Here is a 57,671-nt window from a genome sequence, read left to right as displayed (position 1 = left end):
GTCAATTTCACGTTGTGGCACCAGTAAAGCGACCGCACTCATCACCAGCGCCGCATAAAGCATCTGCCAGGATGTTAACGACAATAAATCCACGCGTGGATGGCGGGCGTATAGGCGTTTCGCGACAATCGCGCTCGCCCCCCAACTAACACCGGAGAGGATTGCCAGCAGGGCACTTTTCATCGAAGAGAAATCGAGTTGCCACGGCTGCAACACCAAAAATAAGCCGAAAGCGGCAATCAGTATCGCGAAATATTGCCCACGTCGCAGGCGTTCACCGAGAAACAACGCGGCGAAAATCACCACCCAGAACGGCATGGTATAGCTCAGGATCGCCACCTTCCCCGCTCCTCCGCTAACCAGCGCCCACTGCGCCAGGCCAACCATCCCACAGGTTTGTAACAGGGCAATGGCTAAGGTGTATTTAAACGGTGTCGGGCGCATTCCGCGACCACGTAATAAAAGGACAATGAATAAAACGAGAGCGCCGAAAATGCAGCGTAAGGCGGTGAAGTCGAAGGCACCGATGTAGCTGGTGACTTGCTTCATGAAAATCCAGCTATAACTCCAGATAAGTGTGAGCACAACCAGGCCACTGATTGCCAGTGGGTTGCTCTTTCCTGCGGCAGACATGAGAGATCCAGTGTGTAGTTTTCCTGTGGACACTATACGCCGGTAAAGAAACTTCAGCGACTGCCATCAGGCAGTCGCTGAAGAAGGTCAGATTACAGCAGGTCGAAACGGTCGAGGTTCATCACTTTCACCCATGCCGCCACGAAGTCTTTAACAAACTTCTCGTGGGCATCGCTGCTGGCGTAAACTTCCGCCACCGCACGCAGGACAGAGTTAGAACCAAAGACCAGATCCGCACGGCTGGCAGTGTATTTCACTTCGCCGGTTTCGCGGTCACGGCCTTCGAACAGCTCTTTCGATTCGTCGGTCGCTTTCCACTCGTAACGCATATCCAGCAAGTTCACGAAGAAGTCATTACTCAATACACCAACGCGGTCAGTGAAGACGCCGTTTTTGCTGCCATCGAAGTTGGCACCCAGTACACGCATCCCGCCCACCAGCGCGGTCATTTCCGGCGCGGTCAGCGTCAGTTGCTGTGCTTTATCAATCAGCAGTGACTCGGTGGTAGAAACATCCAGACGAGCGCGGTAGTTACGGAAACCGTCAGCAATTGGCTCCAGCAGTTCGAACATTTCAATGTCAGTCTGATCCTGACGCGCATCAACGCGACCCGGCGCAAACGGTACATGAATGCTCAAACCTGCGGCGCTTGCGGCTTTCTCAACGCCAACCACACCTGCCAGCACGATGATATCCGCCAGCGAAGCTTTGCCAGACTCTTTCTGAATTTTCTCCAGAACTGGCAGAGCACGAACGGCTGCGGCGTTCACATCCCAGTCGCGCTGCGGCATTAATGCCAGACGTGCACCATTGGCACCACCACGTTTGTCGCCACCACGGAAGGTAGAAGCAGACGCCCAGGCCACCGATACCAGTTCGCTGACAGACAGACCAGAATCCGCAATCGCGAATTTCAGATCGATAATGTCCTGCTCGGTCGGGTTGTAGATCGGCTGCGGCAGCGGATCTTGCCAGATCAGATCTTCTTTCGGTACTTCCGGTCCGATGTAGCGAGATTTCGGCCCCATATCCCTGTGCGTCAGTTTGAACCAGGCACGGGCAAAGGCTTCGTTGAACGCCTGCGGATCGTTGAGGAAACGACGAGAGATCTTCTCGAACTCAGGATCAAAACGCAGCGTCAGGTCGGTCACCAGCATTGTCGGTTTACGTTTCTTCGACGGATCGAACGGATCCGGGATAATTTCCGGTGCGTCTACCGCTTCGAACTGGATTGCGCCAGCCGGACTGCGGGTCTGTACCCACTCATACTTGAACAGGTTCTCGAAGAAATAGTTGCTCCACTGGGTCGGCGTCTGGGTCCAGACTACTTCCAGACCAGAGGTAATGGCATCTGCGCCAACGCCGCTGCCGTAAGTGCTCGCCCAGCCTAAACCTTGTTCTTCAATCGGTGCAGCTTCTGGATCAGGACCTACGTTTGATGTCGGACCGGCACCGTGGGTTTTACCCAGCGTATGACCACCCGCAATCAGCGCCACGGTTTCTTCGTCGTTCATGCCCATGTTGCCGAAGGTCGCGCGGATAGCTGCTGCCGCAGAAAGCGGTTCGCCGCTGTGATCCGGGCCTTCCGGGTTAACGTAAATCAGGCCCATCTCGGTTGCGCCCAGCGGTGCTTTCGCCAGTGCTTCCGGATGACGGTGGGTCAGCCAGGCTTTTTCATCACCCCAGTTAACATCCAGATCCGGTTCCCAGACGTCTTCACGACCGGCACCAAAACCGAAGGTACGGAAGCCGGAGTTTTCCAGCGCCACGTTACCCGCGAGGATAAACAGGTCGGCCCAGGAGATTTTCTGACCATATTTCTGTTTGATTGGCCACAACAGGCGACGCGCTTTATCGAGGCTTACGTTATCCGGCCAGGAGTTCAGCGGTGCAAAACGTTGCTGACCACGACCCGCGCCGCCGCGCCCGTCGATTGAACGGTAAGTACCCGCGCCGTGCCAGGCCATACGAATAAACAGACCGGCGTAGCTGCCCCAGTCGGCAGGCCACCACGGCTGAGATTCTGTCAGCAGGGCTTTCAGATCTTTTTTCAGACCGTAGTAATCTAATTTGCTGAATTCTTTGCGGTAGTCAAAGTCCTCACCCAGCGGGTTAGAACGATTAGAATGTTGGTTTAACAGGTCAACACGGAGTTGATTTGGCCACCAGTCGCGCGTGGTTGTGCCCCCACCTGCGCTCTGGTCGTGACCGCCCTGATGGAACGGGCATTTGCCAGTGGCTGTCGTGTTATGGATATCGTCTGACGTGCTCATCAATGTGCTCCCCTCTACAGTGTTACCGTTACGATACACAGCGTTAGAGAGAAGTTATAATTGAATTAATCCACGGATGCGATAGTTGAGATCTTACATATTGTTGGTTAAAGAGATGTAGATCAAATTGATCGTAATTAAGCTTTTTTGATTATGTCCGAATTCGGACAAATGCTTTATAAAAAAGGGTTTTAGCTTTATATCCTTCAAGTAATGAGGGAGAAAACAAGGCTGACACCCTTATTTTCCCGCCCTCATTTCGAGGCAGCATTTTGTGCTCTGTTTAAAATTTGTGATCACTGTGTGATTTTCACAAAAGCCACACTATTTATAAACCAGGTCGAACACCCAGCGTATGGCAAATCGCGTAACTCATTTCAGCACGGTTAAGCGTATAGAAGTGGAAATCTTTCACTCCTTCACGGCTTAAAATCTTCACCATATCCATGGCGATATTCGCGCCCACCAGCTTGCGGGTTTCGGCATCATCATCAAGCCCGTCGAACATTTGTGCCATCCACGCCGGAATACGCACATTGGTCATGTCGGCAAATTTCTTCGCCTGTTTAAAGTTAGATACCGGCAAAATTCCCGGAATGATTTCCACATCAATGCCCGCCGAGACACAGCGGTCACGAAAACGCAGGTAGCTTTCGACATCAAAGAAGAACTGAGTAATCGCGCGGTTGGCTCCGGCATCGACTTTGCGTTTCAGATTAAGCAAATCCGCCTGAGCGCTTTTTGCTTCCGGGTGAACTTCCGGATACGCCGCCACGGAGATATCGAAATCTGCCACTTCTTTTAACAGCGTCACCAGGTCAGAAGCATACATTTCTGGCTTACCACTTCCCGGCGGCAGGTCACCACGCAGCGCCACGATATGACGAATACCGTTATTCCAGTAGTCACGTGCAATGGTGCGCAGCTCGTCGGGCGTCGCATCAATGCAAGTAAGATGCGGTGCCGCTTCCAGACCAGTGCGATCTTTAATGCCTTTAATAATGCTGTGCGTACGGTCGCGCTCGCCGGAGTTCGCGCCATAGGTCACCGACACAAACTTCGGTTTCAGGTTGCTAAGGCGATCGATGGAGTTCCACAGGGTCTGCTCCATTTCACTGGTACGCGGCGGGAAAAACTCGAACGAAACGTTAATCTGCCCCTGGACTTCTGCCAGACTCTGATTCAGGGCATCCCGCTGGCTGGCGTGAAAAAAGCTCATACCTTACCTCATCAATCGCTTGTAGTTATATGTTGTGTTGTGAACATCTATCCATTTAGACGTCCAGATGTAAAGATGAAGGAAAAGCCGAGGGGCGTCAACCGAAAAATGACCAATGATGGTGAGGAAAAATCAGGGAAGTTGAAAAAAACTCATCTTAATTAGAGGCGATAAAAGATTTCTCTATAGCGCAATCCACCTCGCACGTTTTGACTGATATTCTGACAACACAGCGACACCTGGGCTTATTCGAAAAACAACGTCCTGCCACCGGATGGTGATGCTAAGGCATCTGATTCGGCCTGCGCCCTCGCGTAGGCCGAATACTGGATCTGCAAAATCAACTGGTAACAAACAGATGAATCAACTCAATACGTACTTTTACTTGATATCTTTCACGCGCATACCGTTGATCTGTTCATCCGTGATGGTGTTACCCGCTTTGAAGTAATCAACCACGGCGTGATAAACGTAATAACCGCCCGTTGTGTTACGCGCTTTCCCTTCGGTAAAGGCGGTAAAACCATCTCCACCATCAGCAAGGAAACTCTGAGTAGCAATGTGGTAAATCGTCGCATCTTCAATGGGTTTGCCATTCAGAGCCAGCGTGATTACCCGCTGACCAACCGGCTTACTGCTGTCGTACTTCATTTCCAGGCCTTTCGATACCTGTAAAACGCCATTACTTAAACTTGCGCCGTGTTCCATCAAACTGCGTAATTGTTTACCTGTGAGATCCATCGTCACCAGTTCATTGGGGAACGGGAAGGTACTGATGACGCCGCCCATCGTAATCGCCCCTGCGGGGATCTCATTGCGAATACCACCAGAGTTGGTTAACGCCAATTGGGTGTTTTTACCCGCCGCTACCAGTAAAGCGTCCGCCGCCAGGTTCCCGAGGGAAGCCGATTCACCATAGGCACGTTTTAATTCAACCGGCGATTGCGCGACCGTTTGTTGCACCACTTCATCAAGCTTTTTATTCCAGCCGTCGATCACCTGTTTCGTTTGCGGATCGGGCTTCCACTCGTCGGCGTAAATGGTTTTAAGCTCGAAGTTTTTCACCGTAAAATCATGCGGCTTCTCTTTGTAGTCGAGGACCAGTTTGCCCACATCAATCCCGCCGCTGTCAGTGGAGAGGATGAGCGTATTGCCGACTTTAATCGGTTTCGGCGTACCCACATGCGCATGTCCGGTGATCAAAATATCCAGCCCTTTCACCTGACTTGCCGTCTGAATATCTTTATCCAGCGCGCGACGCACATCTGTGCCTCCCATACTGGACTGGCGGGCCGGAACACCTTCATGGATCAGGGCGACGGTCAAATCAACCTTGCCTTTAAGTTCATCGATATAACGTTGTAGCCATTTAATTTCATCACGCGCCTCAATACCCACTCGCGTTGCCGCAGATACCGTGTCATTAAAGGCAAATACACCGTGCAAACCTATAACGCCTATTTTCACACCGTCTTTTTCGATGATGGTATAGGGCTTATCCCAGAATGATTTACTGCTGTTCTGATAAAAAACATTGCCCTGCACAATAGGGAATTTTGCCTGACTCAACTGTAATAATGTGTTGTCCCAGCCGTGGTCAAATTCATGGTTGCCTATCGTGACGGCATCAAACGGCATAGTATTCATAATATCGATAATAGCCTTACCTTTGGTCAGGCTGCTGATATATGGCCCGGTAAAATAATCACCCGCATCAAAAAACCATGTCGCTTTATTTTTTGCTTTTTCTTGCTTAACCAGCGTAGTGATATTTGCCCAGCCACCAATATCCCGTTTACCGTCAGCGATCCACGGCACTTTATAAGGCTCGACATGCGCATGGAGGTCGTTGGTATAAATGATGGTGACATCTTTGGCGCAAGCCCAGAACGGCAATGTTAATGCGATACCCGCAGCAAGTATTTTAATTTTCATAAATAGTCCCTTTCAGTGATTTAAAGGATTGCTACATTACGTTCTGAAAGAGTTATTTATGTGAGAGTAATCACATCCACAGGGGAGCGTTGCCGGACAAAATCAACGACCTTGTGAAATCGTTGGTGATATATGTCGACTCTGTTTACGATTAATGCCTGCAAGTCGTTTGGTTGCCGTAATTTAGGGCAGCCAACATCGACAGATTATAGCTGGCCCGACTATCGACTGGGTTATCCGGCATTGCACTGTCGGGCATGCGGAAGTTACCCGCCGTTGTTTGACGAGCAACAATTTCGTGACTGGTTGACAGTTCACTTATCTACTTTTGCAACAGAGAAAGGCCATTTTTGCCCGGTATGTTATGGTACAGATACGATTTGTTATGGTCACAATCCACAGGGTTCGCAACGCATTCAATGCCGTAACTGCAAAAAAGTATGGACACCCAAACAATATCAGAAAGAAATAACGCCTCCTGAAATAATCGAAACGGTTGCTTTTCTCGTGCCATTTCAGGGAGTCAGCAGCGGGCAGAAACTGTATGTTTTAATCAGTTTTGATGCTCTTCGCGGTAATATTCTTCATCTTTCTACTAATTACACGCAGCATCAGGCTGGAGAAAGTCTGCATTATCGATACAGAGGGAATGCAGAACCAGAGTTACACGAGAGTAATATTGTACAACGCGTTGATATGCGCGAAGCACAATTTCTACGCCGCAGTCAGTTTGATGAAATTCAGTATGGCAGCGCAGCGCTCAAACGCAATGCTAAAGGTGTTATTCTGCGTCCGGTTATCACAGCGCACGGGCATTTCAGAGTACTGAATATTCTCTTCCCTACAGTAAAAACACATGTAATTTCACACGAGTGTTTTTTAAGAGGTGCCATTATTACGGCATGGGCTGATCTGTTTCGCCAACAGCAAGGTGAGATTTGGTTTATTGAAGAGGAAATAGCTGACGATACCGATAATATGCCCTGGCGTTTTCAGGGAACAACTTATCACGGCTGGTGGAAAAATCAGTGGCAACTCTGGGTTCAGGGAAAAAATCGTAAAATGGTATGTGCATTAACGGGCGGAAAGAGTAGCAAAGCCCAAATGCTCTCTTTAGCAACCAGCAGACATTTTATCGACTGGCTACATAAACAGACAGAATTTACGCACAGCGCCCCGCTTTCCGCAGGGCGCGTTACGCAAATACTGCTTTCTCTGACTCAGGATTACAACAACTGCGCCAGCCGGTTAATATCCGACTGAATCGCCCCTGCGGTGACGTCGCGCCCCGCGCCAGGCCCACGGATCACCAGAGGGTTATCGCGATACCAGCGGCTTTCGATGGCAAAGACGTTATCGCACGGCAGCAGTGATGCCAGCGGATGGTCTTCACGCACCGCTTCCACGCCCACACGCGCTTTGCCATTGGCATCGAAACGCGCCACGTAGCGCAGCACCAGCCCCATTTCGCGGGCCGCTTCCAGCCGTTGCACCATCTGCTCGTTAAGTTCATCGCCGTTTTCAAAGAAATGGTCGATGCTACCGCCTTCGCAATGGGCAGGCACCAGCGATTCCACGCGCACCTGATCTGGTTCGATGTCGTAACCCGCTTCACGCGCCAGAATCACCAGCTTGCGCATCACGTCTTTGCCGGAAAGGTCATCACGCGGATCAGGCTCGGTTAAGCCCTGCTGCCACGCCTGATCCACCAGCTCGGTAAACGGCACGCTACCGTCGAATTGCAGGAACAGCCAGGAGAGCGTGCCAGAGAAGATCCCGCTGATCGACAAAATAGTATCGCCGCTGTCGATCAGATCGCGCACGGTGTGGTTGATCGGCAAGCCCGCACCGACAGTGGCATTGTACAGCCAGTGACGCCCGGTTTTTTCGAAGGCGTCGTGGATCTGGCGATATTTATTGCTGTCGCTGGCTCCTGCCAGTTTGTTGGCACTGATGACGTGGAAACCGTGGCTGGCAAAATCGAGATACTGATCAGCAAGCAGCTGGCTGGCGGTAACGTCCAACACCACTAAATCATCATACGGATGGGCGCGCATCCACAGGAACAGCGACTCTTCATCCTGCTCGACCGCTTCATCGTTGAAGAAGGCTAACGCGCGGCTGGCGTCCAGCCCGTCATAGCTCAACAGGCTGCGGCGGCTGTCCACCACGCCTGCCAGCACAAATTCAAAGCCGGTACGCGCCGAAAGCGTGCTCTGCTCACGGGCGAACAGTTCCAGCCAGCGGGAACCGATATTGCCCTTGCCGAACAATACCAGGCCGATGCGTTTTTCCGCGCGAAAGACGGACTGATGCAGACCCTGAATCAGGCTTTCGGTCGGCCCGGTGCGCAGTACTGCCACCAGGCTGATGCCGTCATCCGACTGCCAGGTAAATTCGACCGGCTGGCCTTTCAGTTGCTGCCAGAAGCGGTGGCAATGTAGCGGGTTACGGGTGACGCCTGCACCAACCATCGCCACCAGCGCCAGCCCCTGACGCAGACGCAGTTCGCCAGGTAATCCCGCTTCGTCGAGGATTTTCAGCGCACTGTCGGCCACTTCTGAGGTGTAGCAAAATTGCAGCAACTGGCGATCGTTATGCACGCCAACCGCCAGTGGGCGCACCTGAGCACGTTTCAGGATCTGGTCGATCTCTTTATGCGCCAGTTTGAAATCCTGGCTGGCGGGCACCTGAAACTCAATCAAGCAGACATCATCATGGCTGGTGACAATACGCGCACCAGTACCGGAGGCCAGCACGCGTTCAATGCGCGTGGAACCTTGATCCGGCGTGTAGCTACAGCGCAGTTGCAGGTCGATTTCGCTGCCAGAAACTGGCTGTAAAGTACGGGCGTGAAGAACGGGAGCCGCCAGACGCGCCAGTTCGCTGGCCTCATCCAGACGCAGCAATGGCAGCAGACAGGCATCTTTCACTTTACGCGGGTCGGCACTGTATACCCCGGCGACGTCGCTCCAGATGGTTACACGAGAAACACCCGCCAGCGCACCGATTTGTGTCGCGGAATAGTCGGAACCGTTACGCCCCAGCAGCACCGTTTCACCGGCGTTGTTACGGCTGATAAACCCGGTCACCACCAGACGTTTGCCTGGATGTTGTACCAGTAGCTGTTGCAGCAACGGGTAAGAAAGCCCTTCATCAACCTGCGGTTGCGCAGCGCGTTCAGCGCGTAAAAACTCGCGGGCATCAAGCCAGGCCGCTGACAGCCCTTGTTGATTAAGCACCGCAGACATCAGGCGCGCCGACCACACTTCGCCGTGGCCCACCACTTCCGCATACACCGCGTCGTTAATACCGCTGTCGAGCAGCGCCGCCAGGCGCTCAAGATCGCTGATAAAGGCACTAATGAGGCTATCGGCTTCTTCGGCGGGTAGCAGGCCGCTAATCAGATCGCACTGATAGCGACGCAGCGTTTGTTGAATCTGATGCGCAGAGAGACGATCGGTCTGGCTTAGTTTCAACCAGTTAATCAGCTGGTTAGTGGTGCTACCGGCGGCGGAAACCACCATCATATCGTCAGGCTGAGAGTACTCCGCCATAATGCCCGCGACACGCAAATAACACTTCACATCAGCCAGACTACTGCCACCAAATTTATGCAGTTGACGACCTTTCGCCCCTGCCTGCGCAATCACACTCATTTTTACCCCTTGTTTGCAGCCCGGAAGCCATTTTCCAGGTCGGCAATTAAATCTTCGCCATCTTCAATACCGGTGGAGATACGCAGCAGCGTCTCGGAGATCCCGGCGGCAGCACGCGCTTCTGGTGCCATGCCTGCATGTGTCATGGTTGCGGCGTGAGAGATTAAACTTTCCACTCCCCCTAATGATTCCGCCAGCGTAAACAACGACAGCCCGCCCAAGAAACGACGCAGCGTCTGCTCATCGCCATCCAGTTCAAAACTCAACATTGCGCCAAAGCCTTTTTGCTGGCGCGCGGCAATTTCATGCCCCTGATTTTCCGGCAGCGACGGGTGATACAGTTTTTTCACCAACGGCTGGGTTTGCAGATATTTCACAATCGCCTGCGCGTTGCGCTGGGCCAGCTCCATACGCGGCACCAGAGTTCGCAACCCGCGTAGCAGCAGATAGCTGTCAAACGCGCCGCCCGTCACGCCAATATTGTTTGCCCACCAGGCAAGTTCAGTGACAACGTCCGGATCTTTAGCAATCACCACGCCGGCCACCACGTCTGAGTGACCGTTCAGATATTTCGTGCATGAATGCAACACCAGATCGGCACCTAATGCCAGCGGATTTTGTAATGCCGGGCTTAAGAAGGTGTTATCCACCACGCTCACCGCCCCGACTTCCCTTGCCAGATGGCAGATTTTCGCAATATCCACGACGCGTAACAATGGATTACTTGGGCTTTCTACCAGTACCAGTTTGGGTTTTTCTGCCAGCGCTGCCCGTAATGCATGTTCATCGCCTTGATCAACAAACAACACGCGATAGCAACCACGTTTAGCCAGGCTGTCGAACAGGCGATAGCTGCCGCCATAGCAGTCGTGCGGCGCAACCAGCAGATCGCCCGGTTTCAAAAAGACGGTCGTTACCAGGTGAATCGCGGACATGCCGGTATTAGTAAGTACGGCACCGGCACCGCCTTCCAGTTCTGCCAGCGCACGCTGAACCACATCGCGCGTTGGGTTGCCACGACGCGAGTAATCATGCGCGCGCGGTTCATTAAATCCGGTAAAGTTATAGGTGCTGGAAAGATGGATCGGTGGGACAACGCAACCATACTGTTCGTCGTCATTTAACCCGCTACGCACTGCGATGGTGGCCTGTTTACGCGTCATGTGATGAAGTTCCCTGGGCTTGGTCGGTGAAATGTCAGGCACCAGAGTAAACATTGTGTTAATGGACGTCAATACATCTGGACATCTAAACTTCTTTGCGTATAGATTGAGCAAATCCCAAATAGCCGTTAAAATTATATGCATTATCACGCCGACAGGTGCATTACACGATGTCACGGTAACGCCTGTACGGTAAACTATGCGGGTTTACGGTCAGTACCCACACTAACTGTGTGGTCTGGTCTCAATTTATTGACGAAGAGGATTAAGTATCTCATGGCTGAATGGAGCGGCGAATATATCAGCCCATACGCTGAGCACGGCAAGAAGAGTGAACAAGTCAAAAAGATTACGGTTTCCATTCCTCTTAAGGTGTTAAAAATCCTCACCGATGAACGCACGCGTCGTCAGGTGAACAACCTGCGTCACGCTACCAACAGCGAGCTGCTGTGCGAAGCGTTTCTGCATGCCTTTACCGGGCAACCTTTGCCGGATGATGCCGATCTGCGTAAAGAGCGCAGCGACGAAATCCCGGAAGCGGCAAAAGAGATCATGCGTGAGATGGGGATTAACCCGGAGACGTGGGAATACTAAAGCGGAAAAGAGCGGCGCGGAGTTAACCTGCCGCTTTTTTTATACATGGACGTTTAACGATGAAAATCAGGCTACTGATCCCCGGTCTGCTGGTTTCTGTGCCTGCATTTGCCTGGCAACCACAAACCGGCGACATCATCTTTCAGATCTCTCGCTCATCGCAAAGTAAAGCGATCCAACTGGCGACCCATTCCGATTACAGCCACACCGGTATGCTGGTGATGCGTAACAAAAAGCCCTACGTTTTTGAAGCGGTCGGCCCGGTGAAATACACCCCGCTCAAGCAGTGGATTGCCCATGGTGAAAAGGGCAAATACGTTGTTCGCCGCGTTGAAGGCGGACTGAGTGTTAAACAACAGCAAAAACTGGCGCAAACGGCAAAACGTTATCTCGGCAAACCGTACGATTTCAGCTTCTCGTGGAGCGACGATCGCCAGTACTGTTCGGAAGTGGTGTGGAAGGTTTACCAGAATGCGCTGGGAATGCGTGTGGGCGAACAGCAGAAGCTGAAAGAGTTCGATCTTAGTAACCCGCTAGTTCAGGCAAAGCTCAAAGAACGCTACGGCAAAAATATTCCGCTTGAGGAAACGGTGGTCTCACCACAAGCTGTTTTCGATGCACCACAACTCACCACTGTCGCCAAAGAATGGCCGCTGTTTTCGTGGTAATACGACCAAAATTCAGGCACAAAAAAAGCGCCGTGCGGCGCTTTTTTCGGAAATCCGGTCTTATTTGCTGCCCGGGATGTTGAAACGCTTGTTGAAGCGGTCAACACGGCCACCGGTAGCAACATCACGCTGTTTGCCAGTGAAGAACGGGTGGCACTTGCTGCACACGTCGAGGTTCAGGTCATGACCAACGGTGGAGCGGATTTTCATTACGTTACCGCAAGAGCAGCTAGCAGTAATTTCTTCGTATTTCGGGTGAATATCTTTTTTCATGGGAAAACCTCGGTTTAAGGCCGCGTCGCTCTTCCAGCCCTAACGCCAGACACCACGCGATGTTAAAAGTATAGCTTCAATACGATCATTTCGTACGAAGGCGCGAAATCATACAGAAATTAACCAGCGTATGCAAACTGATCCGCACTCTTCTACGGCAATGTGTATACTAACCCACCGAATTTCAAGTCAGGATGATGCTATGCCCGTTGCCCACGTTGCCTTGCCCGTTCCGCTTCCCCGTACCTTTGACTATCTGCTGCCAGAAGGCATGACGGTCAAAGCCGGGTGTCGCGTGCGCGTGCCGTTTGGCAAACAGCAGGAGCGCATCGGGGTTGTGGTGTCAGTTAGCGATGTCAGCGAGCTGCCGCTCAACGAGCTGAAAGCGGTAGTTGAAGTGCTGGACGTTGAGCCGGTATTTACTCACTCCGTCTGGCGATTACTGCTCTGGGCGGCAGATTACTATCATCATCCGATTGGCGATGTGCTGTTTCATGCCTTGCCGATTTTACTACGCCAGGGGCGGCCTGCGGCGAACGCGCCGATGTGGTACTGGTTTGCCACTGAACAAGGTCAGGCGGTGGATCTGAACAGCCTGAAACGCTCACCCAAGCAACAACAGGCGCTGGCAGCGTTACGGCAAGGCAAAATCTGGCGCGACCAGGTTGCCACGCTCGAATTTAATGATGCCGCGTTGCAGGCGCTGCGCAAAAAAGGTCTGTGTGATTTAGCAAGTGAAACACCAGAGTTTAGTGACTGGCGAAAGAATTATGCCGTTTCTGGTGAGCGGTTGCGATTGAATACTGAACAGGCCACCGCCGTTGGCGCAATTCATAGTGCGGCGGATACCTTCTCTGCCTGGCTGCTGGCGGGCGTTACCGGTTCCGGTAAAACGGAGGTTTATCTCAGTGTACTGGAAAACGTGCTCGCTCAGGGCAAACAGGCGCTGGTGATGGTGCCGGAAATCGGCCTGACGCCGCAAACTATCGCCCGTTTTCGTGAACGTTTTAATGCCCCCGTAGAAGTTCTGCATTCCGGCCTGAACGACAGCGAGCGTCTTTCGGCGTGGTTGAAAGCGAAAAATGGTGAGGCGGCGATTGTGATCGGCACCCGCTCCGCGCTGTTTACGCCGTTTAAAAATCTCGGCGTGATTGTCATTGATGAAGAGCACGACAGTTCCTACAAGCAGCAGGAAGGCTGGCGCTATCATGCCCGCGACCTGGCGGTTTATCGTGCGCACAGTGAGCAAATCCCGATTATTCTTGGCTCCGCAACACCCGCACTGGAAACGTTATGCAACGTCCAGCAGAAAAAATACCGCCTGCTGCGCCTGACGCGTCGGGCGGGGAATGCGCGTCCGGCAATTCAACACGTGCTGGATTTAAAAGGTCAGAAGGTGCAGGCGGGGCTGGCTCCGGCGTTAATCACCCGTATGCGCCAGCATTTACAGGCCAACAATCAGGTTATCCTCTTTCTTAACCGCCGAGGGTTTGCGCCTGCGCTACTGTGCCACGACTGTGGCTGGATAGCCGAATGCCCACGTTGCGATCACTACTACACGCTGCATCAGGCGCAACAGCATTTGCGCTGCCACCATTGCGACAGTCAGCGTCCGGTGCCGCGCCAGTGCCCTTCCTGCGGTTCCACGCACCTGGTGCCGGTGGGGCTGGGCACCGAACAGCTTGAACAGACGCTTGCGCCGCTGTTCCCTGGTGTGCCCATTTCTCGTATCGACCGCGATACCACCAGCCGCAAAGGAGCGCTGGAACAACAACTGGCGGAAGTGCATCGCGGCGGCGCGAGGATCTTGATCGGCACGCAAATGCTGGCGAAAGGTCACCACTTTCCGGATGTGACGCTGGTGGCGTTACTGGATGTGGACGGTGCGCTGTTTTCTGCCGATTTTCGCTCGGCAGAGCGTTTTGCCCAGCTTTACACCCAGGTCGCCGGTCGTGCCGGGCGTGCGGGTAAACAGGGCGAAGTGGTGCTGCAAACGCATCATCCAGAACACCCGCTATTGCAAACGTTGCTCTATAAAGGCTACGACGCCTTTGCCGAACAGGCGCTGGCTGAGCGACGCATGATGCAGCTGCCGCCATGGACCAGCCATGTGATTGTGCGGGCGGAAGATCATAACAATCAGCACGCGCCGCTGTTCCTGCAACAACTGCGTAATCTCATCCTCGCCAGCCCGCTTGCAGACGACAAACTGTGGGTTCTCGGTCCCGTTCCGGCACTGGCACCTAAACGTGGCGGCCGCTGGCGCTGGCAAATTTTGTTGCAGCACCCTTCCCGCGTGCGATTACAGCACATCATCAATGGTACGCTGGCGCTTATTAATACAATACCGGATTCCCGTAAGGTGAAATGGGTGCTGGATGTCGATCCCATCGAGGGCTAATGCGCAAACGATGCGAGGCGGATCGAAAAATTCAATATTCATCACACTTTTCATGAAAATTCTGTAACCGTTTTCACGCGCTATCTGCTAAAAATGTTGCCGATGTGAAGTAAACATGGATGTAGTACGCCTGACGTGCCAGGCGAGGAGTGAGTGTGAAAGCGAAGAAGCAGGAAACTGCCGCGACCATGAAAGACGTTGCCCTCAAGGCAAAAGTCTCTACAGCGACTGTCTCCCGAGCATTAATGAATCCCGATAAAGTCTCCCAGGCCACCCGTAATCGGGTTGAAAAAGCGGCCCGGGAAGTGGGTTATTTACCGCAGCCTATGGGACGCAACGTCAAGCGTAATGAATCCCGCACCATTCTGGTGATTGTCCCGGATATCTGCGATCCCTTCTTTAGCGAAATTATTCGCGGTATCGAAGTTACGGCGGCAAATCACGGATATCTGGTGCTGATTGGCGACTGTGCGCATCAAAATCAGCAGGAAAAAACCTTTATCGATTTGATCATCACCAAGCAAATTGATGGCATGTTGCTGCTGGGTTCAAGGCTGCCGTTTGATGCCAGCATTGAGGAACAGCGTAATCTGCCGCCGATGGTGATGGCGAACGAATTTGCACCGGAACTGGAGCTGCCTACCGTTCATATCGACAATCTGACCGCCGCATTTGATGCAGTAAATTATTTATATGAGCAAGGGCATAAACGGATTGGCTGTATAGCCGGTCCCGAAGAGATGCCGCTGTGTCACTACCGCCTGCAAGGCTACGTTCAGGCGCTGCGTCGCTGCGGCATTATGGTTGATCCGCAATACATCGCCCGTGGCGACTTCACCTTCGAAGCCGGAAGCAAAGCAATGCAACAGCTGCTTGATCTTCCACAACCGCCTACTGCTGTCTTCTGCCATAGCGATGTGATGGCGCTCGGCGCACTTTCGCAGGCAAAACGCCAGGGGCTGAAAGTCCCGGAAGACCTTTCCATAATCGGTTTTGATAACATCGACCTGACGCAATTTTGTGATCCGCCGCTGACAACCATCGCGCAGCCGCGTTACGAAATCGGTCGGGAAGCTATGCTGTTATTGCTTGATCAAATGCAGGGGCAACACGTTGGCAGTGGCTCTCGTTTAATGGACTGCGAACTTATCATCCGGGGATCAACACGCGCGTTACCTTAAAGTAAACCTTTAAGACTGCCGTGACTGGTCAAAGGCCCGCCGCTTAAGTAACATGGCGGGCTGACGAACGAATAAATACAGCGAAACGATAGTGGCACAACGAGATTATGTACGCCGCAGCCAACCGGCACCTTCGCGGCGAAAAAAGAGCACCTCACGGAAAAAGCAACGAAATCTGCCTGCGGTTTCTCCCGCTATGGTCGCTATTGCTGCCGCCGTTCTTGTGACCTTTATCGGTGGTCTGTACTTCATTACGCATCACAAGAAAGAAGAGTCCGAGACGCTGCAAAGCCAGAAAGTGACCGGAAACGGACTACCACCAAAACCAGAAGAACGCTGGCGCTACATCAAAGAGCTGGAAAGTCGCCAGCCGGGTGTGCGTGCGCCTACAGAACCTTCTGCCGGTGGTGAAGTGAAAACGCCGGAGCAACTGACACCAGAACAACGCCAGCTTCTTGAGCAAATGCAGGCTGATATGCGCCAGCAGCCAACGCAGCTGGTTGAAGTTCCGTGGAATGAACAGACGCCGGAACAGCGTCAGCAAACGCTACAGCGCCAGCGTCAGGCGCAGCAATTAGCGGAGCAGCAACGCCTGGTTCAGCAGTCGCGTACGACTGAACAAAGCTGGCAGCAGCAGACGCGTGCGTCGCAAGCCGCGCCGGTACAGGCGCAACCGCGCCAGTCTAAACCGGCTTCTACTCAGCAGCCGTACCAGGATCTGCTGCAAACCCCTGCGCACACGACCGCGCAGTCGAAGCCGCAGCAAGCTGCGCCGGTTGCTCGTGCCGCTGACGCGCCAAAACCGACGGCGGAGAAAAAAGACGAACGCCGCTGGATGGTGCAGTGCGGTTCGTTCAGAGGCGCGGAACAGGCAGAGACGGTACGTGCTCAGCTGGCGTTCGAAGGCTTTGACTCAAAAATTACCACCAACAATGGCTGGAATCGTGTGGTCATTGGCCCGGTGAAAGGCAAAGAGAACGCAGACAGCACCCTCAATCGCTTGAAGATGGCGGGTCATACAAACTGCATTCGGCTCGCCGCCGGGGGTTGAAACCCTCAAAATCCCCCCCATCTATAATTGCATTATGCCCCGTACTTTTGTACGGGGTTTGTACTCTGTATTCGTAACCAAGGGGTCAGCTCGTGACAACTATAGTAAGCGTACGCCGTAACGGCCATGTGGTCATCGCTGGTGATGGTCAGGCCACGTTGGGCAATACCGTAATGAAAGGCAACGTGAAAAAGGTCCGCCGTCTGTACAACGACAAAGTCATCGCGGGCTTTGCGGGCGGTACTGCGGATGCTTTTACGCTGTTCGAACTGTTTGAACGTAAACTGGAAATGCATCAGGGCCATCTGGTCAAAGCCGCCGTTGAGCTGGCAAAAGACTGGCGTACCGATCGCATGCTGCGCAAACTTGAAGCACTGCTGGCAGTCGCGGATGAAACTGCATCGCTTATCATCACCGGTAACGGTGACGTGGTGCAGCCAGAAAACGATCTTATTGCTATCGGCTCCGGCGGCCCTTACGCCCAGGCTGCGGCGCGCGCGCTGTTAGAAAACACTGAACTTAGCGCCCGTGAAATTGCTGAAAAGGCGTTGGATATTGCAGGCGACATTTGCATCTATACCAACCATTTCCACACCATCGAAGAATTAAGCTACAAAGCGTAAGGATCTCCCATGTCTGAAATGACCCCACGCGAAATCGTCAGCGAACTGGATAAGCACATCATCGGCCAGGACAACGCCAAGCGTTCTGTGGCGATTGCTCTGCGTAACCGCTGGCGTCGCATGCAGCTCAACGAAGAGCTGCGCCATGAAGTGACCCCGAAAAATATCCTGATGATCGGCCCGACCGGTGTCGGTAAAACTGAAATCGCCCGTCGTCTGGCTAAGCTGGCGAATGCGCCGTTCATCAAAGTTGAAGCGACCAAATTCACCGAAGTGGGCTATGTCGGTAAGGAAGTGGATTCTATTATTCGCGATCTGACCGATGCCGCCGTGAAAATGGTACGCGTCCAGGCTATCGAGAAAAACCGTTATCGCGCTGAAGAACTGGCAGAAGAACGTATTCTCGACGTGCTGATCCCACCTGCTAAAAACAACTGGGGACAGACCGAACAGCAGCAGGAACCGTCCGCTGCTCGTCAGGCATTCCGCAAGAAACTGCGTGAAGGCCAGCTTGATGACAAAGAAATCGAGATCGATCTTGCCGCAGCACCGATGGGCGTTGAAATTATGGCTCCTCCGGGAATGGAAGAGATGACCAGCCAGCTGCAGTCCATGTTCCAGAACCTGGGCGGCCAGAAGCAAAAAGCACGTAAGCTGAAAATCAAAGACGCCATGAAGCTGCTGATTGAAGAAGAAGCGGCGAAACTGGTGAATCCGGAAGAGCTGAAACAAGACGCTATCGACGCTGTTGAGCAGCACGGGATCGTGTTTATCGACGAAATCGACAAAATCTGTAAGCGCGGCGAGTCTTCCGGTCCGGATGTTTCTCGTGAAGGTGTTCAGCGTGACCTGCTGCCGCTGGTAGAAGGTTGCACCGTTTCCACCAAACACGGGATGGTCAAAACTGACCACATTCTGTTTATCGCTTCTGGCGCGTTCCAGATTGCGAAACCGTCTGACCTGATCCCGGAACTGCAAGGTCGTCTGCCAATCCGCGTTGAGCTGCAGGCACTGACCACCAGCGACTTCGAGCGTATTCTGACCGAGCCGAATGCCTCTATTACCGTGCAGTACAAAGCACTGATGGCGACTGAAGGCGTAAATATCGAGTTTACCGACTCCGGTATTAAGCGCATCGCGGAAGCAGCATGGCAGGTGAACGAATCTACCGAAAACATCGGTGCTCGTCGTTTACATACCGTTCTGGAGCGTTTAATGGAAGAGATTTCCTACGACGCCAGCGATTTAAGCGGTCAAACCATCACTATTGACGCAGATTATGTGAGCAAACATCTGGATGCGTTGGTGGCAGATGAAGATCTGAGCCGTTTTATCCTATAATCGCGTTCAATCATTTTCATCATTGTTTGATGGGGCTGAAAGGCCCCATTTTTATTGGCGCGTATTATGACTGAACAACAAATTAGCCGAACTCAGGCGTGGCTGGAAAGTTTACGACCTAAAACCCTCCCCCTCGCCTTTGCTGCAATTATCGTCGGGACGGCGCTGGCATGGTGGCAAGGTCACTTCGATCCGCTGGTCGCCCTGCTGGCACTGATTACCGCCGGGCTATTACAGATCCTTTCTAACCTCGCCAATGATTACGGCGATGCGGTAAAAGGCAGCGATAAACCTGACCGTATCGGACCGCTACGCGGCATGCAAAAAGGGGTCATTACCCAGCAAGAGATGAAACGGGCGCTCATTATTACCGTCGTGCTCATCTGTCTCTCCGGGCTGGCACTGGTTGCAGTGGCGTGCCATACACTGGCCGATTTTGTCGGCTTCCTGATTCTTGGCGGGTTGTCGATCATTGCCGCTATCACCTACACCGTGGGCAATCGTCCTTATGGTTATATCGGTCTGGGTGATATTTCCGTACTGGTTTTCTTTGGCTGGTTGAGCGTCATGGGCAGCTGGTATTTACAGGCTCATACATTGATTCCGGCGCTGATCCTTCCGGCGACCGCATGCGGCCTGCTGGCAACGGCAGTACTGAACATTAATAACCTGCGTGATATCAATAGCGACCGCGAAAATGGCAAAAACACGCTGGTGGTGCGCTTAGGTGAAGTGAACGCGCGTCGTTATCATGCCTGCCTGCTGATGGGCTCTCTGGTGTGCCTGGCGCTGTTTAATCTCTTTTCGCTGCATAGCCTGTGGGGCTGGCTGTTCCTGCTGGCGGCACCATTACTGGTGAAGCAAGCCCGTTATGTGATGCGGGAAATGGACCCGGTGGCGATGCGACCGATGCTGGAACGCACTGTCAAGGGAGCGTTACTGACTAACCTGCTGTTTGTTTTAGGGATATTCCTAAGCCAGTGGGCAGCATAACTGACAAATATCAATTAACAATTGATGATTTTGCCAACAGCCTACATAGCGCGATATACTGAAAATTCTCGCAGCAACTGAATGTTAAGCCTATGAAATACGATACTTCCGAGCTTTGTGACATCTATCAAGAAGATGTTAACGTCGTGGAACCGCTGTTCTCCAACTTTGGCGGACGGGCGTCGTTTGGCGGACAAATAATCACGGTAAAATGTTTCGAGGACAACGGGTTGCTGTACGATCTGCTCGAACAGAATGGCCGTGGTCGTGTTCTTGTCGTCGATGGCGGTGGTTCTGTTCGTCGCGCACTGGTCGATGCTGAACTGGCGCGTCTGGCAGTACAAAATGAATGGGAAGGTCTGGTCATTTACGGCGCGGTGCGTCAGGTAGATGACCTGGAAGAGCTGGATATCGGCATCCAGGCGATGGCGGCAATTCCGGTTGGTGCTGCTGGCGAAGGCATTGGCGAAAGCGATGTCCGCGTCAATTTTGGCGGTGTCACCTTCTTCTCCGGCGACCATCTTTATGCCGACAATACCGGGATTATTCTTTCAGAAGATCCGCTGGATATTGAATAACTCTCTGCCATGCGTTAAAAGGGGAATTAAATTCCCCTTTTTTATACATGGACGTATTCATGCAAAATATTATTCTTTTAATTTTATATTTATTTCTTATAGCCGTTAACCATTTCCGCTACAAATTTCTTTTATCTGGCAACACCGGTGAAATGATTTTATATTTTGCTAACGTATTTTTTAACCCACTTGCCCTATCATTTATTATCGCCACAATCATCTGTATAACGATAAAAAAAAGAAGCAGCCGCAGCTTTATTCGCGGCACTTGTTGGTTAATGGGATTATTTCTAATCTATAGCAGCTATACGGTGTGGGAACGACACAGCACATGGGATTATTCTTTCCCGGGGCCAGGTATCACCGTCACGGTTCCGAGCAAACAGTGGGTTGCCAATATAGTAAAACAAGGACCAACCCTGGTGACTCGGGATGCCCATGCTATTTTAGCTATTGTTGCCTTCTCACAAAATGAAGTCGGTGTGCATTCAATCGAGGAACTTACCGCGACTCAAAACGGAACTGCAGAAATGCATGTTTGTGATGTTCAGGGATTTGCCTGCGCTTATCAGGAAGGAGTGCAAACAATGAGTGATGGCAAAGTAAGACATGCTATTTTCATGACTCTACTGGATAACACTAATTTGATACAACTGGTCGCAGCCATCGACCCAGATTATTTGGACGAATATCAAGAAGAAGTAATGAAAATGATGCTTTCTGCCCGTCAATGATCTGATGTGCATGTTAATAATAAGGGATTGATATGAGATACGTTATCTTATTAATACTATGGATAATAACTGCTTGTCTTAGTCATCTTCAGCACAGCAACCTACTGTCTGGAGATCCTGGCATGGTTGGCGAGTATATCGGTTCAGTATTTCTGGGGCCGTTATTACTTCCCGTGCTTGTGTCAGGCATTCTGTGCGCATTCGCTAAAAAAACGCGTAACTTCGCCAGTTTTACTCGCGGGTGCTGTTGGGTATTGGGAATCCTGCTTTTATCCAACATCAGCAATACGTTTCGCATAATCACCCCATGGCAATATACGTTTGAGAATGCCGCTATTTCCGTGACTGTCCCAAACCGACACTGGAATACGGTTTCTATTAGTACTGATAAAACCATTGATATAAGAAGTGAAGATAATAGCGTCTTTATTTCTGCTTTCCGCCTGCCCGCAGGACGTAGCGCCGATGGCTCGCTGGAAGAGTTAAAGAAGATGCAGCGAGACAATCTCAAGGATCAATACAATGAAGAAACCTTCCAGTTTCATGATTGTAATGCCAAACATTTCACCTGTAAGTATCAGGATGTGTTGATAAATTTTGATGGTCAGCAGAAAAGAACCATCAGTGTTTATCTTGAAGACACCCCCAGGGCTGTGGGGATCATTGCATTAATGGAGCCAGATACGGCAGATAAATATCGCCAACAGGCGATGGAGATTATGTTGTCTGCTAAAAATACAGTGAAGTAAAAAATAAGGCGCCTTGCGGCGCCTCTGCGTGGAAGAGATTAAACCTCTTCCATGCGACCCAGCAGGGCCTGCAGACGTTCCTGCCAGCCGTTCTGCTGTTCTTTCAGATGGTTGTTCTCACGCTCCAGCTCTTCGCGCTGATGCTGGGCATTTTGAACTTCCTGCGACAGTGAGTTGTTTTTTTCTTTCAGCTCTTCGATTTCCATCTGCAACAGAGTGATGGTATCAATCGCCTGCTGTACTTTTGCTTCCAGTTTCTCAAACACTTCTAATGACATTGTCATACCTCTCCTGAATTGCAAGGCGTTGATGGATAAAAATCCTCGTCCCGATTACCGGTGACGCCTTAATAAATACGAGCGCACTTTAGTTAGCTCCGATTGTATGAAGCCGCGCCATCGCTGTCCAGCGGCACGCCTTGCAGATTACGGTTTGCCACACTTTTCATCCTTCTCCTGGAGACATAATCCACACCAATCGAAAATGTTAATAAATTTGTTGCGCGAATGATCTAACAAACATGCATCATGTACAATCAGATGGAATAAATGGCGCGATAACGCTCATTTTATGACGAAGCACACACATTTTAAGTTCGATATTTCTCGTTTTTGCTCGTTAACGATAAGTTTACAGCATGCCTACAAGCATCGTGGAGGTCCGTGACTTTCACGCATACAACAAACATTAACTCTTCAGGATCCGATTATGAGTCAAACATCAACCTTGAAAGGCCAGTGCATTGCTGAATTCCTCGGTACCGGGTTGTTGATTTTTTTCGGGGTGGGTTGCGTTGCAGCACTAAAAGTCGCTGGTGCGTCTTTTGGTCAGTGGGAAATCAGTGTCATTTGGGGACTGGGGGTGGCAATGGCCATCTACCTGACCGCAGGGGTTTCCGGCGCGCATCTTAACCCCGCTGTTACCATTGCATTGTGGCTGTTTGCCTGTTTCGACAAGCGCAAAGTTATTCCTTTTATCGTTTCACAAGTTGCCGGCGCTTTCTGCGCTGCGGCTTTAGTTTACGGGCTTTACTACAATTTATTTTTCGACTTCGAGCAGACTCATCATATTGTTCGCGGCAGCGTTGAAAGTGTTGATCTGGCTGGCACTTTCTCTACTTACCCGAATCCTCATATCAATTTTGTGCAGGCTTTCGCAGTTGAGATGGTGATTACCGCTATTCTGATGGGGCTGATCCTGGCGTTAACGGACGATGGCAACGGTGTACCACGCGGCCCTTTGGCTCCCTTGCTGATTGGTCTACTGATTGCGGTCATTGGCGCATCTATGGGCCCATTGACGGGTTTTGCCATGAACCCAGCGCGTGACTTCGGTCCGAAAGTCTTTGCCTGGCTGGCGGGCTGGGGCAATGTCGCCTTTACCGGCGGCAGAGACATTCCTTACTTCCTGGTGCCGCTTTTTGGCCCTATCGTTGGCGCGATTGTAGGTGCATTTGCCTACCGCAAACTGATTGGTCGCCATTTGCCTTGCGATATCTGTGTTGTGGAAGAAAAGGAGACCACAACTCCTTCAGAACAAAAAGCTTCGCTGTAATATGACTACGGGACAATTAAACATGACTGAAAAAAAATATATCGTTGCGCTCGACCAGGGCACCACCAGCTCCCGCGCGGTCGTAATGGATCACGATGCCAATATCATTAGCGTGTCGCAGCGCGAATTTGAGCAAATCTACCCAAAACCAGGCTGGGTAGAACACGACCCAATGGAAATCTGGGCCACCCAAAGCTCCACGCTGGTAGAAGTGCTGGCGAAAGCCGATATCAGTTCCGATCAAATTGCAGCTATCGGTATTACGAACCAGCGTGAAACCACTATTGTCTGGGAAAAAGAAACCGGCAAGCCTATCTATAACGCCATTGTCTGGCAGTGCCGTCGTACCGCAGAAATCTGCGAGCATTTAAAACGTGACGGTTTAGAAGATTATATCCGCAGCAATACCGGTCTGGTGATTGACCCGTACTTCTCTGGCACCAAAGTGAAGTGGATCCTCGACCATGTGGAAGGCTCTCGCGAACGTGCGCGTCGTGGTGAATTGCTGTTTGGTACGGTTGATACGTGGCTTATCTGGAAAATGACTCAGGGCCGTGTCCATGTGACCGATTACACCAACGCCTCTCGTACCATGTTGTTCAACATCCATACCCTGGACTGGGACGACAAAATGCTGGAAGTGCTGGATATTCCGCGCGAGATGCTGCCAGAAGTGCGTCGTTCTTCCGAAGTGTACGGTCAGACTAACATTGGCGGCAAAGGCGGCACGCGTATTCCAATCTCCGGGATCGCCGGTGACCAGCAGGCCGCGCTGTTTGGTCAGTTGTGCGTGAAAGAAGGGATGGCGAAGAATACCTACGGCACTGGCTGCTTTATGCTGATGAACACCGGCGAGAAAGCGGTGAAATCAGAAAACGGCCTGCTGACCACCATCGCCTGTGGCCCAACTGGCGAAGTAAACTATGCGCTGGAAGGTGCGGTGTTTATGGCGGGCGCATCCATTCAGTGGCTGCGCGATGAGATGAAGTTGATTAACGACGCGTACGATTCCGAATATTTCGCCACCAAAGTGCAAAACACCAATGGTGTATATGTGGTTCCGGCATTTACCGGGCTGGGTGCGCCATACTGGGATCCGTATGCGCGCGGGGCGATTTTCGGCTTAACGCGTGGAGTGAACGCTAACCACATTATCCGCGCGACGCTGGAGTCTATTGCTTATCAGACGCGTGACGTACTGGAAGCAATGCAGGCCGACTCCGGTATTCGTCTGCACGCGCTGCGCGTGGATGGCGGTGCAGTAGCAAACAATTTCCTGATGCAGTTCCAGTCCGATATTCTCGGTACCCGCGTTGAGCGCCCGGAAGTGCGCGAAGTTACCGCATTGGGTGCGGCCTATCTTGCTGGTCTGGCGGTTGGCTTCTGGCAGAATCTCGACGAGCTGCAAGAGAAAGCGGTGATTGAGCGCGAGTTCCGTCCAGGCATCGAAACCACTGAGCGTAATTACCGTTACGCAGGCTGGAAAAAAGCGGTCAAACGCGCGATGGCGTGGGAAGAACACGACGAGTAATGTAAATGCCGGATGAAGCGTTTATGCCGCATCCGGTAGTCCTGAATCGTGCGGGGGCAACCCCGCACACATCAATAATCCCGCCCTTCCCCTGTGCTACACTTCGCGCCATTCCTTACTGCTTAGAGTTTGCTATGAGACGAGAACTTGCCATCGAATTTTCCCGCGTCACCGAATCTGCGGCGCTGGCTGGCTACAAATGGTTAGGACGCGGCGATAAAAACACCGCGGACGGCGCGGCGGTAAACGCCATGCGTATTATGCTCAACCAGGTCAACATTGACGGCACCATCGTCATTGGTGAAGGTGAAATAGACGAAGCACCGATGCTCTACATTGGTGAAAAAGTCGGTACTGGTCGCGGCGACGCGGTAGATATTGCTGTTGATCCGATTGAAGGCACGCGCATGACGGCGATGGGCCAGGCTAACGCGCTGGCGGTGCTGGCAGTAGGCGATAAAGGCTGTTTCCTCAACGCGCCAGATATGTATATGGAGAAGCTGATCGTCGGACCGGGAGCCAAAGGCACCATTGATCTGAACCTGCCGCTGGCGGATAACCTGCGCAATGTAGCGGCGGCGCTCGGCAAACCGTTGAGCGAACTGACGGTAACGATTCTGGCTAAACCTCGCCACGATGCCGTTATCGCTGAAATGCAGCAACTCGGCGTACGCGTATTTGCTATTCCGGATGGCGACGTTGCGGCCTCAATTCTCACCTGTATGCCAGACAGCGAAGTTGACGTGCTGTACGGTATTGGTGGCGCGCCGGAAGGCGTGGTTTCTGCGGCGGTGATCCGCGCATTAGATGGTGACATGAACGGTCGTCTGCTGGCGCGTCATGACGTCAAAGGCGACAACGAAGAGAATCGTCGCATTGGCGAGCAGGAGCTGGCACGCTGCAAAGCAATGGGCATCGAAGCCGGTAAAGTATTACGTCTGGGCGATATGGCACGCAGCGATAACGTCATCTTTTCTGCCACCGGTATTACCAAAGGCGATCTGCTGGAAGGCATTAGCCGCAAAGGCAATATCGCGACTACCGAAACGCTGCTGATCCGCGGCAAGTCACGCACTATTCGCCGCATTCAGTCCATCCACTATCTGGATCGCAAAGACCCGGAAATGCAGGTGCACATTCTCTGAGTGATTTGATCGATTGAGCCTTCCAGTCCTTCGGGACTGGAATTTTTTTGTTCGGAGAACGAAGATAAGGCAAGTCAATCAAAACAGGAGAAAAACATGGCTGATTGGGTAACAGGCAAAGTCACTAAAGTGCAGAACTGGACCGACGCCCTGTTTAGTCTCACCGTTCACGCCCCCGTGCTTCCGTTTACCGCCGGGCAATTTACCAAGCTTGGCCTTGAAATCGACGGTGAACGCGTCCAGCGCGCCTACTCCTATGTTAACTCGCCCGATAATCCCGATCTGGAGTTTTACCTGGTCACCGTCCCCGATGGCAAATTAAGCCCACGACTGGCGGCACTGAAACCGGGCGATGAAGTGCAGGTGGTTAGCGAAGCAGCTGGCTTCTTTGTGCTGGATGAAGTACCAGATTGCGAAACGCTATGGATGCTGGCAACCGGTACAGCGATTGGCCCTTATTTATCGATTCTGCAACTGGGCAAAGATTTAGAGCGCTTCAAAAATCTGGTCCTGGTTCACGCCGCACGTTATGCCGCCGACTTAAGCTATTTGCCACTGATGCAAGAACTGGAAAAACGCTACGAAGGCAAACTGCGCATTCAGACGGTGGTCAGTCGGGAAACGACAGCGGGGTCGCTCACCGGACGGATACCGGCATTAATTGAAAGTGGTGAACTGGAAAGCGCGGTTGGCCTGCCGATGAATAAAGAAACCAGCCATGTGATGCTGTGCGGCAATCCACAGATGGTGCGCGATACGCAACAGTTACTGAAAGAGACCCGGCAGATGACGAAACATTTACGTCGCCGACCGGGCCATATGACAGCGGAGCATTACTGGTAAGCGGTTACTTATCGATAAACGGCACGATGAGCAAATCCGCACTCAACTTATTGATCATCCCGCGATATGCCGGCATCAAACGGTTGATAAATGAGTGGTGATGACCACAGACAAGGAGGTCGCACTGCTCTTTTTGCATAATTTCCAGCAGTGTTTCCGGCATTTCTCCGCGTTCAATACGCAGTTTTGTCTTCGGCCATTGAATATTTTTCGTCAGTTTATACAGCTTGTTATCCGACTTATTCTTCAACAATTGAAGAATATCTTCTGTTGCAGGGAAGTAGATACCCGGATACAACTCGCTTAAGCCATCATCAATATGAATTAACGTCAGGTGAGCGTCATTATGTCTGGCGAGCTCCAGGGCTTTATTCACCAGTAAGGCATCTTCTTCATTCCCGGAAATTGCCACGCCAATGTGTTTATAAGCCATGTTTAACTCCTTCTAAAGCAACTCCATCAAGCTAACGAACGCAGTGATAACTCAAAAATAATCATCTCGGCCTGGCATGAGAAGGTGAAGGCCGCATCAAGCTCAACTTGCCCCTCCAGATCCTTAATCTTATAGGCCACGCTGGCCCCTTCATCTGCAGAGGATGCAGCGGCGGCAAGCTCTTTCAGTTTGGTCATAAAGGACTCTGCTTCTTCGCGGGTGGCAAAAAAGCGCGAAAACTTACTGGTACAGTTGTCGTTATCAATCACCGTACCGATATCAATCGCACATCCTTTAGTACTGCATTTATCTACGACATCTTTCATAGGGCACCTCTGTATATTCGCCTCTCTGTCGATTACGACTTAAGAATAATGCGCCGTTAAGGGAAGAACAAACAAGTAATGATCTTATGGATTACCATTTTTTTTGATATTGCTTAATGTGAAGAGTTCAGAAGGATTTTCCGGGTATTGTCATTTGCATCGTGGAAATAACAATCCCGGAAAAAAATAGCAGTAAGAGATATATTAAAGGTTAATTACTTGATTTATTGTCGGCTTTATACTTCACATCCTCGGTATCTTTACCATATTTATTTTCGCCTTGTGTGCCAACAAACGCACCAAGATCGATAAGCATCATCACCAGAATCAACGTCGGGACAAAACGCCCCACCGCCCATTGCCAGACACCCGGTAAAATCGCCCAGTTACCCGCCAGCAGCATCCACGCCACAATCATCAAAAATGCCCATGCGCCGGAACGCCCGCGATCATGCAAGCGCTTAACGGTTACTGCCGCTGTTGGCCAGAGCAAGCACACAAGGCAAAACGCCGCAGTCTGAATATCGAGTAAATTTTTACCCGCCAGTGAGAAAAGCACCAGCATGCCTGCGAACCACAGGCCTATCCAAATCCAGAAATCACGGCGTCCAATACGCCCTTTAAATGAGAATAACCATTGCTGTATGGTCATGTAAGTTCCTTGATGGTTGTCTTTTCCAGGATTCTACCCTTTTGACAAGGGCGACAGATATCGTTTTAATCGGAGCCAGTCATAACAAAAGGTACTGTCAATGAAGCCAGGGTGTACGCTGTTTTTTCTCTTATGTTCTGCATTAACCGTTACAACAACGGCGCATGCACAAACACCAGATACGGCAACGACCGCGCCTTATCTGCTGGCTGGAGCCCCTACTTTCGATCTCTCCATCAGCCAGTTTCGAGAAGACTTTAACAGCCAGAATCCCAGCCTGCCACTGAACGAATTTCGTGCCATCGACAGCAGTCCCGACAAAGCCAATCTCACTCGTGCTGCCAGTAAAATTAACGAGAACTTGTATGCTTCTACAGCGCTGGAGCGCGGTACCTTAAAAATCAAAAGCATTCAAATGACCTGGCTACCCATCCAGGGGCCAGAGCAAAAAGCCGCGAAAGCGAAAGCTCAGGAATACATGGCAGCGGTGATCCGCACACTCACCCCATTAATGACCAAAACACAAAGCCAGAAAAAACTGCAGTCGCTACTAACGGCGGGGAAAAACAAACGTTATTACACCGAGACCGAAGGTGCACTGCGTTATGTTGTCGCGGACAACGGCGAAAAGGGGCTGACCTTCGCTGTTGAACCGATTAAGCTGGCGCTATCTGAATCGCTTGAAGGTTTGAATAAATGACAAAAAGCAAAGCCTTTGTGCCGATGAATCTCTATACTGTTTCACAGACCTGCTGCCCTGCGGGGCGGCCATCTTCCTTTATTCGCTTATAAGCGTGGAGAATTAAAATGCGACATCCTTTAGTGATGGGTAACTGGAAACTGAACGGCAGCCGCCACATGGTTCACGAGCTGGTTTCTAACCTGCGTAAAGAGCTGGCAGGTGTTGCTGGCTGTGCGGTTGCAATCGCACCACCGGAAATGTACATCGATATGGCGAAGCGTGAAGCTGAAGGCAGCCACATCATGCTGGGTGCGCAAAACGTGGACCTGAACCTGTCCGGCGCATTCACCGGTGAAACCTCTGCTGCTATGCTGAAAGACATCGGCGCACAGTACATCATCATCGGCCACTCTGAACGTCGTACTTACCACAAAGAGTCTGACGAACTGATCGCGAAAAAATTCGCGGTGCTGAAAGAGCAGGGTCTGACTCCGGTTCTGTGCATCGGTGAAACCGAAGCTGAAAACGAAGCGGGCAAAACTGAAGAAGTTTGTGCACGTCAGATCGACGCGGTACTGAAAACTCAGGGTGCTGCAGCATTCGAAGGTGCGGTAATCGCTTACGAACCAGTATGGGCAATCGGTACTGGCAAATCGGCAACTCCGGCGCAGGCACAGGCTGTTCACAAATTCATCCGTGACCACATCGCTAAAGTTGACGCTAACATCGCTGAACAAGTGATCATTCAGTACGGCGGCTCTGTAAACGCGTCTAACGCTGCAGAACTGTTTGCTCAGCCAGACATCGACGGTGCGCTGGTTGGCGGTGCTTCTCTGAAAGCTGACGCTTTCGCAGTAATCGTTAAAGCTGCAGAAGCGGCTAAACAGGCTTAAGTCTGAAAGGTGCCGGATTTCATATCCGGCACTTACTTTCCTTAACTCCTCGCCTTAACGCAAAATCTCACACTGATGATCCTGGATTTCCTCGGCTGAAGCACGGTTCAGCGTCAGTAGATTTCGTTGTGTCGCCAGCAATACAAATGAGTTATCACTCTGCCGCACCATCGCCAGCCCGTAGCTTCCCATATGTTCCCGCGCCTCAGGCACTTCCTCTGCAAGCATCATAAATGGGCTGCGTTGTACCAGTTCGCTTTCCGTTACCCGACGCGCCAGGTACTCATGCCCACGCAAACCACCTGGCAGTGGCAACCAGCGGCTGCTGATGTTAGCCAGATTGTTATCCAGTTGTTCGCGCACATCAGGACGAATACAAGAGATATGAATATGAAAATGGTTTTGCGTACGCCCGGTGCGAGAGTTGATCGCCAAAGAAACCGCGCGATCGGGAACCGGCTGACCGTATTTTTTGCTCATAAAATCACGCGCCTGCCAGGCCAACCAAAAGAAGTTCGGCGTTGAAGGATCGGTCAACAAAGGACTTTCAGTACCGTTAATACGATACGTTGGCATCAACAGATATTGCAGTGGGCCATTAAGATCTTTTAAAACCACGTATCCGGCATTGGGTTTGACTTCCGCACATGGCGAAGGATTTTGATTTTGCTGTTGATTGGGCAAACATTCCTCAAGGACAATCTTACGTAGTGTATCCGACTCTTCACCGGTTAATTTCCAGTAACCAATACCGGCAGCCACAACGGCGATAACTATCATCACCAAAAAAAGAAGACCCGCTTTTTTCATCTTTTTTTCCCTGTACCTCAAAGAGATGCAAGGGTAACGCAAAATCGTGACAAATAAAAAACCCGGTCGCGAGAAACCACCGGGTTTGATAATTATCCTGGGGAAATCAGCGTTTGCTGATCTGATCGAACGTACCGCCGTTAGCAAAATGCTCTTTTTGCGCTTTCGTCCAGCCGCCGAACTCTTCATCAATGGTGAATAACTTCAGCTTTGGAAACGCATTTTCGTACTTTTTCGCCACCTCAGCATCGCGCGGACGGTAGTAGTTTTTCGCGGCAATTTCCTGACCTTCTGGCGAGTAGAGATATTTCAGGTAGGCTTCCGCCACCTCTTTGGTGCCTTTTTTCTCGACCACTTTATCGACCACCGACACGGTTGGCTCTGCGAGGATAGACTCACTCGGCGTAACGATTTCGAATTTATCTTTCCCCAGCTCATTCGCTGCCAGCAGAGCTTCGTTTTCCCAGGCAATCAGTACATCGCCAATTCCGCGCTCGACAAAGGTGTTAGTGGAGCCGCGCGCGCCAGAATCCAGAACTTCGACGTTTTTATACAGTGCCCGAACAAAATCCTGTGCTTTTGCCTGATCGTTGTTGTTGTGATGCAGCGCGTAGCCCCAGGCTGCCAGGTAGTTCCAGCGCGCGCCACCAGAGCTTTTCGGATTAGGCGTGATCACCGAAACACCCGGTTTAATCAGATCGTTCCAGTCATGGATCTGCTTCGGATTGCCCTTACGTACCAGGAAAACAATGGTGGAAGTGTACGGTGCGGAGTTATCCGGCAGACGTTTGATCCACTCTTTATCAATCCGCCCGCGTTCCGCAATCGCGTCCACGTCATAGGCCAGAGCCAGCGTGACAACATCAGCTTCAATACCGTTGATTACCGACGTCGCTTGTTTGCCTGAACCACCGTGGGACTGACGAATCACCACGTTATCGCCAGTTTGCTGTTTCCAGTGGGCGCTGAATGCCTTGTTGTACTGTTCGTACAATTCGCGCGTTGGATCATATGAAACGTTAAGAAGCTGAATATCCTTTGCCATAACGCTGGTTGCCGCCAGCAAAAATGTTAACCCTACGCCCCACTTGTTCATCGCCCGACTCTCTTATGTTGTGTTGTGATGAGCAAAGCGTGCCAGAAGGTTAACCAAACATTAAAGAATAAAAAAAGATTGGCTATAACTTGCGGGTATATGTTGGGGGATTAAAAAGGCGGAAGAAATCCGCCTCATATTGCTGACAAAGTGCACTTTGTCCATGCCGGATGCGGCGCGAACGCCTTATCCGGCCTACAAAAGTTTGCAAATTCAATAAATTGCAGAATTCATGTAGGCCTGATAAGCGAAGCGCATCAGGCATTTTTGCTTCTGTCATCGGTTTCAGGCTAAAGGAATCTGCCTTTTTCCGAAATCATTAATACAGTTTTTTCGCGCAGTCCAGCCAGTCGCCTTTGAACGGACGCTTCATGTTTTCGATAGCGTCGATGATGTCGTGGTGAACCAGCTGTTCGTTCTGGATACCTACGCAACGACCGCCGTAACCTGCCAGCAGCAGATCGATAGCGTAAGCGCCCATACGGGAAGCCAGAATACGGTCGTAAGGCACCGGAGAACCACCGCGCTGGATGTGGCCCAGCACAGTTGCGCGGGTTTCACGACCGGTTTCTTTCTCGATGAAATGCGCCAGTTCGTCAACATCACACATATGTTCGGTAATCGCCACGATCGCGTGTTTTTTACCTTTCGCGATACCCGCTTTGATTTCGTTTACCAGGTCTTCACGGCTGAATTCAACTTCCGGAACTACAACGAATTCACAGCCACCGGCAATGGCCGCAGCCAGGGTCAGATCGCCACAATAACGACCCATCACTTCCACCACGGAAATACGCTGGTGAGAAGAAGAGGTGTCACGCAGACGGTCGATCGCTTCTACAACGGTGCTCAGCGCAGTGAAGAAACCGATAGTGTAGTCAGTGCCTTTGATGTCGTTGTCGATAGTGCCCGGCAGGCCGATGCACGGGAAGCCCATTTCGGTCAGACGCATTGCACCCATGTAGGAACCGTCACCGCCGATAACCACCAGCGCGTCGATACCACGTTTTTTCAGGTTTTCGATAGCCACGGCGCGGATGTTCTCGTCGCGGAATTCCGGGAAACGCGCAGAACCGAGGAACGTACCACCACGGTTGATCATGTCAGAAACGCTGTAACGGTCTAGCTGTACCATACGATCTTCATACAGACCCAGATAGCCGTCATAAATGCCCATTACTTCCAGACCTTCTGTCAGCGCAGAACGAACAACCCCGCGAATTGCGGCGTTCATGCCTGGCGCATCACCGCCGCTTGTCAACACACCGATTTTCTTAATCATGACTACCTCTGAACTTTGGAATGCAAAATGAAATCTGTTGCCGGAAGTCTTCTTGCACATCGAAGTGATCCAACGAATGTGCAAATAGTATAACAATCACTTCCTGCTGAATTGATTCAGGTCAGGCCAAATGGCGGTATTTTATACACAAAATGCGGGTCTGGCTCTCTTTTATACTGATTATGAAAGCATAGACCGTTTACCCTCCCTGGGTACGACGGAACAGGGGTCCTGATGGATAATCACATCCGATCCCGGAAAACGCCGTAAAATAGCCTGCTCTACCTGATCCGCCACCATATGTGCCTGAACCAAAGGCAGAGAGTCTTCCATTTCCAAATGAATCTGAATAAAGCGGGTCGGCCCTGACTGCCGCGTGCGAAGATCGTGAGCGCCGCTAACACCCGGCCAGGAAGTCACGATATCAATAATTTCTTGCCGTTCCTCATCAGGTAATGCGCGATCCAGTAATGACTGTACCGCCTCATATCCCATGCGTAACGCGCTATATAAAATATAGATGCCGATTCCCAATGCAAACAGAGCATCGGCGCGATGCCAGCCGTACCAGGACAACCCCAGCGCCAGCAGAATTGCGCCGTTCATCATAACATCAGACTGGTAATGTAGCATATCAGCCCGCACCGCCTGGCTTTGCGTCCGGCGCACCACCCACCGCTGAAACGAGACAAGGATAATCGTACAAATTAGCGCCACAATTGTCACGATAACCCCGACGCCTGGATCTGTCATCGGTGTTGGAGATATCAGATGTTGAATACCCGTCAAAAAGAGGAATAGTGCCGAACCGGAGATAAACATACTTTGCGCCAGCGCCGCGAGGGACTCAGCTTTACCGTGACCAAACGAGTGATTATCGTCGGCAGGTTGCAGGGAATATCGCACCACCAGTAAATTCGTCAACGACGCGCCGATATCCACCAGCGAATCCACCAGCGCGGCGAGAATACTCACCGACCCGGTATACCACCATGCAAAAATTTTAATCAGCAATAGCAGTGAAGCCATCGCCGTTGCAGCAATCGCCGCCCGACTGACCAGCCGTCCATAAGATTGATTCATAAATACTCCCGCTATCAACTGACGCTAGTATAACGGAAGCAAATCATCTGCAATGCATTAAGCAGCAGGCAAATTGAGGATAAAAAAAACCCCCACATCATGTGGGGGAAGACAGGGATGGTGTCTATGGCAAGGAAAACAGGGTTTACTACTGGGAACGTGAGTTGCTACTACTCAATAGCTTCAACGATGAACTTTTTTGCCATTGCGTCACGTCGCGCAACTGCTCCATTCGTTGTTGATGTTTCTCGTTTAAAACCGCTTGCTGCTCCGGCGTTAACAGGCGATACATTTGGTTGCGGACTTTTGCCATCTCAACCTGACGAGCAATTTGCTCATTCGCCATTTTTTCTGCCTGTGCGCGCACAGCGTTTTCATCAAAATTTTCTGCGGTGACAAGGCGATGCATTGTCTCCAGTTCGCTAACATTAACAGGAGGCTGTTCGTGCCGGGCCTGTTGCATAAGATCTCGCATCTGCTGACGCTGATGTTCGGTTAAACTTATGCCGTCGAACATATGGCTCTGCGTACTGCGCTGCGTAAGTTCTTCACCCGGATGCCAGTTATCGCCTGAACCGACTTCAGCAGCGTGGCTTAATGAACTGACTGCCAGCGTTGAGGCCATGACGGCAGCGGTAACTATGCGCATCATTTGCTCCCAAAATCTTTCTGTCGCGATTCAACGATAGAGAGTTTACGATTCAGGCTGCAAACATGCGTCAGGGGGTGTAAAACAACGTAAAGTCATGGATTAGCGACGTCTGATGACGTAATTTCTGCCTCGGAGGTATTTAAACAATGAATAAAATCCTGTTAGTTGATGATGACCGAGAGCTGACTTCCCTATTAAAGGAGCTGCTCGAGATGGAAGGCTTCAACGTGATTGTTGCCCACGATGGGGAACAGGCGCTTGATCTTCTGGACGACAGCATTGATTTACTTTTGCTTGACGTAATGATGCCGAAGAAAAATGGTATCGACACATTAAAAGCACTTCGCCAGACACACCAGACGCCTGTCATTATGTTGACGGCGCGCGGCAGTGAACTTGATCGCGTTCTCGGCCTTGAGCTGGGCGCAGATGACTATCTCCCGAAACCGTTTAATGATCGTGAGCTGGTGGCACGTATTCGCGCGATCCTGCGCCGTTCGCACTGGAGCGAACAACAGCAAAACAACGACAACGGTTCACCGACACTGGAAGTTGATGCCTTAGTGCTGAATCCAGGCCGTCAGGAAGCCAGCTTCGACGGGCAAACGCTGGAGTTAACCGGTACTGAGTTTACCCTGCTCTATTTGCTGGCACAGCATCTGGGTCAGGTGGTTTCCCGTGAGCATTTAAGCCAGGAAGTGCTGGGCAAACGCCTGACGCCTTTCGACCGCGCTATTGATATGCACATTTCCAACCTGCGTCGTAAACTGCCGGATCGTAAAGATGGTCACCCGTGGTTTAAAACCTTGCGTGGTCGCGGCTATCTGATGGTTTCTGCTTCATGATAGGCAGCTTAACCGCGCGCATCTTCGCCATCTTCTGGCTGACGCTGGCGCTGGTGTTGATGTTAGTTTTAATGTTACCCAAGCTCGATTCACGCCAGATGACCGAGCTTCTGGATAGCGAACAGCGTCAGGGTCTGATGATTGAGCAGCATGTCGAAGCGGAGCTGGCGAACGATCCGCCCAACGATTTAATGTGGTGGCGGCGTCTGTTCCGGGCGATTGATAAGTGGGCACCGCCAGGACAGCGTTTGTTATTGGTGACCACCGAAGGCCGCGTGATCGGCGCTGAACGCAGCGAAATGCAGATCATTCGTAATTTTATTGGTCAGGCCGATAACGCCGATCATCCGCAGAAGAAAAAGTATGGCCGCGTGGAACTGGTCGGTCCGTTCTCAGTGCGTGATGGCGAAGATAATTACCAACTTTATCTGATTCGTCCGGCCAGCAGTTCTCAATCCGATTTCATTAACTTACTGTTTGACCGCCCGCTATTACTGCTGATTGTCACCATGTTGGTCAGTACGCCGCTGCTGTTGTGGTTGGCCTGGAGTCTGGCAAAACCGGCGCGTAAGCTGAAAAACGCTGCCGATGAAGTTGCCCAGGGAAACTTACGCCAGCACCCGGAACTGGAAGCGGGGCCACAGGAATTCCTTGCCGCTGGTGCCAGTTTTAACCAGATGGTCACCGCGCTGGAGCGCATGATGACCTCTCAGCAGCGTCTGCTTTCTGATATCTCTCACGAGCTGCGCACCCCGCTGACGCGTCTGCAACTGGGTACGGCGTTACTGCGCCGTCGTAGTGGTGAAAGCAAGGAACTGGAGCGTATTGAAACCGAAGCGCAACGTCTGGACAGCATGATCAACGATCTGTTGGTGATGTCACGTAATCAGCAGAAAAACGCGCTGGTGAGTGAGACCATCAAAGCCAACCAGTTGTGGAGTGAAGTGCTGGATAACGCGGCGTTCGAAGCCGAGCAGATGGGCAAGTCGTTGACGGTTAACTTCCCGCCTGGGCCGTGGCCGCTGTATGGCAACCCGAACGCTCTGGAAAGTGCGCTGGAAAACATTGTTCGTAATGCCCTGCGTTATTCCAATACGAAGATTGAAGTAGGCTTCGCGGTAGATAAAGACGGCATCACCATTACGGTGGATGACGATGGTCCTGGCGTTAGCCCGGAAGATCGCGAGCAGATTTTCCGCCCGTTCTATCGTACCGATGAAGCACGCGATCGTGAATCTGGCGGTACAGGTTTGGGGCTGGCGATTGTTGAAACCGCCATCCAGCAGCATCGTGGCTGGGTGAAGGCAGAAGACAGCCCGCTTGGCGGTTTACGGCTGGTGATTTGGTTGCCGCTGTATAAGCGGAGTTAAACTCCGCATTGTAGGCAGGATAAGGCGTTTACGCCGCATCCGGCATTTGAGCAGGATGCCTGATGCGACGCTGATAGCGTCTTATCAGGCCTACACTCCGGGGGTTATTTTCCCCACAACCGGCGGGAAAAATCTTCGATCTTGCCGCTCAGTCGGCGCTTTTGCATCGTCCGCGTCCAGCTTTTCGATAACCCGGCGGCGGAGAGTAAACGGTGATACTGCTCGTCATCAAACGGCATATGCCATGCGATGGCGGCAGCCTCCTGCACGGTCACATCACTGACACGGGAAACCAACTCCAGCGGCGCATCAGCAGATACCAACCCTGGCGCAATCACGCTATACAACCACCCCACTTTACCCGTGTTTTGCATCAACTGCGCTATGTCGCTGATATCAAAATGGTAATTGAGTTTATAGCAAGGGGAGCGTGGCTGGCTGACCTGAATTAATGCCTCTCCCCAGCGGAAAATATCGCCAATATAAACATTACTTTCCGTGAGGCCGTCGGTTGAGAGATTTTCGCCAAACGCAGGCGCAACAAACAACTCCGCCTGTTCCGGAAATTCCCGCGCCCAGTAGAGATAGTGCTCACGAGGATAATGACACAGCGCTCTGTCTGGCCCGCCGTGAACCTTTTTCTCCGCCTGCTCGTCACCTTCCAGCCCCAGCTCCGTCAGCATCAACTCACCATCAACCTGGATTTTGGCAATTGCGCTGGGTTTGCCTTCGGGATAAGCCTGAATCTTGCCTGTGTATACATCAACCGGATATCGCATCTGTTCCCTCTCCACGAGAAATTTCCCCATTAGACCATATTTATTTTATGTCAGGCGTGCTGTTTTCGCGGTATGTATCCAGGCAGGAGCTCAATAGCAAACCGGACGAACGTTAGTTCATCCGGCTGTGGGGATTAAGGAAGCAGGTTTATTTTACCGTGCCTAAAATTTCGATTTTCGCCACTCTGGCTTTGACTTTACGTGACCAGATAGAGGTAAGAATTGGCACCAGAATCGAAGTCACAATGACCGCCGTCGCAACCAGCGAAGTTGCTGCCGGAGCCATCGGTTTAAACGCAGGCACCATTTCAGCAATCAGCACAGGTGTCGCTACCGCGGCCCCTGCGGAACTGGAAGCGGCAATTCCGGCAGTGCCATCGCCACCGCCAATCAATTTATCGGCGATAATCAACGGAATACCGGTCACGATAATTACTGCCACACCCAACAGGATCCCCAGCAAACCTGTCTGGGCAATTACAGTCAAATCAATGGTATTGCCCAGCGCGAAGGCAAAGAATGGAATCAGCGTCTGCACCGCTTTGCTGAAAAATTCTCGTAATTCAGGGTCAAGGTTCCCAAGGGCAAAGCCCACCAGGAACGGTAATACTGCGCCGACGAAAACATGCGGTTCAAATGAGGCAATCCCGGCAGTGCCCAGAATAATCATCGTCATGAGCGGCCCGGACTCCAATGACATCAACACAAATGCCCCAGCTTCTTCTTTTGTGCCGTACTGTTGCATGATGGAAGCGTAAAGTCCGCCGTTGGTCATATCCATCGCCGCCACCAGCGCCAGCGTTGAAAGTCCGGCAAAGAATCCAACTTCAACACCATGTTCCGGAATAATGCGTGAGGCAATTGCCGCAACCACCCACGCGACGGCAATTTTTGTTACCACCAGCGTACCGGATTTACGTAATACCGTTCCCGTCGCGCTTAATTTTATTGACGCCCCCATGCAAAAAAACCACACCGCCAGAATGGGCACCGTACCGGTAATCATCCCGTTGGTGAATGATCCAAAATATTTCCCCGCCTCCGGCGAGAAGGTGTGGCACAGTGCGCCAAGGAATAGCGGGACGAGCATCATCCCCCCCCGGGATTTTCTCAATCGAGCGTTTTATCTGCATTTCCATCACCTGTCGGCATATTTTTAAGGGCTGATGCGTAATTCCTCAACGGAGCATCAGTGTTGATGGAAACGAAGATAGACATTCATTTAATCAATAAAAGTGATCAAAACCACATCAATTGAAACACTGTTTTATTTTTATCGGATCATTGTTTTATTTTGAAATTGATCACAAAAAAACCACCGCCGTTGGCGATGGTTCATTTTTTAAGCTGATATGCGGCGTAAACGCCTCATTGCAGCAGGCGGCAAATGATTATTTTTTCGCCGCGAAACGTGCCGCTGCTTCATCCCAGTTCACCACGTTCCAGAACTCTTTGATGTAGTCCGGACGGCGGTTCTGGAATTTCAGGTAGTAAGCATGTTCCCACACATCCAGGCCCAGAATCGGGAAGCCGGAAGCGCCAGAAATAGCTTCACCCATCAGCGGGGAGTCCTGGTTAGCAGTAGAAACCACCGCCAGTTTATCGCCTTTCAGCACCAGCCATGCCCAGCCGGAACCAAAGCGGGAAGCTGCCGCTTTCTCAAATTCTGCTTTGAAGTTATCAACGGAGCCGAAGTCACGTTCGATAGCCGCTTTCAGGTCACCCTGTAAGGTGGTGCCTTTTTTCAGACCTTTCCAGAACAGGCTGTGGTTAGCGTGACCGCCAGCGTTGTTGCGCAGTACGGTTTTCTTGTCTGCTGGCAGCTGGTCCAGTTTGGTGATCAGCTCTTCAACCGGCAGGTTGGCAAATTCTGGCAGGCTTTCCAGCGCCGCATTGGCGTTGTTGACGTAGGTCTGATGGTGTTTGGTGTGGTGGATTTCCATGGTCTGCTTATCGAAGTGCGGTTCCAGGGCATCGTAAGCATACGGCAGGGATGGCAGGGTATAGCTCATATTCATCTCCAGTATTGTCGGGCGGCCGATTGTTAATGCCGCGTAAGCAGTTGGTTCATTATAGTTAATTAAATGATATTGAAAATGATTATCAATGCCGTACTTTTCGTAAGGGTATGGTTTTGCAGGAAAATGCCCGAGATGTGAAGCAAATCACCCACTTAATGCCGTGATTGCCAGCAAATCGACAACGGCGGCAACAGGCGAAAGGTTAATCGACAGCACGATTTTTACACTCATCTCGTCGGAGATGTGACGCGACGAAAAATGATGAGGATAAGAAGATGAGTAACGCGATTACGATGGGGATATTTTGGCATTTGATCGGCGCGGCCAGTGCAGCCTGTTTTTACGCTCCGTTCAAAAAAGTAAAAAAATGGTCATGGGAAACCATGTGGTCAGTCGGTGGGATTGTTTCGTGGATTATTCTGCCGTGGGCCATCAGCGCCCTGTTACTACCGAATTTTTGGGCGTATTACAGCTCGTTTAGTCTCTCTACACTGCTGCCTGTTTTTCTGTTCGGCGCTATGTGGGGGATCGGTAATATCAACTACGGCCTGACCATGCGTTATCTCGGCATGTCGATGGGGATTGGTATCGCCATTGGTATCACGTTGATTGTTGGTACGCTGATGACGCCAATTATCAACGGCAATTTCGATGTGTTGATCAATACCGAAGGTGGACGCATGACATTGCTCGGCGTTCTGGTGGCGCTGATTGGTGTAGGGATTGTGACTCGCGCCGGGCAGTTGAAAGAGCGCAAGATGGGCATTAAAGCCGAAGAGTTCAACCTGAAAAAAGGGCTGGTGCTGGCGGTGATGTGCGGCATTTTCTCTGCCGGGATGTCCTTTGCGATGAACGCCGCAAAACCGATGCATGAAGCCGCTGCTGCACTGGGCGTCGATCCACTGTATGTCGCTCTGCCAAGCTATGTTGTCATCATGGGCGGCGGCGCGATCATCAACCTCGGTTTCTGCTTCATTCGTCTGGCAAAAGTGAAGGATTTGTCGCTAAAAGCCGACTTCTCGCTGGCAAAACCGCTGATCTTTCACAATGTGTTACTCTCAGCACTGGGCGGGTTGATGTGGTATCTGCAATTCTTTTTCTATGCCTGGGGCCACGCGCGTATTCCGGCGCAGTATGACTACATCAGCTGGATGCTGCATATGAGCTTCTATGTATTGTGCGGCGGTATCGTCGGGCTGGTGCTGAAAGAGTGGAACAATGCAGGTCGCCGTCCGGTAACGGTGTTGAGCCTCGGTTGTGTGGTGATTATTGTTGCCGCCAACATCGTCGGCATGGGCATGGCGAATTAATCTTTCTGCGAATTGAGATGACGCCACTGGCTGGGCGTCATCCCGGTTTCCCGGGTAAACACCACCGAAAAATAGTTACTATCTTCAAAGCCACATTCGGTTGAAATATCACTGATTAACAGGCGGCTATGCTGGAGAAGATATTGCGCATGACACACTCTGACCTGCCGCAGATATTGATTGATGGTCATTCCAGTCTGCTGGCGAAATTGCTGACGCAAAACGCGCTCACTGCACGATGCCTCATCACAAAATTCATCCAGCGCAAAGGGACTTTTCAGGCTGGCCGCCAGCCGGGTAATCAGCTTATCCAGCAACGTTTCGCTGGATGTTGGCGGCAACGAATCACTGGTGTAACGATGGCGATTCAGCAACATCACCAACTGCCCGAACAGCAACTCTGCCATTTCGTTAGCAAACGGCACATGCTGACTACTTTCATGCTCAAGCTGACCGATAATCTGCCGCGCCTGTGCCATCCCCATGCTACCTAAGCGCCAGTGTGGCTGCCCTGCGCTGGCGCTAAATCCCGGAATCGCCCTCTGCCAGTCAAGATTCAGCTTCAGCCGCTCCGGGCAATAAATAATATTCTGCAAAACCAGATCGTTAACGGAAGCGTAGGAGTGTTTATCGTCAGCATGAATGTAAAAGAGATCGCCACGGGTAATGCGATAAGGGCGATCGTTGAGTACATGCAGACCATTACCGCGCCAGACAATCACCAGCTCACAAAAATCATGTGTATGTTCGGCAAAGACATCTTGCGGATAACGGTCAGCCACAGCGACTGCCTGCTGGTCGCTGGCAAAAAAATCATCTTTGAGAAGTTTTAACTGATGCGCCACCGTGGCTACCTCGGCCAGAGAACGAAGTTGATTATTCGCAATATGGCGTACAAATACGTTGAGAAGATTCGCGTTATTGCAGAAAACCATCCCGTCCCTGACGAATATCACGCGGTGACCAGTTAAACTCTCGGCGAAAAAGCGTCGAAAAGTGGTTACTGTCGCTGAATCCGCAGCGATAGGCGATGTCAGTAACGCTGGCCTCGCTGTGGCGTAGCAGATGTCGGGCTTTCATCAGTCGCAGGCGGTTCAGGTAACGCTGAGGCGTCAGTCCCGTTTTCTGCTTAAGCTGCCGATGTAGCGTACGCAGCGAAAGAGAAAATTGATCCGCCACGGCATCCCAATTCACCTCATCGGCAAAATGGTCCTCCAGCCAGGCCAGAAGCAAGTTGAGACGTGACGCGCTGTTTTCCAGGTTCTCCTGCAAACTGCTTTTACGCAGCAAGAGCAGTAATTGCATAAATAAGATCTCGCGACTGGCGGTCGAGGGTAAATCATTTTCCTCTTCCTGCTGTTCCATCTGTGCAACCAGCTGTCGCACCTGCTGCAACACGCTGTGGTTAACGCGCCAGTGAGACGGATACTGCCCATCCTGCTCTTGTGGCAGCAACTGATTCAGCCCGGCGAGAAACTGAAATCGATCCGGCGAGCGATACAGCACATTGGTCAGACACAGATTATCGGTATGTTCATACAGATGCCGATCATGATCGCGTACGAAACAGACCGTGCCACCGGTGATGGTATAGGGCTGCCCATTAAACACATGAATACCCGTGCCATGTTCGACAATCACAATTTCATGAAAATCATGATGATGTTCAGGAAAATCCGCCTGCGGGAGCCGGGGTTCTATCGCCACGGACGCGTTACCAGACGGAAAAAAATCCACACTATGTAATACGGTCATACTGGCCTCCTGATGTCGTCAACACGGCGAAATAGTAACCACGAGGTCAGGTTCTTACCTTAAATTTTCGACGGAAAACCACGTAAAAAACGTTGATTTTTCAAGATACAGCGTGAATTTTCAGGAAATGCGGTAAGCATCACATCACCACAATTCAGCAAATTGTGAACATCATCACGTTCATCTTTCCCTGGTTGCCAATGACCCATTTTCCTGTCAGTAACGAGAAGGTCGCGAAGTCAGGCGCTTTTTAGACTGGTCGTAATGAAATTCAGCAGGATCACATTATGACCTTTCGCAATTGTGTCGCCGTCGATCTCGGCGCATCCAGTGGGCGCGTGATGCTGGCGCGTTACGAGCGTGAATGCCGCAGCCTGACGCTGCGTGAAATCCATCGTTTTAACAATGGGCTGCATAGCCAGAACGGTTATGTCACCTGGGATGTGGATAGCCTGGAAAGTGCCATTCGCCTTGGATTAAACAAGGTGTGCGAGGAAGGGATTCGTATCGATAGCATTGGGATTGATACCTGGGGCGTGGACTTTGTGCTGCTCGACCAACAGGGTCAGCGTGTGGGCCTGCCCGTTGCTTATCGCGATAGCCGCACCAATGGCCTGATGGCGCAGGCACAACAGCAACTCGGCAAACGCGATATTTATCAGCGTAGCGGCATACAATTTCTACCCTTCAATACGATCTATCAGTTGCGTGCGCTGACGGAGCAACAACCTGAACTTATTCCACACATTGCTCACGCTCTGCTGATGGCGGATTACTTTAGTTATCGCCTGACCGGCGAGATGAACTGGGAGTACACCAACGCCACGACCACGCAACTGGTCAATATCAATAGCGACGACTGGGACGAGTCGCTACTGGCGTGGAGCGGTGCCAACAAAGCCTGGTTTGGTCGCCCGACGCATCCGGGTAATGTCATAGGTCACTGGATTTGCCCGCAGGGTAATGAGATTCCGGTGGTCGCCGTTGCCAGCCATGATACCGCCAGCGCGGTTATCGCCTCGCCGTTAAGCGGTTCACGCGCCGCTTATCTCTCTTCTGGCACCTGGTCATTGATGGGCTTCGAAAGCCAGACGCCATTTACCAATGACACGGCGCTGGCAGCCAATATCACCAACGAAGGCGGGGCGGAAGGTCGCTATCGGGTGCTGAAAAATATTATGGGCTTATGGCTGCTTCAGCGGGTGCTTCAGGAGCGGCAAATCAACGATCTTCCGGCGCTTATCGCCGCGACACAGGCACTGCCGGCTTGCCGCTTCACCATCAATCCCAATGACGATCGCTTTATTAATCCTGACGAGATGTGCAGCGAAATTCAGGCTGCGTGTCGGGAAACGGCGCAACCGATCCCGGAAAGTGATGCTGAACTGGCGCGCTGTATTTTCGACAGTCTGGCGCTGCTGTATGCCGATGTGTTGCATGAACTGGCGCAGCTACGCGGTGAAGATTTCTCGCAACTGCATATTGTCGGCGGTGGCTGCCAGAACGCGCTGCTCAACCAGTTATGTGCTGATGCCTGCGGTATTCGGGTGATCGCCGGGCCTGTTGAAGCCTCGACGCTCGGCAATATCGGCATCCAGTTAATGACGCTGGATGAACTCAACAATGTGGATGATTTCCGTCAGGTCGTCAGCACCACCGCGAATCTGACCACCTTTACCCCTAATCCTGACAGTGAAATTGCCCACTATGTGGCGCAGATTCACTCTACACGACAGACAAAGGAGCTTTGCGCATGACCACTCAACTGGAACAGGCCTGGGAGCTGGCGAAACAGCGTTTCGCGGCGGTGGGGATTGATGTCGAGGAGGCGCTGCGCCAACTTGATCGTTTACCCGTTTCAATGCACTGCTGGCAGGGCGATGATGTTTCCGGTTTTGAAAACCCGGAAGGTTCGCTGACCGGGGGGATTCAGGCTACTGGCAATTATCCGGGCAAAGCGCGTAATGGCAGCGAGCTACGTGCCGATTTGGAACAAGCTATGCGGCTGATTCCGGGGCCGAAACGGCTTAATTTACATGCCATCTATCTGGAATCCGATACGCCCGTCGCGCGCGACCAGATCAAACCAGAGCACTTCAAAAACTGGGTTGAATGGGCGAAAGCCAATCAGCTCGGTCTGGATTTTAACCCCTCCTGTTTTTCGCATCCGCTAAGCGCCGATGGCTTTACGCTTTCCCATGCCGACGACAGTATTCGCCAGTTCTGGATTGATCACTGCAAAGCCAGCCGCCGTGTTTCAGCCTATTTTGGCGAGCAACTTGGCACGCCATCGGTGATGAACATCTGGATCCCGGATGGCATGAAAGATATCACCGTTGACCGTCTCGCTCCGCGCCAGCGTTTGCTGGCAGCACTGGATGAGGTGATCAGCGAGAAGCTGGATCCGGCGCACCATATCGACGCCGTTGAGAGCAAATTGTTTGGTATTGGCGCGGAGAGCTACACGGTTGGCTCCAATGAGTTTTACATGGGGTATGCCACCAGCCGCCAGACGGCGCTGTGCCTGGACGCCGGGCATTTCCACCCGACTGAAGTGATTTCCGACAAGATTTCCGCCGCCATGCTGTATGTACCGCAGTTGCTACTGCACGTCAGCCGTCCGGTTCGCTGGGACAGCGATCACGTAGTGCTGCTGGATGATGAAACCCAGGCGATTGCCAGTGAGATTGTTCGTCACGATCTGTTTGACCGGGTGCATATCGGCCTCGACTTCTTTGATGCCTCTATCAACCGTATTGCTGCGTGGGTCATTGGTACACGCAATATGAAAAAAGCCCTGCTGCGTGCGTTGCTGGAACCTACCGCTGAGCTGCGCAAGCTGGAAGCGGCGGGCGATTACAGTGCGCGTCTGGCACTGCTGGAAGAGCAGAAATCGTTGCCGTGGCAGGCGGTGTGGGAAATGTATTGTCAGCGTCACGATACCCCAGCAGGTAGCGAATGGCTGGAGAGCGTGCGGGCTTATGAAAAAGAAATTTTGAGCCAGCGTGGGTAAACACTGCCGGATGCGGCGCGAGCGCCTTATTCGGCCGACAGATCGTGCATCCGACAACACCGAATTTACAGGAACACCGAACATGCAAAACATTACTCAGTCCTGGTTTGTCCAGGGAATGATTAAAGCCACCACCGACGCCTGGCTGAAAGGCTGGGACGAGCGCAACGGCGGCAACCTGACGCTACGCCTGGATGACGCCGATATCGCGCCTTATCACGACAACTTTCATGCACAACCGCGCTATATCCCGCTCAGCCAGCCCATGCCTTTACTGGCAAATACACCGTTTATTGTCACCGGCTCCGGCAAATTCTTCCGCAACGTCCAGCTTGATCCTGCGGCTAACTTAGGCGTCGTAAAAGTCGACAGCGACGGCGCGGGCTACCACATTCTCTGGGGGCTAACTCACGAAGCCGTTCCAACCTCTGAACTTCCGGCGCACTTCCTCTCTCATTGCGAACGCATTAAAGCCACCAACGGTAAAGATCGGGTGATCATGCACTGCCATGCCACCAACCTGATCGCCCTTACCTACGTACTGGAAAACGACACCGCGGTCTTCACTCGCCAACTGTGGGAAGGCAGCACCGAATGTCTGGTAGTGTTCCCGGATGGCGTCGGCATTTTGCCGTGGATGGTGCCCGGCACGGACGAAATCGGCCAGGCGACCGCACAGGAAATGCAAAAACATTCGCTGGTGTTGTGGCCCTTCCACGGCGTCTTCGGCAGCGGTCCGACACTGGATGAAACATTCGGTTTAATCGACACCGCAGAAAAATCAGCACAAGTATTAGTGAAGGTTTATTCGATGGGCGGCATGAAACAGACCATCAGTCGTGAAGAGTTGATAGCACTCGGCCAGCGTTTCGGCGTTACACCACTCGCCAGTGCGCTGGCGCTGTAAGGAGCAAACATGATCCGCAAAGCCTTTGTCATGCAGGTTAACCCCGACGCCCACGAAGAGTATCAGCGTCGGCATAATCCAATCTGGCCGGAACTGGAAGCAGTGTTGAAATCTCACGGTGCGCATAACTACGCCATTTACCTCGACAAAGCGCGTAATCTGCTGTTTGCCACGGTAGAGATTGAATCTGAAGAACGGTGGAATGCGGTTGCCAGCACTGAAATCTGCCAACGTTGGTGGAAATATATGACCGACGTTATGCCAGCTAACCCGGATAACAGCCCAGTCAGTAGCGAGCTGCAAGAAGTGTTTTACCTGCCCTAATGAGTTGCGGTGCCGGAAAATATCCAGCACCGCGCCTTCATCAGAAGAAGTATTTAAAGCGAACGCGTGCGCCGTAACGGTCATCAGTATCATCACCGTGTTTTTTATCACCGTCGCTATCCAGAATGGAGTAATACGTCCCGAGGTAAATATTAAAGTTCTCCATATCCATCACATTAGCGAACTGATAAGACGCATGAATGGTGTGAATGGTGTACGTCCCTTCATCATCAATCCAGCAGTCGTTATCACAAACTACACCGCTGAATTCATCAATCTTATTGTGCGCGTAGATATAACCCAGCTCGAAACGTTTCCACAGCGCGTTAATCCCGGCAGTGAAATCTTTCTCATTATTAGCATCTAAATAGGCGGTATTAAGATTAACCACGACGCCATTTTCCGGATCCGTTTTCAGGCCATTCCAGGTCATGCTCATACCATAGCCGGTACGATCGGACTGATCGACAAAATTACCCTTGCTATCGGTATAACCATAAGCATTATTTACCACGTTCGCTTCCATCGCTGCGGAAACGGTAAATTCTTCCGTCGGCGACCAGGCAATTACCGGACGCAGATAAGCAACATTTTTCTGCTGCTCCATATCGCGTCCATGATAATTACCGTCATTATATAAAGATGTTCCGTCTTCAAGTAACGTGTTTAATTCAAAATACCAGTTATCAAGTTGTTTGCTGACGAGAAAATTACCGCCAGCGTTAGAGCGCCCGCGGCCCTCTTTCATCATATAGATATAACCGCTGCCATCGTCATAAAGATCGTTCGCAGTATTACCGGAATGTTCAACAAAGGTATCCTGATTCAGCGGGAACATATCGTAGGCTTCGAAACGGCCTACTTTGACCTTCCAGTCGTTTTCTTTGCCAAAGAAGAATACCGCATCATCGATATTTACTGAACCGTGCATGTCCCCCAGCGGTTGCGCGGAGAACCCGGCGAAATAACCATTATCCAGTTTTCGCATACCATCAAAACCTAACAGAATACGACCATTGAGATTCCACTGTTCATTAGTGGGATCGCTATTCACATCAGCGTTGGTCATTGCCAGCAGGCCATGATTACTTTCTGCATCCATATTAAATTCTACGTCGCCGTAGATTTTTAAATCGCCATAACCTGAGAGCAAAAGATTAGGTGAGGTGGAATTTTTCTTTGCAGATTCCGCCGTTGCCTGTCCATTTACCGGCGTATTGCCCTGGGCAGCCTTAATTTCGCGGATCTCAGCGGCTTGTTGTGTCTGCAGCTGTTTAACCTGGCTCTCTGCTTTTGCTGCCCGCATTTCTGCCGCTTCCAGGCGTTCTTCCAGCAATGCCATGCGTTGTTCCAGCGTTAAATGCTGTGTTTTTGCCATTCCGGTACTACATGCCAATAATAAACCGATGGCTAAAGATAATGTCGATTTTTTCATTATTTACGTTCCCTGAAATAAAAGAGACCCTACGCTTTCCAAAAGGAATACGTATATAGAGAAATATAAGGTGTGCACTTTCGAATTTTCAATCCAACTTCAGCAGGCCGATGGATAGTATCCCGCTGCATAATATGAGTAAATCCGCTGATTTCCTGGAACGTGAGGAATATAACAATAGTGCCGTTTTTAACCAAATATCGTAAAAAATATTAGATATAATTCACGCTGACTCATAAGCCACAAATATAAATAACGCTTAAACAAATTATCTGAGAAATTTAAACATTCACAAAATCATTAAATAATGATACTTTATTCACAAAATTTATCCTTCACTCTGCTTTATATTGTCACGACTTCGTGACATATCCGCGCTCATCACAAACCCGCCCCGCGATTACAATTGACTGAAATATTTCATCGACCATTTCGTTGTACTCGCATAATGTTCTCGGGAAATGAGTCTTCGGCCATCCAGCTTGAGTTTGCGTCCTGAAGTTGCTCTTTATCCCAGTCAGAGTACAGGACTTTATCTCTGATGCGGCGAACATATTTTTTAGCCTCGAGTTGATACTGGTCTGCCGAATTAATGAACGAGAAATTCATACCGCCTTTATCCGCTTCTTTGGCCTGCGCCACCAGCGTTTCCAGTTCAGAGACTTTCTTCATTGCCGCATCAACATCAAACTTCTCTTGCGAAATCAGGTTATTAATTTGTTTCGCTGAAATCATGACTGCCAGAGAGTAGTAGTGGAATGTTTTCCCTTCTCTTTGTTCAATATTTTTCAGTTCCGCAAGCTGGCGCTTATCGTTAATTTCCTGAATCGCCGCATGATAAGATTCTGCTACAGGTTCAAAGGCTTCAAGATTTTTTAAGAATGTCTGGTGCAGCGTTTTCCCTTTCGCAAACGCATCGTCTTTATAATTTTCCTGGGTGTAATATTTATCCATTTCGTTAATGGTATTACCCAACGCCACGGCAGCATCAATATAACTTACCGCCACGCCATCAATAGGTTGCAGCGCAGGCGTTAACGCCACTACACGCATTTTGTTTATAAATAAAATAATAAAATTCACGAAATGAATAAGTCCTGCAATTTAATATATATCGCAGGACTTATTTTAATTAATTGCTCAAACGCTGCGGATGGGTATAAACCGTTGCCCGACCCGGTTTACAAAAGCCCACCAGCGTCAAATTACAGCGTTCAGCCACTTCTACAGCAAGTGTGGTCGCGGCAGACACCGCAAACAAAATCTCTACGCCACACATCGCCGACTTTTGCACCATTTCATAACTGGCACGACTGGAAACCAGCACCGCACCTTGCTGCCAGCTTTCCCCTTCTTGTGACCGGCGGCCTAACAGTTTGTCCAGCGCCACATGGCGACCCACGTCTTCATGCCCGCCGACCAGTTCGCCAGATGGCAACATCCAGGCAGCGGCGTGTGTACAACCAGTCAGTTGCCCCACTGGCTGGAAATCATTGAGATGACGTAATGCATCATCCAGTTTGTTGAGATCAAACGTCTGGGTGAACGGCAGCGGCTGCACCGGTTTACCGATATCGTTAAGCTGTTCTACACCGCATACGCCACAGCCCGTACGTCCCGCCAGCGCCCGGCGGCGCTCCTTCAACCCCATAAAGCGGCGGCTGGAAAGCTCAATTTGCACTTCCAGACCATTACAGGAAGGAACGACATCCATACCGAAGATATCGCGCGGACTTTCGATAATCCCCTCGGAAAGCGAAAAACCGAGCGCAAAGTACTCAAGGTCTTTGGGCGACGCCATCATCACCACATGCGAAATGCCGTTGTAGACCAGCGCAACGGGAACTTCTTCCGCGACCTCATCTAACCGTGGGTGTTGTAAATCATCACGCCGCCATAACTCAATTTGACGAACACCTGTGATATTTGTCACATTTTCGATTTCTTTTTGCTGTGTTTTTTTCACTTTCTCTTAACCAGATAAGAACACACACACCAACATTATGGTATTCTGTTACAAACCCTTCCTGGATGGAGGGAAATTGAGCCAATTCTGGACCTTTGCGGCCCCTTCCGCAAAGAAAAATAACTCCCACTCCCTGCACACGCAGCAAGCGAATGTAAATGGGACGTGACAATGTCGAAACAAGGAGCAATCCATGCAGGTCAGCAGAAGGCAGTTCTTTAAGATCTGCGCTGGCGGTATGGCAGGCACCACGGCAGCGGCACTGGGTTTTGCACCCAGCGTAGCACTCGCGGAAACCCGGCAGTATAAACTGCTGCGCACCCGCGAAACCCGTAATACCTGCACCTATTGTTCCGTAGGCTGTGGGCTGTTGATGTACAGCCTCGGTGACGGAGCAAAAAACGCCAAAGCATCTATCTTCCATATCGAAGGCGATCCGGATCACCCGGTCAACCGCGGTGCACTTTGTCCGAAAGGCGCTGGCCTGGTGGATTTCATCCACTCCGAAAGCCGTCTGAAGTTTCCGGAATACCGTGCGCCAGGTTCTGATAAATGGCAGCAAATCAGTTGGGAAGAGGCGTTTGATCGCATCGCCAAACTGATGAAAGAAGACCGCGATGCTAACTACATTGCGCAAAACGCCGAAGGCGTGACTGTTAACCGCTGGCTCTCCACCGGGATGCTGTGTGCTTCCGCGTCGAGTAACGAAACCGGCTATTTAACGCAAAAATTCTCCCGCGCGCTGGGGATGCTCGCGGTCGACAACCAGGCGCGTGTCTGACACGGACCAACGGTAGCAAGTCTTGCTCCAACATTTGGTCGCGGTGCGATGACCAACCACTGGGTCGACATCAAGAACGCCAACCTCGTCGTGGTGATGGGCGGTAATGCCGCTGAAGCTCACCCGGTCGGGTTCCGCTGGGCGATGGAAGCCAAAATTCACAACGGCGCGAAGCTGATTGTGATCGATCCTCGCTTTACGCGTACGGCGGCGGTGGCTGACTACTATGCCCCTATTCGTTCCGGGACTGACATTGCTTTCCTGTCAGGCGTATTGCTGTACCTGCTGAACAATGAAAAATTCAACCGCGAATACACCGAAGCCTATACCAACGCCAGCCTGATCGTGCGTGAGGATTACGGCTTTGAAGATGGCCTGTTCACCGGCTACGACGCGGAAAAACGCAAGTACGATAAATCCTCCTGGACTTACGAACTGGACGAAAACGGCTTCGCCAAACGCGATACCACGCTGCAACATCCGCGTTGCGTGTGGAACTTGCTGAAACAGCACGTTTCCCGTTATACGCCAGATGTGGTTGAAAACATCTGCGGTACGCCAAAAGACGCGTTCCTGAAAGTCTGCGAATACATCGCCGAAACCAGTGCTCACGATAAAACAGCGTCGTTCCTCTATGCCCTCGGCTGGACGCAACACTCCATTGGTGCGCAAAACATTCGTACGATGGCGATGATCCAGCTGCTGCTCGGCAATATGGGGATGGCTGGCGGCGGCGTTAACGCCCTGCGCGGTCACTCCAATATTCAGGGGCTGACCGACCTGGGGCTGCTGTCGCAGAGCCTGCCAGGTTACATGACGCTGCCAAGCGAGAAGCAGACCGATCTGCAAACCTACCTTGCCGCCAACACGCCGAAACCGCTGCTGGAAGGCCAGGTTAACTACTGGGGCAATTACCCGAAATTCTTCGTCTCCATGATGAAGGCCTTCTTTGGTGATAAAGCGACGGCAGAAAACAGCTGGGGCTTTGACTGGTTGCCGAAGTGGGATAAAGGCTACGACGTCCTGCAATACTTCGAGATGATGAAAGAGGGCAAAGTCAATGGCTATATCTGCCAGGGCTTTAACCCGGTTGCCTCATTCCCGAACAAAAACAAAGTGATCGGCTGTCTGTCGAAACTGAAGTTCCTCGTGACCATCGACCCGCTGAACACTGAAACCTCTAACTTCTGGCAGAACCACGGTGAACTGAACGAAGTTGACTCGTCGAAGATCCAGACCGAAGTGTTCCGTCTGCCATCGACCTGCTTCGCGGAAGAGAACGGTTCAATCGTCAACTCTGGTCGCTGGTTGCAGTGGCACTGGAAAGGTGCGGACGCCCCGGGGATTGCGCTGACTGACGGCGAGATCCTCTCCGGTATCTTCCTGCGCTTGCGCAAGATGTATGCCGAACAGGGTGGCGCGAACCCGGACCAGGTGCTGAACATGACCTGGAACTACGCCATTCCGCATGAGCCATCTTCAGAAGAAGTGGCGATGGAGAGTAACGGTAAGGCGCTGGCCGATATTACCGATCCGGCAACCGGTGCGGTTATCGTCAAGAAAGGCCAACAACTTAGCTCGTTCGCCCAACTGCGCGATGACGGTACAACCTCCTGTGGCTGCTGGATTTTCGCCGGTAGCTGGACGCCAGAGGGCAACCAGATGGCACGCCGTGATAACGCCGATCCGTCTGGCCTCGGTAACACGCTGGGCTGGGCATGGGCATGGCCGCTTAACCGCCGTATTCTGTATAACCGCGCCTCCGCAGATCCGCAGGGTAACCCGTGGGATCCGAAGCGTCAGTTGCTGAAATGGGACGGCACCAAGTGGACCGGCTGGGATATTCCGGACTACAGCGCAGCGCCTCCGGGCAGTGGCGTCGGGCCGTTTATCATGCAGCAGGAAGGCATGGGGCGTCTGTTTGCCCTCGATAAGATGGCGGAAGGTCCGTTCCCGGAACACTACGAGCCGTTTGAAACGCCGCTGGGGACTAACCCGCTGCATCCAAACGTTATCTCGAACCCGGCTGCACGTATCTTTAAAGACGACGCCGAAGCATTGGGTAAAGCCGATAAGTTCCCGTATGTCGGAACCACCTATCGTCTGACCGAGCACTTCCACTACTGGACCAAACACGCGCTGTTGAACGCGATTTTGCAACCAGAGCAGTTTGTGGAAATCGGTGAGTCGCTGGCGAATAAACTTGGCATTGCCCAGGGCGATACCGTGAAAGTCTCCTCCAACCGTGGCTATATCAAAGCCAAAGCGGTGGTGACCAAACGTATTCGCACGCTGAAAGCGAACGGCAAAGATATCGATACCATCGGTATTCCGATTCACTGGGGCTATGAAGGTGTTGCGAAAAAAGGCTTTATTGCCAATACGTTAACACCATTCGTTGGTGATGCGAACACGCAGACGCCAGAGTTTAAGTCCTTCCTTGTGAATGTGGAAAAGGTGTAACGGAGACGACATATGGCTTATCAATCTCAAGATATCATTCGTCGTTCCGCGACTAACGGTCTGACCCCCGCGCCTCAGGCGCGGGACTTCCAGGAAGAAGTGGCGAAACTCATCGACGTCACCACCTGTATCGGCTGTAAAGCCTGTCAGGTGGCGTGTTCAGAGTGGAACGACATTCGCGATACCGTCGGCAATAACATTGGGGTGTACGACAACCCCAATGATTTAAGTGCCAAATCGTGGACGGTGATGCGCTTCTCGGAAGTGGAACAGAACGACAAACTGGAATGGCTGATCCGCAAAGACGGCTGTATGCACTGTTCCGATCCAGGCTGCCTGAAAGCGTGCCCGGCGGAAGGAGCAATTATTCAGTATGCCAACGGTATCGTCGACTTCCAGTCCGAGCAGTGCATCGGCTGCGGTTATTGCATTGCGGGCTGTCCGTTCGACATTCCGCGCCTCAACCCGGAAGACAACCGCGTCTACAAATGTACGCTGTGCGTTGACCGCGTGGTGGTTGGGCAAGAACCGGCCTGCGTGAAGACCTGCCCAACGGGCGCGATTCACTTCGGTACGAAAGAGTCGATGAAAACGCTGGCGAGCGAGCGCGTGGCGGAGCTGAAAACTCGCGGTTACGACAATGCGGGTCTGTACGATCCGGCAGGCGTTGGTGGTACACACGTTATGTACGTGCTGCACCATGCTGACAAGCCAAATCTGTATCATGGCTTGCCGGAGAACCCGGAAATCAGCGAAACCGTGAAATTCTGGAAAGGCATCTGGAAACCGCTCGCAGCTGTTGGCTTTGCGGCTACCTTCGCAGCCAGTATCTTCCACTACGTGGGTGTCGGTCCGAACCGTGCGGATGAGGAAGAGAATAATCTGCACGAAGAGAAAGACGAGGAGCGCAAATGAAACGACGTGACACCATCGTGCGCTACACCGCGCCGGAACGTATCAACCACTGGATCACCGCCTTCTGCTTCATCCTGGCGGCGGTGAGCGGGCTGGGCTTTTTGTTCCCGTCCTTCAACTGGTTGATGCAAATCATGGGCACACCGCAGCTGGCGCGAATTCTGCACCCGTTTGTCGGCGTGGTTATGTTTGCCTCGTTCATCATCATGTTTTTCCGTTACTGGCATCACAACCTAATCAATCGGGATGATATCTTTTGGGCGAAGAATATTCGTAAGATCGTCGTCAACGAGGAAGTAGGTGACACCGGGCGTTATAACTTCGGTCAGAAATGCGTTTTCTGGGCGGCGATTATTTTCCTGGTTCTGCTGCTGGTGAGCGGCGTGATTATCTGGCGTCCTTATTTTGCGCCTGCTTTCTCAATCCCGGTGATCCGATTCGCGTTAATGCTGCATTCATTTGCCGCAGTGGCGTTAATTGTGGTTATCATGGTGCATATCTACGCCGCCCTTTGGGTGAAAGGCACGATTACCGCCATGGTGGAAGGATGGGTTACCAGCGCCTGGGCGAAGAAACATCACCCGCGCTGGTACCGTGAGGTCCGCAAGACAACGGAAAAGAAAGCTGAATGAGTATTCGCATAATCCCGCAAGATGAGCTGGGTTCGAGCGAGAAACGTACGGCGGATATGATTCCGCCGTTATTGTTCCCTCGGCTCAAGAATTTATACAACCGCCGCGCCGAGCGTCTGCGCGAGCTGGCAGAAAATAATCCGCTGGGTGATTACCTGCGCTTTGCTGCGCTTATCGCCCACGCCCAGGAAGTGGTGCTGTACGACCATCCGCTGGAGATGGATCTGACCACGCGCATTAAAGAAGCCAGCGCACAAGGCAAGCCCCCGCTGGATATTCACGTTCTGCCGCGTGATAAGCACTGGCAAAAGCTGCTGATGGCGCTGATTGCTGAGCTGAAACCTGAAATGAGCGGCCCGGCGCTGGCAGTGATTGAGAATCTGGAGAAGGCATCGACTCAGGAGCTGGAAGATATGGCCAGCGCACTGTTTGCCTCTGATTTCTCGTCCGTCAGCAGCGATAAAGCGCCGTTTATCTGGGCTGCACTGTCGCTCTACTGGGCGCAGATGGCTAATCTGATCCCCGGCAAAGCCCGCGCTGAATATGGCGAACAACGTCAATATTGCCCGGTTTGTGGCTCTATGCCGGTGTCCAGCATGGTGCAAATTGGCACCACTCAGGGTCTGCGTTACCTGCACTGCAACCTGTGCGAAACCGAATGGCACGTGGTGCGCGTAAAATGCAGCAACTGTGAACAGAGCGGCAAACTGCATTACTGGTCGCTGGATGACGAACAGGCCGCGATTAAAGCCGAAAGCTGCGATGACTGTGGCACTTACCTGAAGATTCTTTATCAGGAAAAAGAACCGAAAGTTGAAGCCGTGGCAGATGACCTCGCCTCTCTGGTACTGGACGCGCGAATGGAGCAAGAAGGCTACGCCCGCAGTTCCATCAACCCGTTCCTGTTCCCGGGTGAAGGGGAGTAATCTCTGACGTTTTCCGGGTGGCGCTGGTCGCCCGGATTACAGCTCATAGGGTGTGACGACACTATCTCTCGTATTCCGCGTTACAACCTCAAGCTATGCCGCCAGTGCCTGTTTTGCCTCAATTTTCACACTGAGAAAATCGATAAGGATATCGATATCAAATAGCCAAATCTTTTTGCCATTACCATTCCTCGCGCAGCTTACGCTGGTATTCGACACCATCTTCCTCACTCCCTTGCCAGATGCCAAAAGCACTGGCTCTTGCTGTTTGCGATTGATTTACCAGGTATTGATCTACCGCTTCCCGTAATAGCTCCGCACGAGGAAGATTACGCTGCACCTCGAGATCATCAAGTTGCTTAAACAACTCATTCGATAAATTGAGTAAAATTCTGCCCATATCTATACCTGCCAGAGAGTTCATAAATATCTCGCCAATATCATTTTTGAATCTATGGAGAGAAAAGTACCCTTGCCGAATCTTTAAAGAAAGCTTATTTACGCATCATTTTTTATTTTTGCGAGGCGTTTTCCAGATATGATGTAACAGTTGCAGTTATTATAAGTTCAAGTAAAACAGCCTTGTATTAATACCAGAATAAGGGCATCTGTTTTTTTATATTCAAGAATGAAAAATTTTTGTCATTCCTTATGCTCCTTACACTGATCATCAACACCAACTACCTCCCCCTTTTGCCTGCCACCCTTTGCTTTACGCACCGGGAATTGCTGACGCTCCAGATATTGCTCTACCGCTTCGCGTAAAATTGCAGATCGTGAAACCTTACGCCAGCCCCGAAGCTTGTTCAGCCGTTTAATTGCCTCTTCTGATAAATGAAGAAAAACCGTATTCATCGCCATTACCACCACCTTACATATATTACTCATTAATGTATGTGCGAAAATTACGCCGGAAAATCATTTAAAAAAAGCGGATTTTTGCATGTTGTTTTGTTTTTGCGAGGCGTTTTCCAGAAATAATAAGAGCGTTGCAGTTGTTTCATTTATTACTCAAAAATGGTTGGTGATGCTGCCAACTTACTGATTTAGTGTATGATGGTGTTTTTGAGGTGCTCCAGTGGCTTCTGTTTCTATCAGCTGTCCCTCCTGTTCAGCTACTGACGGGGTGGTGCGTAACGGCAAAAGCACCGCCGGACATCAGCGCTATCTCTGCTCTCA

At 51.4% G+C, this 57,671-nt stretch carries 54 protein-coding genes and 2 pseudogenes (1 of these 56 running past the window's edge); 30 read left to right on the top strand and 26 right to left on the bottom strand.

Going from position 1 to position 57,671, the window contains the following annotated elements:
- The 4 genes from yijE to G434_RS08565 form a co-directional block, all read right to left on the bottom strand.
- Window positions 1-633: the 5' portion of a cystine transporter YijE gene (yijE, locus tag G434_RS08550; RefSeq protein WP_001306638.1), read on the bottom strand. Its footprint begins 273 nt before the window's first position; only the first 633 of its 906 coding nucleotides appear in the window; the start codon lies at window positions 631-633; its stop codon lies off the left edge, out of view.
- 92 nt (window positions 634-725) lie between these two features.
- Window positions 726-2,906, bottom strand: coding sequence for a catalase/peroxidase HPI (katG, locus tag G434_RS08555; protein WP_001296626.1), 2,181 nt, complete (start codon window positions 2,904-2,906; stop codon window positions 726-728).
- A gap of 328 nt (window positions 2,907-3,234) precedes the next feature.
- The gene (gene metF / locus G434_RS08560) at window positions 3,235-4,125 is read right to left on the bottom strand and encodes a methylenetetrahydrofolate reductase (protein WP_000007512.1); all 891 of its coding nucleotides are present in this window, start codon (window positions 4,123-4,125) and stop codon (window positions 3,235-3,237) included.
- 381 nt (window positions 4,126-4,506) lie between these two features.
- Window positions 4,507-6,060: a bifunctional metallophosphatase/5'-nucleotidase gene (locus G434_RS08565; RefSeq protein WP_000694079.1), complete on the bottom strand. Its 1,554-nt coding sequence runs from the start codon at window positions 6,058-6,060 to the stop codon at window positions 4,507-4,509.
- A gap of 132 nt (window positions 6,061-6,192) precedes the next feature.
- On the opposite strand from G434_RS08565, the gene G434_RS08570 reads away from it, so the two are divergent.
- Window positions 6,193-7,323, top strand: a complete 1,131-nt coding sequence (locus G434_RS08570) for a hypothetical protein (protein WP_001309893.1) — start codon at window positions 6,193-6,195, stop codon at window positions 7,321-7,323.
- On the opposite strand, the gene metL is transcribed toward G434_RS08570, so the two are convergent.
- Both metL and metB read right to left on the bottom strand, forming a co-directional pair.
- The gene (gene metL / locus G434_RS08575; protein ID WP_000110750.1) at window positions 7,287-9,719 is read right to left on the bottom strand and encodes a bifunctional aspartate kinase/homoserine dehydrogenase II; all 2,433 of its coding nucleotides are present in this window, start codon (window positions 9,717-9,719) and stop codon (window positions 7,287-7,289) included. The two genes, G434_RS08570 and metL, sit on opposite strands and share 37 nt — an antisense overlap.
- Before the next feature lie 2 nt (window positions 9,720-9,721).
- On the bottom strand, window positions 9,722-10,882 hold the full coding sequence (metB, locus tag G434_RS08580) for a cystathionine gamma-synthase (protein ID WP_001309892.1): 1,161 nt from the start codon (window positions 10,880-10,882) through the stop codon (window positions 9,722-9,724).
- A 276-nt stretch (window positions 10,883-11,158) separates the two neighbouring features.
- Here metB and metJ point away from each other — a divergent pair, with 276 nt between their 5' ends.
- Together metJ and G434_RS08590 are read left to right on the top strand one after the other, a co-directional pair.
- Window positions 11,159-11,476 (top strand): met regulon transcriptional regulator MetJ, encoded by a 318-nt coding sequence (metJ, locus tag G434_RS08585; RefSeq protein ID WP_000852812.1) that lies wholly within the window; start codon window positions 11,159-11,161, stop codon window positions 11,474-11,476.
- 59 nt (window positions 11,477-11,535) lie between these two features.
- Entirely contained in the window at window positions 11,536-12,144 is a 609-nt protein-coding gene (locus tag G434_RS08590; protein ID WP_000702318.1) for a YiiX family permuted papain-like enzyme, read from the top strand.
- A 60-nt stretch (window positions 12,145-12,204) separates the two neighbouring features.
- Here the strand turns inward: G434_RS08590 and rpmE are convergent, their stop codons facing one another.
- The gene (gene rpmE / locus G434_RS08595) at window positions 12,205-12,417 is read right to left on the bottom strand and encodes a 50S ribosomal protein L31 (RefSeq protein ID WP_000710769.1); all 213 of its coding nucleotides are present in this window, start codon (window positions 12,415-12,417) and stop codon (window positions 12,205-12,207) included.
- A gap of 202 nt (window positions 12,418-12,619) precedes the next feature.
- On the opposite strand from rpmE, the gene priA reads away from it, so the two are divergent.
- The 9 genes from priA to G434_RS29230 all read left to right on the top strand — a co-directional run bounded on the left by priA (window position 12,620) and on the right by G434_RS29230 (window position 22,068).
- Window positions 12,620-14,818 carry a primosomal protein N' gene (gene priA / locus G434_RS08600; protein ID WP_001309891.1) on the top strand — a complete coding sequence of 733 codons (2,199 nt, stop codon included), beginning with the start codon at window positions 12,620-12,622 and terminating at the stop codon, window positions 14,816-14,818.
- Window positions 14,819-14,973: 155 nt separating this feature from the next.
- On the top strand, window positions 14,974-15,999 hold the full coding sequence (gene cytR / locus G434_RS08605; protein ID WP_000644904.1) for a DNA-binding transcriptional regulator CytR: 1,026 nt from the start codon (window positions 14,974-14,976) through the stop codon (window positions 15,997-15,999).
- A gap of 91 nt (window positions 16,000-16,090) precedes the next feature.
- Complete coding sequence (gene ftsN / locus G434_RS08610; protein WP_000068844.1) at window positions 16,091-17,050, top strand: cell division protein FtsN; 960 nt, start codon at window positions 16,091-16,093, stop codon at window positions 17,048-17,050.
- A 92-nt stretch (window positions 17,051-17,142) separates the two neighbouring features.
- The gene (hslV, locus tag G434_RS08615; protein WP_000208242.1) at window positions 17,143-17,673 is read left to right on the top strand and encodes an ATP-dependent protease subunit HslV; all 531 of its coding nucleotides are present in this window, start codon (window positions 17,143-17,145) and stop codon (window positions 17,671-17,673) included.
- 9 nt (window positions 17,674-17,682) lie between these two features.
- Complete coding sequence (gene hslU / locus G434_RS08620) at window positions 17,683-19,014, top strand: HslU--HslV peptidase ATPase subunit (RefSeq protein ID WP_001293344.1); 1,332 nt, start codon at window positions 17,683-17,685, stop codon at window positions 19,012-19,014.
- 66 nt (window positions 19,015-19,080) lie between these two features.
- Window positions 19,081-20,007, top strand: coding sequence for a 1,4-dihydroxy-2-naphthoate polyprenyltransferase (menA, locus tag G434_RS08625; protein ID WP_000139496.1), 927 nt, complete (start codon window positions 19,081-19,083; stop codon window positions 20,005-20,007).
- A gap of 92 nt (window positions 20,008-20,099) precedes the next feature.
- A complete protein-coding gene (gene rraA / locus G434_RS08630; protein ID WP_000872908.1) occupies window positions 20,100-20,585 on the top strand; it encodes a ribonuclease E activity regulator RraA in 486 nt (161 codons plus the stop codon).
- A 59-nt stretch (window positions 20,586-20,644) separates the two neighbouring features.
- Entirely contained in the window at window positions 20,645-21,319 is a 675-nt protein-coding gene (locus G434_RS08635; protein ID WP_001309890.1) for a hypothetical protein, read from the top strand.
- A 122-nt stretch (window positions 21,320-21,441) separates the two neighbouring features.
- Window positions 21,442-22,068 carry a hypothetical protein gene (locus G434_RS29230; RefSeq protein ID WP_000232683.1) on the top strand — a complete coding sequence of 209 codons (627 nt, stop codon included), beginning with the start codon at window positions 21,442-21,444 and terminating at the stop codon, window positions 22,066-22,068.
- 38 nt (window positions 22,069-22,106) lie between these two features.
- Here G434_RS29230 and zapB read toward each other — a convergent pair whose 3' ends face one another.
- Window positions 22,107-22,352, bottom strand: a complete 246-nt coding sequence (gene zapB / locus G434_RS08640; protein WP_001296623.1) for a septal ring assembly protein ZapB — start codon at window positions 22,350-22,352, stop codon at window positions 22,107-22,109.
- 424 nt (window positions 22,353-22,776) lie between these two features.
- On the opposite strand from zapB, the gene glpF reads away from it, so the two are divergent.
- The 4 genes from glpF (at window position 22,777) to fpr (ending at window position 27,141) form a co-directional block, all read left to right on the top strand.
- Complete coding sequence (gene glpF / locus G434_RS08645; protein WP_000084268.1) at window positions 22,777-23,622, top strand: glycerol uptake facilitator protein GlpF; 846 nt, start codon at window positions 22,777-22,779, stop codon at window positions 23,620-23,622.
- Window positions 23,623-23,644: 22 nt separating this feature from the next.
- Window positions 23,645-25,153 carry a glycerol kinase GlpK gene (gene glpK, locus G434_RS08650; protein WP_000136788.1) on the top strand — a complete coding sequence of 503 codons (1,509 nt, stop codon included), beginning with the start codon at window positions 23,645-23,647 and terminating at the stop codon, window positions 25,151-25,153.
- Window positions 25,154-25,287: 134 nt separating this feature from the next.
- Window positions 25,288-26,298: a class II fructose-bisphosphatase gene (glpX, locus tag G434_RS08655; protein WP_001250644.1), complete on the top strand. Its 1,011-nt coding sequence runs from the start codon at window positions 25,288-25,290 to the stop codon at window positions 26,296-26,298.
- Window positions 26,299-26,394: 96 nt separating this feature from the next.
- Window positions 26,395-27,141: a ferredoxin--NADP(+) reductase gene (gene fpr / locus G434_RS08660; RefSeq protein WP_000796330.1), complete on the top strand. Its 747-nt coding sequence runs from the start codon at window positions 26,395-26,397 to the stop codon at window positions 27,139-27,141.
- A gap of 4 nt (window positions 27,142-27,145) precedes the next feature.
- Here the strand turns inward: fpr and uspD are convergent, their stop codons facing one another.
- The 3 genes from uspD to G434_RS08675 form a co-directional block, all read right to left on the bottom strand.
- Window positions 27,146-27,574, bottom strand: a complete 429-nt coding sequence (uspD, locus tag G434_RS08665) for a universal stress protein UspD (protein ID WP_000323555.1) — start codon at window positions 27,572-27,574, stop codon at window positions 27,146-27,148.
- 26 nt (window positions 27,575-27,600) lie between these two features.
- A complete protein-coding gene (locus tag G434_RS08670; protein WP_000655986.1) occupies window positions 27,601-27,900 on the bottom strand; it encodes a DUF406 domain-containing protein in 300 nt (99 codons plus the stop codon).
- A gap of 211 nt (window positions 27,901-28,111) precedes the next feature.
- Window positions 28,112-28,552 carry a DUF805 domain-containing protein gene (locus G434_RS08675; RefSeq protein WP_000155255.1) on the bottom strand — a complete coding sequence of 147 codons (441 nt, stop codon included), beginning with the start codon at window positions 28,550-28,552 and terminating at the stop codon, window positions 28,112-28,114.
- 100 nt (window positions 28,553-28,652) lie between these two features.
- Between G434_RS08675 and G434_RS08680 the strand changes: the two genes are divergently transcribed.
- Together G434_RS08680 and tpiA are read left to right on the top strand one after the other, a co-directional pair.
- Window positions 28,653-29,252: a YiiQ family protein gene (locus G434_RS08680; RefSeq protein ID WP_000802226.1), complete on the top strand. Its 600-nt coding sequence runs from the start codon at window positions 28,653-28,655 to the stop codon at window positions 29,250-29,252.
- 107 nt (window positions 29,253-29,359) lie between these two features.
- Window positions 29,360-30,127, top strand: coding sequence for a triose-phosphate isomerase (gene tpiA, locus G434_RS08685; protein WP_001216325.1), 768 nt, complete (start codon window positions 29,360-29,362; stop codon window positions 30,125-30,127).
- Between the two features lie 54 nt (window positions 30,128-30,181).
- Here the strand turns inward: tpiA and cdh are convergent, their stop codons facing one another.
- The 5 genes from cdh to cpxP all read right to left on the bottom strand — a co-directional run bounded on the left by cdh (window position 30,182) and on the right by cpxP (window position 35,047).
- On the bottom strand, window positions 30,182-30,937 hold the full coding sequence (gene cdh, locus G434_RS08690) for a CDP-diacylglycerol diphosphatase (RefSeq protein WP_000708998.1): 756 nt from the start codon (window positions 30,935-30,937) through the stop codon (window positions 30,182-30,184).
- A gap of 106 nt (window positions 30,938-31,043) precedes the next feature.
- Complete coding sequence (sbp, locus tag G434_RS08695) at window positions 31,044-32,033, bottom strand: sulfate/thiosulfate ABC transporter substrate-binding protein Sbp (protein WP_001045689.1); 990 nt, start codon at window positions 32,031-32,033, stop codon at window positions 31,044-31,046.
- A gap of 319 nt (window positions 32,034-32,352) precedes the next feature.
- A complete protein-coding gene (gene pfkA / locus G434_RS08700) occupies window positions 32,353-33,315 on the bottom strand; it encodes a 6-phosphofructokinase (protein WP_000591795.1) in 963 nt (320 codons plus the stop codon).
- A gap of 180 nt (window positions 33,316-33,495) precedes the next feature.
- A complete protein-coding gene (gene fieF, locus G434_RS08705; RefSeq protein WP_001076742.1) occupies window positions 33,496-34,398 on the bottom strand; it encodes a CDF family cation-efflux transporter FieF in 903 nt (300 codons plus the stop codon).
- Window positions 34,399-34,546: 148 nt separating this feature from the next.
- A complete protein-coding gene (cpxP, locus tag G434_RS08710) occupies window positions 34,547-35,047 on the bottom strand; it encodes a cell-envelope stress modulator CpxP (RefSeq protein ID WP_001223800.1) in 501 nt (166 codons plus the stop codon).
- A 149-nt stretch (window positions 35,048-35,196) separates the two neighbouring features.
- Here cpxP and cpxR point away from each other — a divergent pair, with 149 nt between their 5' ends.
- Both cpxR and cpxA read left to right on the top strand, forming a co-directional pair.
- Window positions 35,197-35,895, top strand: coding sequence for an envelope stress response regulator transcription factor CpxR (gene cpxR, locus G434_RS08715; RefSeq protein ID WP_001033722.1), 699 nt, complete (start codon window positions 35,197-35,199; stop codon window positions 35,893-35,895).
- Window positions 35,892-37,265 (top strand): envelope stress sensor histidine kinase CpxA, encoded by a 1,374-nt coding sequence (gene cpxA, locus G434_RS08720; RefSeq protein ID WP_000580422.1) that lies wholly within the window; start codon window positions 35,892-35,894, stop codon window positions 37,263-37,265. The genes cpxR and cpxA overlap by 4 nt, the downstream gene beginning before the upstream one ends.
- A gap of 104 nt (window positions 37,266-37,369) precedes the next feature.
- Here the strand turns inward: cpxA and yiiM are convergent, their stop codons facing one another.
- The 3 genes and pseudogenes from yiiM to sodA form a co-directional block, all read right to left on the bottom strand.
- A complete protein-coding gene (gene yiiM / locus G434_RS08725; RefSeq protein WP_001270252.1) occupies window positions 37,370-38,044 on the bottom strand; it encodes a 6-hydroxyaminopurine reductase in 675 nt (224 codons plus the stop codon).
- A gap of 148 nt (window positions 38,045-38,192) precedes the next feature.
- Window positions 38,193-39,177, bottom strand: a pseudogene (kdgT, locus tag G434_RS08730) (2-keto-3-deoxygluconate transporter).
- A 258-nt stretch (window positions 39,178-39,435) separates the two neighbouring features.
- Window positions 39,436-40,056: a superoxide dismutase [Mn] gene (gene sodA, locus G434_RS08735; RefSeq protein WP_001297064.1), complete on the bottom strand. Its 621-nt coding sequence runs from the start codon at window positions 40,054-40,056 to the stop codon at window positions 39,436-39,438.
- 284 nt (window positions 40,057-40,340) lie between these two features.
- Between sodA and rhaT the strand changes: the two genes are divergently transcribed.
- A complete protein-coding gene (gene rhaT / locus G434_RS08740; protein WP_000063505.1) occupies window positions 40,341-41,375 on the top strand; it encodes an L-rhamnose/proton symporter RhaT in 1,035 nt (344 codons plus the stop codon).
- On the opposite strand, the gene rhaR is transcribed toward rhaT, so the two are convergent.
- The gene (rhaR, locus tag G434_RS08745; RefSeq protein ID WP_001309887.1) at window positions 41,372-42,220 is read right to left on the bottom strand and encodes an HTH-type transcriptional activator RhaR; all 849 of its coding nucleotides are present in this window, start codon (window positions 42,218-42,220) and stop codon (window positions 41,372-41,374) included. The two genes, rhaT and rhaR, sit on opposite strands and share 4 nt — an antisense overlap.
- A gap of 73 nt (window positions 42,221-42,293) precedes the next feature.
- Window positions 42,294-43,130 carry an HTH-type transcriptional activator RhaS gene (gene rhaS / locus G434_RS08750; RefSeq protein WP_000217149.1) on the bottom strand — a complete coding sequence of 279 codons (837 nt, stop codon included), beginning with the start codon at window positions 43,128-43,130 and terminating at the stop codon, window positions 42,294-42,296.
- Between the two features lie 287 nt (window positions 43,131-43,417).
- Here rhaS and rhaB point away from each other — a divergent pair, with 287 nt between their 5' ends.
- From rhaB to rhaM, 4 genes are all read left to right on the top strand, one after another.
- Window positions 43,418-44,887, top strand: a complete 1,470-nt coding sequence (gene rhaB, locus G434_RS08755; RefSeq protein WP_000144068.1) for a rhamnulokinase — start codon at window positions 43,418-43,420, stop codon at window positions 44,885-44,887.
- A complete protein-coding gene (gene rhaA / locus G434_RS08760; RefSeq protein ID WP_001309886.1) occupies window positions 44,884-46,143 on the top strand; it encodes an L-rhamnose isomerase in 1,260 nt (419 codons plus the stop codon). The genes rhaB and rhaA overlap by 4 nt, the downstream gene beginning before the upstream one ends.
- A gap of 82 nt (window positions 46,144-46,225) precedes the next feature.
- The gene (gene rhaD, locus G434_RS08765; RefSeq protein WP_001179732.1) at window positions 46,226-47,050 is read left to right on the top strand and encodes a rhamnulose-1-phosphate aldolase; all 825 of its coding nucleotides are present in this window, start codon (window positions 46,226-46,228) and stop codon (window positions 47,048-47,050) included.
- A 9-nt stretch (window positions 47,051-47,059) separates the two neighbouring features.
- On the top strand, window positions 47,060-47,374 hold the full coding sequence (rhaM, locus tag G434_RS08770; RefSeq protein ID WP_000619508.1) for an L-rhamnose mutarotase: 315 nt from the start codon (window positions 47,060-47,062) through the stop codon (window positions 47,372-47,374).
- A gap of 40 nt (window positions 47,375-47,414) precedes the next feature.
- On the opposite strand, the gene G434_RS08775 is transcribed toward rhaM, so the two are convergent.
- The 3 genes and pseudogenes from G434_RS08775 to fdhD form a co-directional block, all read right to left on the bottom strand.
- Window positions 47,415-48,809 carry a carbohydrate porin gene (locus G434_RS08775; protein ID WP_000749944.1) on the bottom strand — a complete coding sequence of 465 codons (1,395 nt, stop codon included), beginning with the start codon at window positions 48,807-48,809 and terminating at the stop codon, window positions 47,415-47,417.
- A gap of 353 nt (window positions 48,810-49,162) precedes the next feature.
- Window positions 49,163-49,853, bottom strand: a pseudogene (locus G434_RS08780) (YiiG family protein); the annotation flags it as partial.
- Between the two features lie 88 nt (window positions 49,854-49,941).
- Window positions 49,942-50,775: a formate dehydrogenase accessory sulfurtransferase FdhD gene (fdhD, locus tag G434_RS08785; protein WP_000753589.1), complete on the bottom strand. Its 834-nt coding sequence runs from the start codon at window positions 50,773-50,775 to the stop codon at window positions 49,942-49,944.
- 193 nt (window positions 50,776-50,968) lie between these two features.
- On the opposite strand from fdhD, the gene fdnG reads away from it, so the two are divergent.
- The 4 genes from fdnG to fdhE are packed head-to-tail and all read left to right on the top strand — an operon-like array spanning window position 50,969 to window position 56,492.
- The gene (gene fdnG / locus G434_RS08795; RefSeq protein WP_012602895.1) at window positions 50,969-54,019 is read left to right on the top strand and encodes a formate dehydrogenase-N subunit alpha; all 3,051 of its coding nucleotides are present in this window, start codon (window positions 50,969-50,971) and stop codon (window positions 54,017-54,019) included.
- 12 nt (window positions 54,020-54,031) lie between these two features.
- On the top strand, window positions 54,032-54,934 hold the full coding sequence (gene fdoH, locus G434_RS08800; protein ID WP_000331377.1) for a formate dehydrogenase O subunit beta: 903 nt from the start codon (window positions 54,032-54,034) through the stop codon (window positions 54,932-54,934).
- Entirely contained in the window at window positions 54,931-55,566 is a 636-nt protein-coding gene (gene fdoI, locus G434_RS08805; RefSeq protein WP_000829013.1) for a formate dehydrogenase cytochrome b556 subunit, read from the top strand. The genes fdoH and fdoI overlap by 4 nt, the downstream gene beginning before the upstream one ends.
- The gene (gene fdhE / locus G434_RS08810) at window positions 55,563-56,492 is read left to right on the top strand and encodes a formate dehydrogenase accessory protein FdhE (RefSeq protein WP_000027720.1); all 930 of its coding nucleotides are present in this window, start codon (window positions 55,563-55,565) and stop codon (window positions 56,490-56,492) included. Before fdoI ends, fdhE begins: the two co-directional genes overlap by 4 nt.
- Before the next feature lie 181 nt (window positions 56,493-56,673).
- Here fdhE and G434_RS08815 read toward each other — a convergent pair whose 3' ends face one another.
- Window positions 56,674-56,916: a ribbon-helix-helix domain-containing protein gene (locus G434_RS08815; protein WP_001309881.1), complete on the bottom strand. Its 243-nt coding sequence runs from the start codon at window positions 56,914-56,916 to the stop codon at window positions 56,674-56,676.
- 218 nt (window positions 56,917-57,134) lie between these two features.
- Entirely contained in the window at window positions 57,135-57,353 is a 219-nt protein-coding gene (locus G434_RS08820) for a ribbon-helix-helix domain-containing protein (protein ID WP_001295676.1), read from the bottom strand.
- 217 nt (window positions 57,354-57,570) lie between these two features.
- On the opposite strand from G434_RS08820, the gene G434_RS27930 reads away from it, so the two are divergent.
- On the top strand, window positions 57,571-57,671 hold a 101-nt coding region (locus G434_RS27930; RefSeq protein WP_001413871.1), incomplete at its 3' end, for an IS1 family transposase.

It is taken from the genome of Escherichia sp. KTE172 (assembly GCF_000408845.1).
GTDB classification, from domain to species: Bacteria; Pseudomonadota; Gammaproteobacteria; order Enterobacterales; family Enterobacteriaceae; genus Escherichia; species Escherichia coli.
This window is presented reverse-complemented; position numbering and strand designations above follow the sequence as displayed.

Bases quoted from the DNA above. Each gene is read 5' to 3' on its own strand.
- katG (WP_001296626.1), bottom strand. From the start codon at position 2,906: ATGAGCACGTCAGACGATATCCATAACACGACAGCCACTGGCAAATGC.
- metF (WP_000007512.1), bottom strand. From the start codon at position 4,125: ATGAGCTTTTTTCACGCCAGCCAGCGGGATGCCCTGAATCAGAGTCTG.
- G434_RS08565 (WP_000694079.1), bottom strand. From the start codon at position 6,060: ATGAAAATTAAAATACTTGCTGCGGGTATCGCATTAACATTGCCGTTC.
- G434_RS08570 (WP_001309893.1), top strand. From the start codon at position 6,193: ATGTCGACTCTGTTTACGATTAATGCCTGCAAGTCGTTTGGTTGCCGT.
- metL (WP_000110750.1), bottom strand. From the start codon at position 9,719: ATGAGTGTGATTGCGCAGGCAGGGGCGAAAGGTCGTCAACTGCATAAA.
- metB (WP_001309892.1), bottom strand. From the start codon at position 10,882: ATGACGCGTAAACAGGCCACCATCGCAGTGCGTAGCGGGTTAAATGAC.
- metJ (WP_000852812.1), top strand. From the start codon at position 11,159: ATGGCTGAATGGAGCGGCGAATATATCAGCCCATACGCTGAGCACGGC.
- G434_RS08590 (WP_000702318.1), top strand. From the start codon at position 11,536: ATGAAAATCAGGCTACTGATCCCCGGTCTGCTGGTTTCTGTGCCTGCA.
- rpmE (WP_000710769.1), bottom strand. From the start codon at position 12,417: ATGAAAAAAGATATTCACCCGAAATACGAAGAAATTACTGCTAGCTGC.
- priA (WP_001309891.1), top strand. From the start codon at position 12,620: ATGCCCGTTGCCCACGTTGCCTTGCCCGTTCCGCTTCCCCGTACCTTT.
- hslU (WP_001293344.1), top strand. From the start codon at position 17,683: ATGTCTGAAATGACCCCACGCGAAATCGTCAGCGAACTGGATAAGCAC.
- menA (WP_000139496.1), top strand. From the start codon at position 19,081: ATGACTGAACAACAAATTAGCCGAACTCAGGCGTGGCTGGAAAGTTTA.
- rraA (WP_000872908.1), top strand. From the start codon at position 20,100: ATGAAATACGATACTTCCGAGCTTTGTGACATCTATCAAGAAGATGTT.
- G434_RS08635 (WP_001309890.1), top strand. From the start codon at position 20,645: ATGCAAAATATTATTCTTTTAATTTTATATTTATTTCTTATAGCCGTT.
- G434_RS29230 (WP_000232683.1), top strand. From the start codon at position 21,442: ATGGTTGGCGAGTATATCGGTTCAGTATTTCTGGGGCCGTTATTACTT.
- zapB (WP_001296623.1), bottom strand. From the start codon at position 22,352: ATGACAATGTCATTAGAAGTGTTTGAGAAACTGGAAGCAAAAGTACAG.
- glpF (WP_000084268.1), top strand. From the start codon at position 22,777: ATGAGTCAAACATCAACCTTGAAAGGCCAGTGCATTGCTGAATTCCTC.
- glpK (WP_000136788.1), top strand. From the start codon at position 23,645: ATGACTGAAAAAAAATATATCGTTGCGCTCGACCAGGGCACCACCAGC.
- glpX (WP_001250644.1), top strand. From the start codon at position 25,288: ATGAGACGAGAACTTGCCATCGAATTTTCCCGCGTCACCGAATCTGCG.
- fpr (WP_000796330.1), top strand. From the start codon at position 26,395: ATGGCTGATTGGGTAACAGGCAAAGTCACTAAAGTGCAGAACTGGACC.
- uspD (WP_000323555.1), bottom strand. From the start codon at position 27,574: ATGGCTTATAAACACATTGGCGTGGCAATTTCCGGGAATGAAGAAGAT.
- G434_RS08670 (WP_000655986.1), bottom strand. From the start codon at position 27,900: ATGAAAGATGTCGTAGATAAATGCAGTACTAAAGGATGTGCGATTGAT.
- G434_RS08675 (WP_000155255.1), bottom strand. From the start codon at position 28,552: ATGACCATACAGCAATGGTTATTCTCATTTAAAGGGCGTATTGGACGC.
- G434_RS08680 (WP_000802226.1), top strand. From the start codon at position 28,653: ATGAAGCCAGGGTGTACGCTGTTTTTTCTCTTATGTTCTGCATTAACC.
- tpiA (WP_001216325.1), top strand. From the start codon at position 29,360: ATGCGACATCCTTTAGTGATGGGTAACTGGAAACTGAACGGCAGCCGC.
- cdh (WP_000708998.1), bottom strand. From the start codon at position 30,937: ATGAAAAAAGCGGGTCTTCTTTTTTTGGTGATGATAGTTATCGCCGTT.
- sbp (WP_001045689.1), bottom strand. From the start codon at position 32,033: ATGAACAAGTGGGGCGTAGGGTTAACATTTTTGCTGGCGGCAACCAGC.
- pfkA (WP_000591795.1), bottom strand. From the start codon at position 33,315: ATGATTAAGAAAATCGGTGTGTTGACAAGCGGCGGTGATGCGCCAGGC.
- fieF (WP_001076742.1), bottom strand. From the start codon at position 34,398: ATGAATCAATCTTATGGACGGCTGGTCAGTCGGGCGGCGATTGCTGCA.
- cpxP (WP_001223800.1), bottom strand. From the start codon at position 35,047: ATGCGCATAGTTACCGCTGCCGTCATGGCCTCAACGCTGGCAGTCAGT.
- cpxR (WP_001033722.1), top strand. From the start codon at position 35,197: ATGAATAAAATCCTGTTAGTTGATGATGACCGAGAGCTGACTTCCCTA.
- cpxA (WP_000580422.1), top strand. From the start codon at position 35,892: ATGATAGGCAGCTTAACCGCGCGCATCTTCGCCATCTTCTGGCTGACG.
- yiiM (WP_001270252.1), bottom strand. From the start codon at position 38,044: ATGCGATATCCGGTTGATGTATACACAGGCAAGATTCAGGCTTATCCC.
- sodA (WP_001297064.1), bottom strand. From the start codon at position 40,056: ATGAGCTATACCCTGCCATCCCTGCCGTATGCTTACGATGCCCTGGAA.
- rhaT (WP_000063505.1), top strand. From the start codon at position 40,341: ATGAGTAACGCGATTACGATGGGGATATTTTGGCATTTGATCGGCGCG.
- rhaS (WP_000217149.1), bottom strand. From the start codon at position 43,130: ATGACCGTATTACATAGTGTGGATTTTTTTCCGTCTGGTAACGCGTCC.
- rhaB (WP_000144068.1), top strand. From the start codon at position 43,418: ATGACCTTTCGCAATTGTGTCGCCGTCGATCTCGGCGCATCCAGTGGG.
- rhaA (WP_001309886.1), top strand. From the start codon at position 44,884: ATGACCACTCAACTGGAACAGGCCTGGGAGCTGGCGAAACAGCGTTTC.
- rhaD (WP_001179732.1), top strand. From the start codon at position 46,226: ATGCAAAACATTACTCAGTCCTGGTTTGTCCAGGGAATGATTAAAGCC.
- rhaM (WP_000619508.1), top strand. From the start codon at position 47,060: ATGATCCGCAAAGCCTTTGTCATGCAGGTTAACCCCGACGCCCACGAA.
- G434_RS08775 (WP_000749944.1), bottom strand. From the start codon at position 48,809: ATGAAAAAATCGACATTATCTTTAGCCATCGGTTTATTATTGGCATGT.
- fdoH (WP_000331377.1), top strand. From the start codon at position 54,032: ATGGCTTATCAATCTCAAGATATCATTCGTCGTTCCGCGACTAACGGT.
- fdoI (WP_000829013.1), top strand. From the start codon at position 54,931: ATGAAACGACGTGACACCATCGTGCGCTACACCGCGCCGGAACGTATC.
- fdhE (WP_000027720.1), top strand. From the start codon at position 55,563: ATGAGTATTCGCATAATCCCGCAAGATGAGCTGGGTTCGAGCGAGAAA.
- G434_RS08815 (WP_001309881.1), bottom strand. From the start codon at position 56,916: ATGAACTCTCTGGCAGGTATAGATATGGGCAGAATTTTACTCAATTTA.
- G434_RS08820 (WP_001295676.1), bottom strand. From the start codon at position 57,353: ATGGCGATGAATACGGTTTTTCTTCATTTATCAGAAGAGGCAATTAAA.